55 protein-coding genes and 1 riboswitch are annotated in these 56,695 nt (G+C 30.3%); of the genes, 16 read left to right on the top strand and 39 right to left on the bottom strand.

Annotated elements, in window-relative coordinates:
• Window positions 1-109 precede the first annotated feature (109 nt).
• Complete coding sequence (locus KM800_RS10350) at window positions 110-1,696, top strand: DEAD/DEAH box helicase (RefSeq protein WP_217812998.1); 1,587 nt, start codon at window positions 110-112, stop codon at window positions 1,694-1,696.
• Window positions 1,697-1,765: 69 nt separating this feature from the next.
• Window positions 1,766-2,335 carry a flavin reductase family protein gene (locus KM800_RS10345; protein ID WP_217812997.1) on the top strand — a complete coding sequence of 190 codons (570 nt, stop codon included), beginning with the start codon at window positions 1,766-1,768 and terminating at the stop codon, window positions 2,333-2,335.
• Window positions 2,336-2,357: 22 nt separating this feature from the next.
• On the opposite strand, the gene greA is transcribed toward KM800_RS10345, so the two are convergent.
• Window positions 2,358-2,822 (bottom strand): transcription elongation factor GreA, encoded by a 465-nt coding sequence (gene greA, locus KM800_RS10340; protein ID WP_217812996.1) that lies wholly within the window; start codon window positions 2,820-2,822, stop codon window positions 2,358-2,360.
• 228 nt (window positions 2,823-3,050) lie between these two features.
• Here greA and KM800_RS10335 point away from each other — a divergent pair, with 228 nt between their 5' ends.
• The 5 genes from KM800_RS10335 to KM800_RS10315 all read left to right on the top strand — a co-directional run bounded on the left by KM800_RS10335 (window position 3,051) and on the right by KM800_RS10315 (window position 9,511).
• Window positions 3,051-4,796: a phosphoenolpyruvate carboxykinase gene (locus tag KM800_RS10335; protein ID WP_217812995.1), complete on the top strand. Its 1,746-nt coding sequence runs from the start codon at window positions 3,051-3,053 to the stop codon at window positions 4,794-4,796.
• Window positions 4,797-4,985: 189 nt separating this feature from the next.
• Window positions 4,986-5,834: a YitT family protein gene (locus tag KM800_RS10330; RefSeq protein ID WP_217812994.1), complete on the top strand. Its 849-nt coding sequence runs from the start codon at window positions 4,986-4,988 to the stop codon at window positions 5,832-5,834.
• Window positions 5,835-6,015: 181 nt separating this feature from the next.
• Window positions 6,016-6,660 carry an undecaprenyl diphosphate synthase family protein gene (locus KM800_RS10325; protein WP_217812993.1) on the top strand — a complete coding sequence of 215 codons (645 nt, stop codon included), beginning with the start codon at window positions 6,016-6,018 and terminating at the stop codon, window positions 6,658-6,660.
• Window positions 6,661-6,742: 82 nt separating this feature from the next.
• A riboswitch (cobalamin riboswitch) is annotated at window positions 6,743-6,928 on the top strand.
• Window positions 6,929-6,959: 31 nt separating this feature from the next.
• The gene (gene metE, locus KM800_RS10320) at window positions 6,960-9,290 is read left to right on the top strand and encodes a 5-methyltetrahydropteroyltriglutamate--homocysteine S-methyltransferase (protein WP_217812992.1); all 2,331 of its coding nucleotides are present in this window, start codon (window positions 6,960-6,962) and stop codon (window positions 9,288-9,290) included.
• A 59-nt stretch (window positions 9,291-9,349) separates the two neighbouring features.
• Entirely contained in the window at window positions 9,350-9,511 is a 162-nt protein-coding gene (locus KM800_RS10315) for a CDIF630_02480 family spore surface protein (protein WP_217812991.1), read from the top strand.
• Between the two features lie 59 nt (window positions 9,512-9,570).
• Here KM800_RS10315 and nifJ read toward each other — a convergent pair whose 3' ends face one another.
• On the bottom strand, window positions 9,571-13,137 hold the full coding sequence (gene nifJ, locus KM800_RS10310) for a pyruvate:ferredoxin (flavodoxin) oxidoreductase (protein WP_217812990.1): 3,567 nt from the start codon (window positions 13,135-13,137) through the stop codon (window positions 9,571-9,573).
• Window positions 13,138-13,451: 314 nt separating this feature from the next.
• Here nifJ and KM800_RS10305 point away from each other — a divergent pair, with 314 nt between their 5' ends.
• Window positions 13,452-14,405 carry a cation diffusion facilitator family transporter gene (locus tag KM800_RS10305; RefSeq protein ID WP_217812989.1) on the top strand — a complete coding sequence of 318 codons (954 nt, stop codon included), beginning with the start codon at window positions 13,452-13,454 and terminating at the stop codon, window positions 14,403-14,405.
• A 12-nt stretch (window positions 14,406-14,417) separates the two neighbouring features.
• On the opposite strand, the gene KM800_RS10300 is transcribed toward KM800_RS10305, so the two are convergent.
• From KM800_RS10300 to cobC, 5 genes are all read right to left on the bottom strand, one after another.
• Window positions 14,418-14,621 (bottom strand): DUF1858 domain-containing protein, encoded by a 204-nt coding sequence (locus KM800_RS10300; RefSeq protein ID WP_217812988.1) that lies wholly within the window; start codon window positions 14,619-14,621, stop codon window positions 14,418-14,420.
• A gap of 219 nt (window positions 14,622-14,840) precedes the next feature.
• The gene (locus KM800_RS10295; RefSeq protein WP_217812987.1) at window positions 14,841-15,866 is read right to left on the bottom strand and encodes an FAD:protein FMN transferase; all 1,026 of its coding nucleotides are present in this window, start codon (window positions 15,864-15,866) and stop codon (window positions 14,841-14,843) included.
• 105 nt (window positions 15,867-15,971) lie between these two features.
• A complete protein-coding gene (cobU, locus tag KM800_RS10290; protein WP_217812986.1) occupies window positions 15,972-16,520 on the bottom strand; it encodes a bifunctional adenosylcobinamide kinase/adenosylcobinamide-phosphate guanylyltransferase in 549 nt (182 codons plus the stop codon).
• 15 nt (window positions 16,521-16,535) lie between these two features.
• Window positions 16,536-17,294: an adenosylcobinamide-GDP ribazoletransferase gene (gene cobS / locus KM800_RS10285; RefSeq protein WP_217812985.1), complete on the bottom strand. Its 759-nt coding sequence runs from the start codon at window positions 17,292-17,294 to the stop codon at window positions 16,536-16,538.
• Window positions 17,291-17,911, bottom strand: a complete 621-nt coding sequence (gene cobC / locus KM800_RS10280) for an alpha-ribazole phosphatase (RefSeq protein ID WP_217812984.1) — start codon at window positions 17,909-17,911, stop codon at window positions 17,291-17,293. Before cobC ends, cobS begins: the two co-directional genes overlap by 4 nt.
• A gap of 299 nt (window positions 17,912-18,210) precedes the next feature.
• Between cobC and KM800_RS10275 the strand changes: the two genes are divergently transcribed.
• Window positions 18,211-18,633, top strand: a complete 423-nt coding sequence (locus KM800_RS10275; RefSeq protein WP_217812983.1) for a Fur family transcriptional regulator — start codon at window positions 18,211-18,213, stop codon at window positions 18,631-18,633.
• Window positions 18,634-18,675: 42 nt separating this feature from the next.
• On the opposite strand, the gene KM800_RS10270 is transcribed toward KM800_RS10275, so the two are convergent.
• Window positions 18,676-19,884, bottom strand: a complete 1,209-nt coding sequence (locus tag KM800_RS10270) for an ABC transporter substrate-binding protein (RefSeq protein ID WP_217812982.1) — start codon at window positions 19,882-19,884, stop codon at window positions 18,676-18,678.
• 107 nt (window positions 19,885-19,991) lie between these two features.
• On the opposite strand from KM800_RS10270, the gene KM800_RS10265 reads away from it, so the two are divergent.
• The gene (locus KM800_RS10265; protein WP_217812981.1) at window positions 19,992-20,927 is read left to right on the top strand and encodes a VCBS repeat-containing protein; all 936 of its coding nucleotides are present in this window, start codon (window positions 19,992-19,994) and stop codon (window positions 20,925-20,927) included.
• A gap of 268 nt (window positions 20,928-21,195) precedes the next feature.
• Window positions 21,196-21,582: a hypothetical protein gene (locus tag KM800_RS10260; RefSeq protein ID WP_217812980.1), complete on the top strand. Its 387-nt coding sequence runs from the start codon at window positions 21,196-21,198 to the stop codon at window positions 21,580-21,582.
• A gap of 66 nt (window positions 21,583-21,648) precedes the next feature.
• Here KM800_RS10260 and KM800_RS10255 read toward each other — a convergent pair whose 3' ends face one another.
• The 14 genes from KM800_RS10255 to pyrB all read right to left on the bottom strand — a co-directional run bounded on the left by KM800_RS10255 (window position 21,649) and on the right by pyrB (window position 35,482).
• Window positions 21,649-22,341: a CPBP family intramembrane glutamic endopeptidase gene (locus KM800_RS10255; protein ID WP_217812979.1), complete on the bottom strand. Its 693-nt coding sequence runs from the start codon at window positions 22,339-22,341 to the stop codon at window positions 21,649-21,651.
• Window positions 22,342-22,932: a ribosome biogenesis GTP-binding protein YihA/YsxC gene (gene yihA, locus KM800_RS10250; RefSeq protein ID WP_217812978.1), complete on the bottom strand. Its 591-nt coding sequence runs from the start codon at window positions 22,930-22,932 to the stop codon at window positions 22,342-22,344. It lies immediately after the preceding gene.
• 114 nt (window positions 22,933-23,046) lie between these two features.
• Window positions 23,047-25,368 carry an endopeptidase La gene (gene lon, locus KM800_RS10245; RefSeq protein ID WP_217812977.1) on the bottom strand — a complete coding sequence of 774 codons (2,322 nt, stop codon included), beginning with the start codon at window positions 25,366-25,368 and terminating at the stop codon, window positions 23,047-23,049.
• 157 nt (window positions 25,369-25,525) lie between these two features.
• Window positions 25,526-26,815: an ATP-dependent Clp protease ATP-binding subunit ClpX gene (gene clpX / locus KM800_RS10240; protein WP_217812976.1), complete on the bottom strand. Its 1,290-nt coding sequence runs from the start codon at window positions 26,813-26,815 to the stop codon at window positions 25,526-25,528.
• A 19-nt stretch (window positions 26,816-26,834) separates the two neighbouring features.
• Window positions 26,835-27,419 carry an ATP-dependent Clp endopeptidase proteolytic subunit ClpP gene (gene clpP, locus KM800_RS10235; RefSeq protein WP_017751131.1) on the bottom strand — a complete coding sequence of 195 codons (585 nt, stop codon included), beginning with the start codon at window positions 27,417-27,419 and terminating at the stop codon, window positions 26,835-26,837.
• Between the two features lie 134 nt (window positions 27,420-27,553).
• A complete protein-coding gene (tig, locus tag KM800_RS10230) occupies window positions 27,554-28,846 on the bottom strand; it encodes a trigger factor (protein WP_217812975.1) in 1,293 nt (430 codons plus the stop codon).
• Window positions 28,847-29,044: 198 nt separating this feature from the next.
• Window positions 29,045-29,830 carry a sugar phosphate isomerase/epimerase family protein gene (locus KM800_RS10225; protein WP_217812974.1) on the bottom strand — a complete coding sequence of 262 codons (786 nt, stop codon included), beginning with the start codon at window positions 29,828-29,830 and terminating at the stop codon, window positions 29,045-29,047.
• A gap of 73 nt (window positions 29,831-29,903) precedes the next feature.
• Entirely contained in the window at window positions 29,904-30,692 is a 789-nt protein-coding gene (locus tag KM800_RS10220) for a hypothetical protein (RefSeq protein WP_217812973.1), read from the bottom strand.
• A 226-nt stretch (window positions 30,693-30,918) separates the two neighbouring features.
• Window positions 30,919-31,491 (bottom strand): orotate phosphoribosyltransferase, encoded by a 573-nt coding sequence (gene pyrE, locus KM800_RS10215; protein WP_217812972.1) that lies wholly within the window; start codon window positions 31,489-31,491, stop codon window positions 30,919-30,921.
• Window positions 31,492-31,516: 25 nt separating this feature from the next.
• On the bottom strand, window positions 31,517-32,407 hold the full coding sequence (locus KM800_RS10210) for a dihydroorotate dehydrogenase (protein ID WP_217812971.1): 891 nt from the start codon (window positions 32,405-32,407) through the stop codon (window positions 31,517-31,519).
• 18 nt (window positions 32,408-32,425) lie between these two features.
• Window positions 32,426-33,193, bottom strand: a complete 768-nt coding sequence (locus tag KM800_RS10205) for a dihydroorotate dehydrogenase electron transfer subunit (RefSeq protein ID WP_419195467.1) — start codon at window positions 33,191-33,193, stop codon at window positions 32,426-32,428.
• 29 nt (window positions 33,194-33,222) lie between these two features.
• On the bottom strand, window positions 33,223-34,092 hold the full coding sequence (gene pyrF / locus KM800_RS10200) for an orotidine-5'-phosphate decarboxylase (RefSeq protein ID WP_217812969.1): 870 nt from the start codon (window positions 34,090-34,092) through the stop codon (window positions 33,223-33,225).
• A gap of 14 nt (window positions 34,093-34,106) precedes the next feature.
• On the bottom strand, window positions 34,107-34,544 hold the full coding sequence (locus KM800_RS10195; RefSeq protein ID WP_217812968.1) for an aspartate carbamoyltransferase regulatory subunit: 438 nt from the start codon (window positions 34,542-34,544) through the stop codon (window positions 34,107-34,109).
• A 14-nt stretch (window positions 34,545-34,558) separates the two neighbouring features.
• The gene (gene pyrB, locus KM800_RS10190) at window positions 34,559-35,482 is read right to left on the bottom strand and encodes an aspartate carbamoyltransferase (RefSeq protein WP_017751122.1); all 924 of its coding nucleotides are present in this window, start codon (window positions 35,480-35,482) and stop codon (window positions 34,559-34,561) included.
• 260 nt (window positions 35,483-35,742) lie between these two features.
• Here pyrB and KM800_RS10185 point away from each other — a divergent pair, with 260 nt between their 5' ends.
• The 4 genes from KM800_RS10185 (at window position 35,743) to KM800_RS10170 (ending at window position 38,588) form a co-directional block, all read left to right on the top strand.
• Window positions 35,743-36,390, top strand: coding sequence for a superoxide dismutase (locus KM800_RS10185; protein WP_217812967.1), 648 nt, complete (start codon window positions 35,743-35,745; stop codon window positions 36,388-36,390).
• Window positions 36,391-36,707: 317 nt separating this feature from the next.
• On the top strand, window positions 36,708-37,043 hold the full coding sequence (locus KM800_RS10180; RefSeq protein WP_217812966.1) for a cupin domain-containing protein: 336 nt from the start codon (window positions 36,708-36,710) through the stop codon (window positions 37,041-37,043).
• Between the two features lie 87 nt (window positions 37,044-37,130).
• Complete coding sequence (gene dinB, locus KM800_RS10175) at window positions 37,131-38,345, top strand: DNA polymerase IV (RefSeq protein ID WP_217812965.1); 1,215 nt, start codon at window positions 37,131-37,133, stop codon at window positions 38,343-38,345.
• An 84-nt stretch (window positions 38,346-38,429) separates the two neighbouring features.
• Window positions 38,430-38,588, top strand: coding sequence for a hypothetical protein (locus KM800_RS10170; protein ID WP_217812964.1), 159 nt, complete (start codon window positions 38,430-38,432; stop codon window positions 38,586-38,588).
• 239 nt (window positions 38,589-38,827) lie between these two features.
• Here KM800_RS10170 and KM800_RS10165 read toward each other — a convergent pair whose 3' ends face one another.
• From KM800_RS10165 to KM800_RS10095, 15 genes are all read right to left on the bottom strand, one after another.
• Window positions 38,828-39,001, bottom strand: a complete 174-nt coding sequence (locus tag KM800_RS10165; protein ID WP_217812963.1) for an aspartyl-phosphate phosphatase Spo0E family protein — start codon at window positions 38,999-39,001, stop codon at window positions 38,828-38,830.
• A 136-nt stretch (window positions 39,002-39,137) separates the two neighbouring features.
• On the bottom strand, window positions 39,138-39,587 hold the full coding sequence (locus KM800_RS10160) for a hypothetical protein (RefSeq protein WP_217812962.1): 450 nt from the start codon (window positions 39,585-39,587) through the stop codon (window positions 39,138-39,140).
• A 189-nt stretch (window positions 39,588-39,776) separates the two neighbouring features.
• Window positions 39,777-40,565: a tetratricopeptide repeat protein gene (locus KM800_RS10155; protein WP_217812961.1), complete on the bottom strand. Its 789-nt coding sequence runs from the start codon at window positions 40,563-40,565 to the stop codon at window positions 39,777-39,779.
• Window positions 40,566-40,880: 315 nt separating this feature from the next.
• Window positions 40,881-41,768 carry a DMT family transporter gene (locus tag KM800_RS10150; protein ID WP_217812960.1) on the bottom strand — a complete coding sequence of 296 codons (888 nt, stop codon included), beginning with the start codon at window positions 41,766-41,768 and terminating at the stop codon, window positions 40,881-40,883.
• A 60-nt stretch (window positions 41,769-41,828) separates the two neighbouring features.
• Entirely contained in the window at window positions 41,829-42,908 is a 1,080-nt protein-coding gene (locus KM800_RS10145) for a polyamine ABC transporter substrate-binding protein (RefSeq protein ID WP_217812959.1), read from the bottom strand.
• Window positions 42,909-42,910: 2 nt separating this feature from the next.
• Window positions 42,911-44,551, bottom strand: coding sequence for an amidohydrolase (locus KM800_RS10140; protein ID WP_217812958.1), 1,641 nt, complete (start codon window positions 44,549-44,551; stop codon window positions 42,911-42,913).
• 2 nt (window positions 44,552-44,553) lie between these two features.
• Window positions 44,554-45,366, bottom strand: a complete 813-nt coding sequence (locus KM800_RS10135) for an ABC transporter permease (protein WP_217812957.1) — start codon at window positions 45,364-45,366, stop codon at window positions 44,554-44,556.
• Window positions 45,367-45,377: 11 nt separating this feature from the next.
• Window positions 45,378-46,250, bottom strand: a complete 873-nt coding sequence (locus KM800_RS10130; protein ID WP_017751971.1) for an ABC transporter permease — start codon at window positions 46,248-46,250, stop codon at window positions 45,378-45,380.
• Between the two features lie 14 nt (window positions 46,251-46,264).
• On the bottom strand, window positions 46,265-47,386 hold the full coding sequence (locus KM800_RS10125) for an ABC transporter ATP-binding protein (RefSeq protein ID WP_217812956.1): 1,122 nt from the start codon (window positions 47,384-47,386) through the stop codon (window positions 46,265-46,267).
• Window positions 47,387-47,422: 36 nt separating this feature from the next.
• The gene (locus tag KM800_RS10120) at window positions 47,423-47,764 is read right to left on the bottom strand and encodes a P-II family nitrogen regulator (protein WP_017751969.1); all 342 of its coding nucleotides are present in this window, start codon (window positions 47,762-47,764) and stop codon (window positions 47,423-47,425) included.
• A 91-nt stretch (window positions 47,765-47,855) separates the two neighbouring features.
• Window positions 47,856-48,992, bottom strand: a complete 1,137-nt coding sequence (locus KM800_RS10115) for an NAD(P)/FAD-dependent oxidoreductase (RefSeq protein WP_217812955.1) — start codon at window positions 48,990-48,992, stop codon at window positions 47,856-47,858.
• Complete coding sequence (locus tag KM800_RS10110; RefSeq protein WP_017751967.1) at window positions 48,992-49,318, bottom strand: (2Fe-2S)-binding protein; 327 nt, start codon at window positions 49,316-49,318, stop codon at window positions 48,992-48,994. Before KM800_RS10110 ends, KM800_RS10115 begins: the two co-directional genes overlap by 1 nt.
• 1 nt (window position 49,319) lies before the next feature.
• Window positions 49,320-50,897, bottom strand: coding sequence for an FAD-dependent oxidoreductase (locus KM800_RS10105; protein WP_217812954.1), 1,578 nt, complete (start codon window positions 50,895-50,897; stop codon window positions 49,320-49,322).
• Between the two features lie 5 nt (window positions 50,898-50,902).
• Window positions 50,903-51,229: a (2Fe-2S)-binding protein gene (locus KM800_RS10100; protein ID WP_017751965.1), complete on the bottom strand. Its 327-nt coding sequence runs from the start codon at window positions 51,227-51,229 to the stop codon at window positions 50,903-50,905.
• 26 nt (window positions 51,230-51,255) lie between these two features.
• Window positions 51,256-52,404 (bottom strand): tyramine oxidase subunit B, encoded by a 1,149-nt coding sequence (locus tag KM800_RS10095; RefSeq protein WP_217812953.1) that lies wholly within the window; start codon window positions 52,402-52,404, stop codon window positions 51,256-51,258.
• A gap of 372 nt (window positions 52,405-52,776) precedes the next feature.
• Between KM800_RS10095 and KM800_RS10090 the strand changes: the two genes are divergently transcribed.
• Window positions 52,777-53,628, top strand: a complete 852-nt coding sequence (locus KM800_RS10090; RefSeq protein ID WP_217812952.1) for a MerR family transcriptional regulator — start codon at window positions 52,777-52,779, stop codon at window positions 53,626-53,628.
• A 54-nt stretch (window positions 53,629-53,682) separates the two neighbouring features.
• Here KM800_RS10090 and KM800_RS10085 read toward each other — a convergent pair whose 3' ends face one another.
• Window positions 53,683-54,831, bottom strand: coding sequence for a tyramine oxidase subunit B (locus tag KM800_RS10085; RefSeq protein WP_217812951.1), 1,149 nt, complete (start codon window positions 54,829-54,831; stop codon window positions 53,683-53,685).
• Between the two features lie 22 nt (window positions 54,832-54,853).
• Window positions 54,854-56,020, bottom strand: a complete 1,167-nt coding sequence (locus KM800_RS10080) for an iron-containing alcohol dehydrogenase (protein ID WP_217812950.1) — start codon at window positions 56,018-56,020, stop codon at window positions 54,854-54,856.
• Between the last annotated feature and the right edge of the window lie 675 nt (window positions 56,021-56,695).

Below are 56,695 nucleotides of genomic sequence, written 5' to 3'. Positions count from 1 at the left end.
ATTTTTTATATTACGAATTGAAGAAAATATGAATTAAGATTTGATAATATTACAATACTATGTTATGATAAGATTTGTTTTGTAATATAAAAAAGAAAGAGGAGTTTTAATGAGTAATATGAATTTCAACAATTTAAGTTTGGATCCTAAAATACTTCAGGCAATAGATGCTTTAGGATTTGAAGAGCCTTCTCAAATTCAGGCGGAATCCATTCCTGTAATATTGGAAGGACACGATGTAATAGGTCAGGCACAAACAGGTACTGGAAAGACTCTGGCATTTGGTGCTCCGATGCTAAGTAAAATAGATCATAATAGCAACCATATATCTACGCTTATACTCACACCTACAAGAGAACTTGCAATTCAAGTAAATGATGAATTAAGTAAACTAGTTAAATTCAGTAAAATACGTCTTATGCCAATATATGGCGGTCAACCTATTGATAGACAAATAAGATCCTTAAAAAAAGGAATAGATGTAGTAGTTGGTACTCCTGGCAGAATAATAGACCACATACGAAGACACACAATAGATTTGAGTAAAATACAATTTTTAATAATGGATGAAGCTGACGAAATGTTGGATATGGGGTTCATAGATGATATAGAAAGTATAATAAAAAATACCAATTCTGACAGACAAACCTTGTTATTTTCCGCAACTATGCCAAATCAAATAAAAAAATTAGCATCCAAGTATATGAGTAAAGATACTAAATATATTAGAATAGAAAAAAGTACACTAACTGTTGAAAAAATAAAACAATATTATTATGAGATTAAACATAAAGACAGATTTGAATCTCTGTGCAGGATACTGGATGTAGATGAACCTTCCAGTGCTATAATATTCTGCAAGACAAAAAGAGGTGTTGATGAACTTGTAGAATCCATGCAGGCAAGAGGCTATAATGTAGAAGGTATGCATGGTGATATGAATCAGAATCAAAGAATGAACACTCTTAGAAAATTCAAAGATGGAAGTTTAGAGTTTTTAATTGCAACGGATGTAGCTGCAAGAGGTATAGATGTAGAAAATGTATCCCACGTTATAAACTATGACCTGCCTCAAGATACAGAATATTATGTACACAGAATAGGAAGAACTGGAAGAGCTAATAAGGAAGGTATTGCCTATTCCCTTGTAACTCCAAGAGAATATATACTTTTAAAACAAATAGAAAAATATACAAAGAGCAAAATAAAAAGAAAAGAAGTACCTACAGTTGATGACATATTTGAAGCTAAATATAAACATATTGCAGAAAAAATAAAGACTACATTAAGTGAAAACAATTTTAAAAACTTTATTCCTATAGCAACTGAATTAGATGAAGAATATAATCTAGTTGATGTAGCAGCTGCACTTATGAAAATGGTTTTCGACAACGAAATAAGTTTTGACTATAAAGAAAACTCTATAAATAAAAATATAGATGAAGAAATACGATTGTTTTTGTCCATAGGAAGAATGGATAATATAACTCCAAGAAAGCTAATTAAATTTATAACTGAAACATCATCAGTTGAAGCGCATGAAATTGGTGATATAGATATATTAAACAAATTTACATTCATAAACGCATCCGAAAGTATTGGTTCAGTTATATTAAAAAAGACCAACGGTAAAAAATTCCAGGGAAGAAGAGTTTCTGTGGAAGTCGCAAAGAGCAAGAACTCTAAAAACAGATAATTATTCAATACCCACAAATGTATTTTGTGGGCTTATTATTATAAAAATTTAAAAATGGATGGTGAATTGATGAATAAAATTGCTTTTAAAGGAAGCTGCATGCTAAATCCTGTTCCTGCGGTGCTTGTAACTTCAAGGAATAAGTCTGGAAAGATAAATGTGTTTACTGCTGCTTGGGTTGGAACTGTGTGTACAAAGCCTCCTATGATTTCAATATCCATAAGGCCGGAAAGACTTTCATATGAATATATAAAAGAGACTAAAGAATTTTCAGTAAATCTTCCTAGTTCGTCAATGACACGGGTATTAGATTTTTGTGGAGTTAAATCTGGAAGGAATACAGATAAAATAAAGGCTTGTAAATTCAATTTAAAAGATAGTACGAAAATCAATGTACCTTATATTGAAAACTGTCCTGTAAATTTAGAATGCAAAGTAAAGAACATAATTCCTCTAGGTAGTCACCACCTTTTTTTATCTGATATATTATCAGTTAATGTAGATGAAAATATCATATCAAAAAGCGGCAAAATACATCTAGAAAAAGCTAATCTTGTCTGCTATTCTCATGGAGAATATTTTAAAATTTCTTCAAAACCAAGTGGTAAATTTGGCTACTCTGTAAAAAGGAAGAAATAAAATTATTGTAGAATAAGTTATTCTACAATAATTTTTCTACTTTAACATCATAATTTCCATCTGGAGAATCAACTGTAGCCTTTTGACCTACCTTCAGTTTAAATAAAGCCTTACCTAAAGGAGAGTCTATGCTTATGTTCATATTTTTAACATCACCCTCTACAGAACTTACCAAAGTAACTTCTTCTGTATCATCTATGTCATAAAATCTTACTACTGCAGTCTTATTGACATCAAATACATCTGCATCATCAGAACTTTTTATTATAATAGCACTTTTAAGTTGTTCCTCAAGTTCTTGTATTCTCGTTTCAGTCATAGATTGGTCATCTTTTGCAGCACTATAATCTGCATTTTCACTCAAATCACCCTGCGCACGCGCAGACTTAAGAGCAGCCTTAATTTCAACTCTTTTAACTGTTTTTAAATATTCAAGTTCATCTTCTAATTTTTTCTTACCTGATTCTGTTAATGTTAAATTCTGCATAAAACCACCTACTATTCTAAATTTATAATATATTACTCTTAAAAATATGTATACAAGTTTTCTTACTATACCATTATAATATTACCAATAAGATAATACAAGGAATTTACTTGTGTGTTTAAATTATGACAATACACTACTTTGTTATAATTTAAATTATTGTAAATTTATCCATTATGATATAATCATGTTAATGACAGCAATTATTTTAACCTTGGGGGTATTAATATGAGAAAAGAATTTTATCTTAAAAATGGGAAAATAATGATAAATTTCACTGAGAAATACTGTGACACATCAGAAAAATTATTGGAAAGTTCAGCATTTAAAACTCTTTTAGCAAAATATTTAGAAAAATCACAGAGAAAGAACACTTCTATCTATAAATATATTAAACATGAAACTAATATTACTGAAATAGATCAACTTACTTATAGCATAGCAAACTTATTTAAATTGCTAATGGTATTCAAGGCAGAAGATATTAAAAAAATAGATATAAATCTTAAATCTATTTTTGACAGCAAAGACAAACTTATATTATTTGTAGAAGACTTATATAGATTTTGGAGAAAAATTGAAAGATATACAATTATACATGACAATAAACCAGGTGAAGGATTTCAGGATGCAAGTTTTATAGATTCAAACATTGCATTTTCTCAATTAATATTGGATACTTATAGAAAAATCGAGGAAAATATTATATCACACAAGCCTCAAATATATAGACAACTTCCTGCTGGTGGAAATGCAGGTCTAATATTAAACGATTTACCACATTCATATTCAGAAGACTATAAATGTCTTCAAAACATTCCTTTTATTAAATCAATTATGTTGGATCCTCCATTTATAACTTATCCTAAAATGAATACCCGAACAGGTATGTTTACAGAATGCTTTGAAAATCCCTTGAAACAATGCACTATAAAATATGACCACTGGTTTTGTTATCCTGCCAAAGTCGGAGACCTACTAGCCTATATATATTTTCATAGGGATTTTATGGCTCATGGCATAACTCTTTGCAATCTGTTTGAAATAGCAAAAGAAAGTGAATATGCAAATAAAAAACCGGATATAGTCTATGTATTTGGAGCAAGAGATTCTTCAAAACAAATGAGAACGATTTTTTACGATGATAAGAAAAATAATATAATGCTTGGATATATAAATTACAATGAGTCCATAGATTATTTTGGTTATATGAAGAAAATGACTCTTACACTTCACAATCTTATAATGATAAAAAGAGAATATCTTCCTATTCATGGAGCCATGGTCAATATAGTCACAAAAGACAATAAAACTGCAAATATAATTATAATGGGTGATAGTGGTGCCGGTAAGTCTGAAACTCTGGAAGCATTCAGACAACTTGGGGATGAATATATAAGTGACATGAAAATAATATTCGATGATATGGGAACTGTCAGACTTGATGAAAAAGGCTGCATATCAGCTTATGGTACTGAAATAGGTGCCTTTGTAAGATTAGATGATCTAGACAGTGGATACGCTTTTAAAGAAATAGACAGAAGTATTTTCATGAATCCAGATAAAATAAATGCACGATTAGTTATTCCTGTATCTAGCTATACTGAAATAACTACCGGATATCCTGTTAATTTATTTTTATATGCCAATAATTATGAAGATAAGGGCTCTGAACTAGAATTTTTTAATAATTGTGATACTGCTATAAAAGTATTTAAAGATGGTGCCCGAATGGCCAAAGGAACTACATCAGAAAAAGGCCTTGTTAAAACCTATTTTGCAAATCCTTTTGGTCCTGCTCAAAAATCTGAAGATACAGGCAAACTATTAAATATATATTTCAATCGGTTTTTTAAGTCTGGTGTAAAAGTAGGACAACTTAGAACTCGCCTTGGTATATCTGGCAAAGAAAAAACAGGTCCTAAAAAAGCTGCTTTAGTACTTCTGGAAGAAATAAAGCATTTACAAAATTGACCAAATTGATATATTGACATAATATAATTACAAACTATATAATATTTTTGTAACAATAAAAAGAAATTCATACAATGTTTAATTTGTATGTAATTTGAGCATATATAAATCTGAGAAGGATTTTACTTAGGTTTTTATGTGCTCTTTTTAGCTGTGTATAAAAAATTATTGAGATAGGAGGAATTATCTGTGACTAAAAATTTAAAAGATATATTCATGCTGCTTTTCGCTTGTCTTCTAGTTGCTTTTGGAACTTATTTTTTTCTGGCACCCAGTCATATAGCTGCAGGTGGAATTAGTGGTGCAGGTATAATTGTTAATATTATTTTTCCAAATATACCTATAGGACTGTTTATGATTTGTGTAGAAATACTTTTATTTATAATAGGTTTTATAATAATAGGACCTATGTTCGGTGGTAAAACAATATTTTGCAGCTTTTCTATATCACTGATGATATTATTGATGGAAAAGATATATCCCATAGTTAAACCTTTTAGTTCGGATACTTTAATGCAACTTATATTCGGAGTATTAATATGCGGTGCAGGTATGGGAATAGTCTTTAATAAAAATGCATCTACAGGTGGAACTGATATAATAGCTAAAATAATTAATAAATATACAAAAATAAGCATAGGCAAATGTATATTGATGCCTGATATTGTCGTAGCTATTGCCGCTTCTGCCGTGCTTGGAATAGACAAAGGTATGTACGCAATGCTTGGAATACTGTTAAATGCAACAATTATAGATAGAGTAATTATAAATTTAAATACTTACAAGCAAGTAGCTATAATAAGCTCAAATGGCAAAAAGATAAAAGATTATATAGTCGACGTACTAGATCGAAGTGCAACAATATACTATGCAAAAGGTGCTTATAATAATAACAATAATGAAGTTATAACAACTATACTGGATAGAAAACAATTTCTCAAGCTTAAAGAATATATAGTAAAAATAGATGCTAAGGCATTTATCACTGTAAATGAGGTAAATGAAGTACTTGGAGAAGGTTTTTCAAGTATAATATAAGCACATTGCCAAATATGGACTTTCGATATTATCTGAAGGTTCATATTTATTTAATTAGTCGTTTATTATATAATAGTATATTAAGTACATTTTACATACATATCCCAATATCAATATATTAGAATAGTAATTTAATTTTAGGATATAATTAAAATTATCATAATATAAAGGGGGAAAATTTATGAGAATTCCAAAGCACATAGGTATAATTCCAGATGGAAATAGACGATGGGCATCAAAAAACAAAATGAGTAAAGAGAAGGGTTATGGGGCAGGTTTAAAACCAGGCATAGAATTATTCAGACTATGTAAAAAACTAGGTGTTAATGAATTAACATATTATGGTTTTACAGTAGATAACACAAAAAGGCCTAAAATACAGACCAAAGCTTTTACTGAAGCTTGTATTAACGCAGTAGACATATTGTCAAAAGAGAATGCATCTCTTCTGGTAGTTGGTAATTCAGATTCTCCAATGTTTCCGAAAATACTTCTTCCATATACTGAAAGGAAAGATATTGGAAAAGGTGGAATTAAAATAAATTTTCTTGTAAATTATGGATGGGATTGGGATTTAAATAATTTAAGCAATTCACATTCCACAAATAGAAATTCAATCATATCAAGTTTGAACTCTCATGATATAAGTAGAATGGATCTAATAATACGTTGGGGTGGCAGAACAAGATTAAGTGGATTTCTTCCAGTACAATCAGTGTATTCCGACTTTTATGTAGTAGATGATTACTGGCCGGATTTCAGGGAGCAGCATCTTTTAGATGCATTAAAATGGTATGACAATCAAGATGTAACACTAGGAGGCTGAATCTTATTTAGCCGAACATAAACTTCTTTATAAGTGCATATTTATGTGCTATAATTTAGTTTAGCAATTCATAATTAAAAAAGAATTCTTTAACATATAAGGTGCTTTTACTCATTTGTAAAAGATAATAGGGAATCAAGTTATAATCTTGAGCAGCACCCACTACTGTAATTTGGACGAAAGTTTCTAAACCACTGTTTATATACGGGAAGGGAAACAATTAGGATGAAGATAAGCCAGGAGACCTGCCTTTTATGTAAAACTGAATCTTTGGGATTGAAGATAAGGAGGAAAATTATATGAACAAATCAACTATCGTAGGTTACCCTAGAATAGGTGCTAATCGAGAACTAAAATTTGCAGTAGAATCGTATTTTAATGGAAATATAGATTCAAATGAACTATTTTCCACAGGAAAGAAATTGAGGGAGGAATATTGGTCCAAACAAAAAGAAAGTGGATTGGATATTATACCGTCAAATGACTTTTCATACTACGACAATATGTTGGATATGGCATTTCTATTAAACATTATACCACAAAAATACAAAGATCTCGGTCTTTCACCATTGGATACATATTTTGCAATGGCTAGAGGTTATCAAAATAACTCCAAAGATATAAAAGCCTTGCCGATGAAAAAATGGTTTAACACAAACTACCATTATATCGTACCTGAAATAGATGAAGATACCAGCTTTTCAATTAATGATACTAAACCTTTTGATCTATATAGAGAATCAAAAGAATTTAATATGGAAACCAAGCCGGTAATAATAGGTATTTTCACTTTTCTCAAGCTCTCAAATTTAAAAGGTAATACTAAATTTGAACACTGTTTGAATAAACTTGCAAATGTATACATAGATATACTAGACAAGTTCCAACAAGAAGGCATTAAATCTCTGCAGATTGATGAACCAATTCTAGTAACAGATTTAACTGAATATGAAATAGAACTATTTAAAAATGTGTATGATAAAATCTTAAATAAAAAATATAATTTTAAAACATTGCTCCAAACATATTTTGGAGATATAAGAGATATATACGAAAATTTACAAGACCTAAAATTTGATGAAATAGGATTGGATTTTGTAGAAGGTAAAGAAAATATAACGCTTCTACAAAAATATGGATTTCCCGACAACAAGATATTAATAGCTGGAATAGTCAATGGAAAAAACATATGGAGAAACGACTACAAACACAGCATTGAACTAATAAATAATATTGGTAAATATATTGATACAAATAAAATTTATATAAGTACTTCATGTTCTCTTCTGCATGTACCTTATACTGTAAAACCTGAAGGTCATATTGATGACAAAAATATAGGAAAAGTAGATAATCTTATAAATATGTCAGAATACATAGAGAGCTTGTCTTTTGCGGAAGAAAAATTAAGTGAACTTTCAGAAATAAAAGAACTGCTGGAATTCAAAAATTATGAAAAACAAATCAAATATATAAAAAATCAGAATATACTAAAAAGGAAAAGAGAAAATCCACTATGCTATAATAAAGAAATTAGAACAAATATAAATAATTTAAAACCAGAAGATTTTACAAGAAACGACTCTTTAGAATATAGAAAAAAAGTTCAAAATAATATTTTCAAACTACCTTTATTACCTACAACTACCATAGGATCTTTTCCACAAACTCATGAGATTAAAAAACTTAGAAAAGATTTAAGAGAGAATACTATTACGAAGGAAAAATATAAAAATCAAATAAGAGAAAAAATTAAAGAAGTACTTAAGTTTCAAGAGGATATTGGTTTAGATGTATTAGTACACGGAGAATATGAACGTGCTGACATGGTTGAATACTTTGGAAGATTGTTAGATGGTTTTCTGTTTACCAAAAATGGCTGGGTTCAATCTTATGGAACAAGAGCAGTAAAACCACCGATAATATATGGAGATGTAAAGCGTACTGCTCCTATGACATTAGATTGGATTAAATTTGCTCAAGATCAAACTGACAAACCTGTAAAAGGTATGTTAACAGGGCCAATTACAATTTTAAACTGGTCATTTCCAAGAGAAGATCTTGACTTAGAACAAATAGCCTATCAAATAGGTTTGGCAATTGGAGAAGAAGTTTTGGATTTAGAATCTGAAGGAATAAAAATAATACAAATTGATGAAGCTGCTTTAAGAGAAAAACTTCCTCTTAGAACTAAAGATTGGCATAAAAAATATTTAGATTGGGCAATACCTGCTTTTCGTTTAACCAACTCAAAAGTTAAGAGCGAAACTCAAATTCATACCCATATGTGCTATAGTGAATTTTCAAGTATAGTACAAGAAATTAAAGATATGGATGCAGATGTATATTCAATAGAAGCTGCACGTTCAGACTTTTCAATACTTGACTTTTTAAAAAATAATAATTTTAAATCCCAAATAGGACCTGGAATATACGATATTCATTCTCCAAGAATTCCATCCATTGAGGAACTCGAAAAATCAATAAAAATTATGCTGGATAAAATTGATTGTGACAAGCTTTGGATAAATCCTGATTGTGGATTAAAAACAAGAGGTATTGATGAAGCTAAAAAAAGTTTAATAAATATGGTATTGGCGGCAAAAAATATCAGAAAAAAACTTAATTAAATTTTTCCACTTATATATTAAGGGTATTTTGAAAATAATATTTATAGAGGTGATTATAAATGTTAGACAACAAAAAATCTCAGAAAAAAATACCTATTGAAAATCACGAAACAGCTGCCTGGGCAAATATAAAGAAAACAAAGCCTGTATCAAATGTACCTGTTGGAGACATAGTAGATGTAGATAATGCCAAAAACTGGGTAGAAGAAAATCAAAAATAAATTTTATTAATAAAACAAACCTTGTGTCCAATACAGACACAAGGTTTGTTTTTATATTTCTACTGTTTTTTCTTATTTTCATAATTTATTTCTGATAATCTCTTATATATAGTATATCTATCTTTTGCATTCTCTTCTGATGTCTTATATAATTGCTCGGCTTTCTGAGGAAATATCTTTTTAAGAGATGAAAATCTTATTTCACCATCTATATGTTCTCTAAATGAAGTCTTGGGCTCTTTTGAATCCAGCAAGAATGGATTTTTACCTTCAAGTTTTAATACAGGATTAAATCTATATAATTGCCAATATCCAGAATCTACAGCTTTCTTCTCCTGTGCTATACTAGTTCCCATTCCAGTTTTTATACCATGATTTATACATGGAGCATATGCTATTATAAGAGATGGTCCTCTATAGTTTTCAGCTTCCACTATAGCCTTCAATGCATGATTCATGTTGGATCCAAGAGCTATCTGTGCCACATATACATAGCCATAGCTCATAGCCATTAGTCCTAAATCTTTTTTCTTTACTTGTTTTCCAAGTGCAGCGAATTTTGCTACTGCTCCCGTTTGTGTGGATTTAGAAGACTGTCCTCCAGTATTTGAATATACTTCAGTATCCATTACAAACAAATTCACATCCTCACCTGAAGCAAGTACGTGGTCTACTCCTCCAAATCCAATATCATAAGCCCATCCATCTCCACCTAGTATCCACTGAGACTTCTTAACTAGAAAATCTTTCTTGGCTATTATCTCTTTTAATATGCTGTCAGTTTCATAATCATTTGACTGCATAATTGAATCTACAACTTTTTTTGATGCTACTTTAGAAAGACTTCCATCATCCATAGTATTTATCCATTCATTAAAGGATTTTATTATATCATTTTCTTCACTTTTTTCTCTGGAATTTTCAATATAATGCAGCATGAGTTTTCTTATTCCATCTCTCATGTACTTTACTGCCAGATACATTCCATAACCATATTCTGCATTATCCTCAAATAGTGAATTTCCCCATGAAGGCCCTTTTCCTTCGCAATTTTTTGTATATGCTATAGAAGGCGCACTGGCAGCCCATATTGATGAGCATCCAGTTGCATTGGCTATCATCATTCTTTCGCCAAACAATTGAGTTAGAAGCCTTATATAAGGAGTTTCACCGCATCCAGGGCAAGCGCCATTGAATTCAAGCAGCGGAGTTATAAATTGACTTCCCTTTAATGTATTTCTATTGATTAAGTCTTCTTTTCTAGATAAACTTATGGCATAATTCCAATTTTCACATTCAGCATCTACTTGTTCTTCCCATGGTTTCATAATAAGAGCCTTGCCTGGAGCAGGACATATATCTGCACAATTTCCACAGCCCGTGCAATCCATAGGACTTATCTGAATTTTAAAATTCAAATTTTCAAGTCCTTTTCCCAGTGCCTTTTTGCTCTTGAAACTTTCTGTTGAGTTGTTTATCTCATCTTCATTTAGAAGAAATGACCTTATAGTTGCATGAGGACATACATATGAGCACTGATTACACTGTATGCATTTATCAATCTGCCATTCTGGTACCATTACAGCTATTCCTCTTTTTTCATATGCTGAAGTTCCTACAGGATAAGTACCATCTTCCATATTTAAAAATGCACTTACAGGAAGATTATCCCCTTCGTTTTTCTCCATTGGTCTCTGAATATTTTTAACAAAATCGGGTTCCTCTATATTATCATTGTATTTCTGTGATTTTTGTTCTGCATTTTTCCATGAATCAGGTATATCTACCTTTTTGACCAACTCTATACCTTTATCTACAGCCTGCCTGTTCATTTCAACAATCTTTTCACCTTTTCTTCCATATGTCTTCTCTATAGAATCTTTCAAATATCTCACAGCATCATCTATAGGTATTACCTTGGCCAGTTTAAAGAATGCAGACTGCATTACCATATTGATCCTTCCACCTAGACCTATATCCCTGGCAATTTTCACCCCGTCTAGTATGTAAAAATTCACATTGTTTTCTGCCATATATCTCTTCATTTCTGCAGGCAATTTATCATTAAGTTCATCTTCACTCCAATGGCAATTCAATAGAAATGTTCCACCTTTTTTAAGTCCTTTTAAAATATCATAATTATATATAAAAGATCTATTATGACAAGCTATATAATCTGCACTATTTACTAGATAAGGTGATTTAATAGGCTTCTTTCCAAATCTCAGATGAGATACTGTAGTTCCTCCTGATTTTTTACTATCATAAGAAAAATACGCTTGTGCATATAAATCAGTATTATCTCCAATTATCTTTACTGCAGATTTATTTGCTCCTACAGTTCCATCTGAACCAAGTCCCCAAAATTTACAACTTATAGTTCCTGAAGGGGTAGTTTCTATTTCTTCGCCTTGTTTAAGTGACATATGTGTTACATCATCTTCTATACCTATAGTAAAATACTTTTTTGGATTATTGCATTTCATGTTTTCAAATACTGACAATATATGTGAAGGTGTAGTATCTTTTGAGCCTAAACCATACCTTCCAGCAAATATTTCAGGTCTTTTATCTGATTCATAAAATATTTTACATACATCCAGATAAAGAGGTTCGCCAACGGAGCCTGGTTCTTTAGTTCTATCCAAAACTGATATCTTATTTACTGTGTCAGGCATGACATTGAAGAAATATCTTTCTGAAAATGGCCTGTAAAGATGTACTTTTATAGTTCCTACTTTTTCACCTTTATCCATAAGATAGTCTACAGTTTCATCTATTGTGTCACAGATAGAACCCATTGCAACTATGATGTTTTCCGCATCTTTGCATCCATAATATTCAAAAGGTTTGTAGTCTTTCCCTGTTATATTGTTTATTTCATTCATATATTGATCTACTATATCCGGAACCTTGTCGTAAAATTTATTGGATACTTCTCTTCCCTGAAAATATATGTCAGGGTTTTGAGCAGTTCCCTTGACAGTTGGATGTTCGGGATTTAGTGCTCTACTTCTGAATTCATTTATTGCATCATAATCTACAAGTTTTTTAACTTCATTGTAGTCAATTACATTTATTTTCTGGTATTCATGAGAAGTTCTAAATCCATCAAAAAAATGAAGAAAAGGTACTCTTGACTTAATAGCACTTAAATGTGATACAAATCCTAAATCCATTGCTTCTTGAACATTGGATGATGCCAACAGTGCAAAACCTGTCTGTCTGCATGCCATAACATCCTGATGATCTCCAAATATGGAAAGTGCGTGAGTGGCAAGTGCACGTGCACTTACATGAAATACTGTTGGAAGATGCTCTCCTGCTATCTTATACATATTGGGGATCATCAAAAGAAGCCCTTGAGAAGCTGTATATGTTGTTGTTAATGCACCTGCTGACAATGAACCATGTACAGCACCTGCAGCACCTGCCTCCGACTGCATTTCACTAATTTTAACAGTATCACCAAATATATTTTTCTTTCCCTGGGATGACCATTCATCTACTGCTTCTGCCATAGGTGTAGATGGCGTAATAGGATATATTGCAGCTACTTCAGTAAATGCATAAGAGGCATAAGCAGCCGCCTGATTTCCATCCATGGTTTTCATCTTTTTTTCCATTTTAACTTCACTCCCTCAATCAAATTTAAAAATATATGTCTTTGTTTATTATTTGAAATATATAGATTCTCATACACTATAGTTGAAAATAAATTTTTAATAAGCATAAATGTGTCACAAAATTTTGATCAAGACTCTATTATAATCATGTAAAATAAATTTAATTTGCAATTGATTTTTATACTAATTTTCTTTATCAGTTGATAATACATATCATATCTGATTTCTATTGACTTATATGGATTATTAGACTATTATAATAGTTGTTATACTTTATCAAATGATAAAGTTTGAATTTTATGGGAGATGTTATTATGAATCAAAAAATAAAAACTGCTAGTCTTTCTATTCTTTCCAACAGCAGTCTGATAATAATGAAATTAATAGTAGGTATATCAACAGGTTCTGTAAGTATTATTTCTGAAGCTATTCACTCAACTATAGATCTAATTGCTTCTTTAATATCATTTGTTTCTGTTAAGATATCCTCAAAACCTGCAGATACAGAGCATCCCTATGGACATGGTAAATTTGAAGATGTATCTGGAGTAATTGAAGCGTTGCTAATTTTTGCTGCTTCCATATGGATAATTATAGCAGCTTTAGATAAACTTATTTTTCCAAAGCAGATTCACTCATCCAGTATTGGATTTTTAGTCATGTTTATATCATCAGCTATAAATTTCTTCGTATCTATGAAATTATCTAAGGTAGCAAAAAAAGAAGATTCAATGGCTCTCGAAGCAGATGCTATTCATTTAAAAACTGACGTATATACTTCCTTAGGTGTAGGTATTGGACTTTTCTTAATCTGGATTACTAAATTAGAAGCATTAGATCCAGTAATAGCTATAGTAGTCTCCATATTTATTTTAAAAGAAGCATTTAATTTATTGAAAAAAGCATTTGAACCTTTAGTAGATGTAAAATTGTCAGATACAGAAATTCAAACTATAAAAAATATAATATCAAGATATAATTCTGTGTTTTGTGGATTTCATAAACTTAGAACAAGAAAATCAGGTAACAAAAGATATACAGATCTGCATCTTGTATTTCCCGGAGATACCCATGTAAAAGATGCACATCATATATGTGATGAAATAGAAGATGAAATATCCCAAAAACTGAAGAGTACAGAAACAATGATTCATATAGAATCTTGTGATAATAATTGTAAGAATTGTAATCTGAGTCATAATATACAACATACGGATGAAAAAGATTGTGTGGATATGATAAAAAAAATTGATGGACTACTACAGTAGTCCATCAATTTTTTATTTTTCAACAGCTTCTGAATTCAATGTTTCCATTAGTGCATTAACATCTATACCATGTACCATAGCAGCTTCTTCTACAGTTTCCGCTAAAGATGCTGGGCATCCAATGCATCCCATTCCAAAACTCATCAATGTCTCTCCATATGCAGGATTAATTTTAAGAACTTCTCCAATAGTCATATCCTTAGTGACTTTAGTCATAATATACAACCTCATTTCTATTTAATATTATATTCTAAATTATGAGATTTAGCTAATATAAATATAACTACTAAATCACATTTATAGATATATAGTATATGATAATACTAAAATTATTACATATCAAGTGGCAACTACCTAGTTTTTTACTGTTATAAATGGATTATTATTGAATACCTCTAAACTATACTATATTACTACATTATATAATAATTTATATCAATTCATTAATTTGTAATTAGAGTCTATTATATTAAAATTATTCTTCAATCCCTTAGTTATATATACTTTCTTATCCTTAGTTATAAATATTCCCTGTAATCCACATATACTATCTATATAATCCAGTCCCTTGTTAATTCCTAGATAAAATGCATTTTTAGTCATAGCATCCGCATTTATAGAAGTATTTGTAATTAAAGTTACACTGGCCAAATTGTTGTCCATGGGATATCCTGTAAATGGATTTAATATATGATGATATATCTTACCATCTTTTTTAAAATATCTCTCATATATTCCTGAAGTAACTACAGTTTTGTTGGTTACCTCAAGTGAAGCTACTACATTTCCTCTACTTTGGAAAGGATCTTGTACACCTATTTTCCATGGTTTACCTTGAGGATTACTGTTTAAAGCCAATACATTTCCTCCCAAGTTTATAATAGCATGCTTGACTCCATTTTCCTTAAGTACCCTTGCAGCTTCGTCTGCAGCATATCCTTTAGCTATTCCTCCTAAATCAAGAGACATACCTGTTCTGGCAAGCATAACCTTTTTATTTTTTTTATCCAGTAATAGGTCCTTATAATTTACAAGAGTTTTTTTATCTTGAATTTCCTTTTGTGATGGCAACCTTGCATGATCTGTTCCAATTCCCCAGAGCTTTACAAGAGGTCCAACTGTTATATCAAAACTTCCTCCTGATTGTTGAGAATAATATTTTCCCTTTTCAAGCACATAAAAAGTATCATCTGATACTTTAACATACTTTTTCCCTGAACCTTCTGCTATTGCATCCAATTCAGTACCAGACTTGTTTACACTCATCTTGTCTTCAATTTGTTTAACTCTATTAAAAGCTTTATCGATAACAGATTCAGGTTTATCATCATATAGAGTTATAGTACATATAGTTCCAAGCATATACTCTGTTTTTGAAATTGGTTCTGTATCCTTTTCATATGAACATCCATATAAAGGAATCATACTAAAAATCAAAATACCAATAATAAATTTTTTCATTATTTTAATCCTCTTATAATCTTATAATTTAATAGTCGGTTAACACCTCTCTTAATATAATACTACACTAGAACAATATTGAAAACTATATCATATTTAAATATACTACTTTAATTTTAATGGAATTCCACAAAATGATATATATACTTCATCACTATTTTCTGCTATAATTTGATTTACTCTTCCAAGTATATCAGAAAATATTCTACCTAATCTATATCCAGGTACTAAACTCAATCCAACCTCATTTGTAATAATTATTATATCAGCAGTATTTTTCTTGGACTCTGAAATTATATTATTTATTTCATTCAATATATCATCTTCCAGCTCATTTATTTCACTAGAATTCAATTTGTCGAAGTCACTAAAATTTTCAAACATTATATTAGTAACAAGGGTTCCAATACACTCCAAAAAAATGTATTTAAAACTGCTCTTTTTTATTATATTGCCAATATTTCTATATCCCTCATAAGTATTCCATCTATGGTTTCTACGTTCCCTATGTATTCTTATTCTTTCATCCATATCTTTATCTGTAGCTATAGATGTGGCTATATAGAGAACCTCATCTTCATTTGAAAGCATATCTTCGGCAAAACTGCTCTTGCCACTTCTGCTTCCCCCCGTTACCAAAATTATTTTTCCCATACATTTTCACCTCTATTATAAATTAACTATTGCAGCCATAATTATAAGCATAAATATCTCCATAATCTCATTATTGGCTCCAAGCAAATCTCCAGTCAACCCATTAATTTTTTTATTACAGTATAAATTAAAAATATATGACGTAATAATAACTAACAAAGTCAATACACCTGAATATAAAGGATTCATCTTAAGTACAAATAATAATATTACTGCAGTAATTATTATACTTATTAAAAATTGAGGTACTTTTACCCTGCCTATAAAAAGATTTCCTGTTCCTGTATCCTTAGCCGTTTTACCAATAGTAACAATAAATACAGTAGATACTCTAGACAATACAGGTGCTGATATTATGGCCATGGAAAATCTAGGCACTATAAAACATAGAAGGCTGTATTTAAAAATCATATCTAGAACAACAGCTAGGCAAGAATATGTGCCTACCCTACTGTCCTTCATGATTTCTATTATTTTGTCTTTTCCTTTAAATGCAAAAAATCCATCACACATGTCTCCAAGTCCATCTATATGCATGGCTCCAGTCAACATTATGCCAATCAATAAAACTATTACTACACATACATTGACAGGCAGTACATTTATTAAAATTTTATAGGCAATCCACTGTATTCCACCTATTAAAAGACCTATAACGGGCATAAATACAGCGCCCCACTTAAAATTTTCTTCCCTACAATCAAGATTTTTATTAATATTAATTCTAGTCAAAAATTGTATCATCAACAAAAAATTATTTGCTATGTTTTTCACTTTTCTAACCTCTTCCACTTATCCATTGAATCCATACATACAATATTATCAATATATAGATTATTATATTCATATTTTATAAGGGATACTTCCCCATTATGAGAAGAAAATTTCCAGAAAAAGTCCATATTTCCACCGAGCACATAACAATAAATGGATCTTATAACTCCAGAATGCGTTACTATCAATACATTTTCACGATTTAATGTTTTTAAATAATCCATAAAGCTTTTGACTCTTAAATAAAACTGAGTATAACTTTCGCCTCCAGGTAGTATAACATTTTTCCAGTCACTGCACCACATCTTCCATTCTCTTGGATAACATTTTTCTATATCCTGATAACTCTTTCCTTCAAAATCACCCATATCCATTTCATTAATTCTTTTGTCAACTATTATTTTTTTTTCAACATTTTTTACAATTATTCTAGCAGTTTTCAAAGCTCTTTTTTTTTGACTTGCATATATACTATCAAAATCTATATTTCCAAGCAAACCTGATAATCTTTCTGCTTGACATATACCTTTTGGTGTTAAATTTATATCCATTCTTCCATAATATAATTTTTTTGAATTTGCTTTAGTTTCTCCATGTCTTACAAAATATAAGTTCATTAATATCCTCCATAAGTTTGTTAATTTGCTTTTAACGTCCACATTAATTATAATATTTTTATTGAAAAAAAACTATAAAAATAAGAGCAGTTGTTCTGCTCTTAAAATGAATGAGAAACGAATATATTGTTAATTTATTAACATATTAATTTTATCACAATATACATATAAATCAAGTAGTTTATTAAAAAAACTAAAAAATAGTATCTTTTAAAGTAACTACTATAAAATTACTTTTGACAGTTAATAATATTTATTATATAGTTATAATTGAACAATAAATATTAAGGATGGTGTATATGGATAACTTAACAGGTATATTTAAAGATAAGAAACTGAAGTTAACCCCTCAGCGTATTGCCGTATACAAATATCTAAAATCTACTAATGAGCATCCTTCTGCGGAAACAATATACAAGTCTCTTCTATCTGACTATCCCACAATGAGCTTAGCTACTGTTTATAAAGCACTCAAAACTTTAGTGGAAGTTGACCTTATACAAGAGATAAATGTAGGTGAAGGTAATTTTAGATACGATGGTAATACTGCAGTTCATTCACACATTCAATGTTTGGAATGTGGTCGGGTAGATGATGTAACTGGAATTTGCTTTTCTGATTTAAATGACAAAATTAAAGATAAAGTCAATTATAAAGTTATGAGTAATCAAGTATATTTCTATGGAATATGCTATGACTGTCAGAATAAACTAAATAAGTAGCAATCTAGAGCAGTAATTACTGCTCTAGATTATTATATAGATTTAATAATCATTATCTATTACATCTTTCCATTCGTCTCCTGTATACTTTCCTGATAGTATATCATCTATTTTGGATGATATACCGCTTACCATTTTGGGGGGAATATTATATACAATAGGTATATTGTCAGCACTACTATTTTTTATATGAGACGACACAATTTGTTTTATACCTGTATTCTTGCTATTTATTTTTTTGTTTCCAGTAACATATCCCATTTTTAAAAGTTTATTCTGCATAGTATCCCCAAAAACAAATTTTATGAAATCACTTATTGATTCTACATTGGATGCATTACTTGGGATACTTATCAAAGTATTAGATGTTACTGGGACCTTAATATTTTTCATGTTTTCATATATAGAGGATATATCCTGGGATTTTATATCTTTAATATAATAAGAAGATAGTAAAATTATAGGTATCTCCCCTCTATTAAATTTTTCCAATGTACTTTCATTCCCTATTTCAAATGTATTTTTATTTATAACTTTATTTCTAACTAGATTATTTATATCACTAAATATTTCTTGCATATATTTTAATTTTTCATATTTCTCCTTATTGCTGCCATATATATTCTCCAAATTTATCATAGAAATAGACTTTTTATTACCAATCAAAGAAAATATAGCACTATTTATATCCATATCTTCATTTAATAATACTGGTATTTTTTTAGAACTACTATTAAATGTTTTTAAGATATCGTCAAATTGTTCCATAGTCTTTGGTGTCTTTATATTTGACTCAGTAAAGTACTTTTTATTATATAAAAATTCTAAACTATATGGAATTATAGGTATTCCATAATACCTATCGTTAAATCTTCCATAAGCCTTTACTACTGAATAATATCTATTTGTAATATTATCTTCTTTATAATAATTTTTCATATCTGAGATAAGGCCTTTTGGTGCTAGATTAAGTAAATCCGATCTATTTATAAAAACTATATCAGTTTCATTAACAATATTGTCATCTACTTTATCTCCTATAATATTATTTATATTGATCTTTACATCAGGGTTGTTTTTTCTATATTCATCTGTTAATACTTTTATTGTATTTAAAGATTCCTTGTCCTTTACACCTATATACATATTAAGCTGTTTATCATTTGACTTTTGAGTATTAAAAGAACATGCAACAAAATTTAATGGAAGAATTAGTATTAAAAAAAATGCTGCTATCTTCTTGCAGTTCATATTACTAACCTCCTTGTACAAGACTAAAATTTATTTCATATAAATTTATTTTGTGCATATTAATTAAATATATAATTGTTTTATATAATTTATTGGAGGTGAAATTTATGAAATTAAGAGTAATATTTCTAAAAAAGAAATATTTGTTTTTTTTGATGCCGTTAATTTTGTTCTTGATAATTTTGATGCTCATAATATACAGGAATTATACGACTTCATCAACTTTCACTACTATATCAAAGGACGCAATTTTAAGATCAGATTTAAATGGAGATGGAATAAAAGATTCTCTGTATGTAAAACAATCCAATAATAAATACTTAATAAAGGTCAAAGTAAAGGATAAGATATTTGATATAAATACAGATGATAAGAGCTCCATTTTAAGTAACTACTATACATACTGGCCTCTTAGAGTTACTTTAATGGATATATCCAGAGACAGAATCCCTGAAATATTTCTTCAGGGATCTCTTGGCAAAAATTCGGTTCAAAGAATTTTTGTTTTTGATGGAAATAATTTCAAAAATATAATTTCAAATTCAAATAATATATTGGGTTTTATAGATTGTACAAATAACAGGACTCCTAAAGTTATAACAGGTAGATTTCAAGGAGATATTATGCTTCTCACAAATTACATATTCTCAAATTCTAAATTTAAAAACTATAATTTAGAAGATAATCCTGCTTTTCTTGGAAAAGACACTGTCTGTTCATTTATAAATTTTATCCAATCACTGCCATCTAGCAGACCATATGCACCTAACAATATATTTTCTTCCAATATATCCAACGATGATATGTATGTATTGGATAAGTTAGCCAAGAGTAATACTTCGTATACATTTCAAGATGCTATATTCAAAGAAAAAAAGTCTGATAAAAACGGAAACAGTGCAGAACTGCAATGGATATTAAATTTCAAAGGAGTTTCAAACTCCGACACTTCAATAATAAAAAATTATTCTATTAATATAATTCTCGATGCTGATAAAAACAGCAACTCATCTAATTATTTCAAAATAGTATCTATATATTAATATAATATAAAAGGGACCGCTTATACGGTCCCAAGGGGGATGGGGGGTTATTGTATCAAATAAATAATTATTTGATACTAGGAGAATGTATCTCCGGTTACAATTATTATGCTCTCCAATTTTAAATAATTTATACATAATCCTTAAAATATTTTTCTTTTGTGTCAAATAATATGATATTGAATAATATATAGTATATATGTTTATTATCGAATAGAAAATTATACACATAAAGATGAGAAAATAAAAATCTTAAGGAGGTTTTTAAATGTCCAAACATCATCGTAAATATGAAAATAACGGTTTTAATTTAGGGGATCTGTTGAAAAATATAGATATATCACAACTTATGTCCATCTTATCATCAATGGGTGGAATGGGTGGACTAGGTGGCGGGTCAAAGAATGATATTGGTTCAGTTTTAAACAACTTAAATCTTGGAGATTTAGGCAATGGTGGAAATAGTGAGGATGGTAACTTTAATGATTCCAATATAAAATCTAAACTTTCTTCTTTAGAAAAAAGGCTTTCAAGTTTAGAAAACAGAAATCAGATGCAAAATGATCTACTGGAAAAAGTTAGAGAATTACAAAAATCACCTGATGCTGCCAAATATTTAAATAATTTTATCTCAAACAATAAGAGACATAAATAATCTAATAATTCTCAAAAGGCACTGTCTCAATATTCTCAGTGCCTTTATTTTATTATAAATTGAATATTATATTTTGGAATAAATAAGAGAAATCATAGTCACAGAATTAAATACTGCATGATTGAGCACAGCATACCAATACCCTTTCTTATGAATCAGATAACAATTATATATCCCTATCCAAAGTATTATAAAAAATACATTTATGTTAAAATGAACTAATGAAAACATCAAACTGCTTAAGAGTGCTGCTCCCAATATTCCCAACCTGCTCTTAAATATTTTTTCAAAAAATATCCATCTGAATACGAATTCTTCAAGCACCGGTGCAAATATTACAACTACAGGAACCATGAAAACAAGTTTATTTAATGACATATTTGTCATATTAGTTACAATCTCCTGTTGATCCAATTTTATCTTTAAACTATTTTCTATTGCATTCTGCAATAAAAGTATTATTATAACAACTAAATATGATATTGCAGCCAATCTCAGTGCATCAAGAAGATTAAATTTTTTAATATTGAATTTGTAAAAATCATCTGTAAATCTAATCCATACTATATTTATTATTACAAATATAAACGGAACTATATTTTGGGTATACATGGAAATCCCTATAAATATAATATTTATAATAAAAAGAACTACTTTGTTTTTCTTGATTTGAATCCAATGTTTATCAAATACTATAATTGGCGGAATATATGCTATCAAAAATACTATTATATTTTTAATTAAATTAAGATTAATCAATTAATCACCTTCTACTACATGCTCAATTTTATTTAAGAGCTCCTCTTTTCCCTGTTTTTTCAAAGAAGAAAATGTTAAAATTTTATAATCAGGCTTTAATCCAAATGAATTTCTTATAATATCCAAATTTTTATTTAACTGACTTTTAGATATTTTATCCACTTTTGTAGCTACAATTAAAATTTTATATTTATAATACTCTATCCATTTATACATAATAATATCGTCATTAGTTGGTTTATGTCTCGAATCTACAAGTAACACTATAGCTTTTAGTTGATGTCTGCCAACAAGATACGTTTCTATTATCTTGCTCCATTTATCCTTTTCCGATTTTGAAACCTTGGCATATCCATAGCCTGGTAAATCCACAAAATAGAATTCATTATTTATCATGAAAAAATTTACAAGTCTCGTCTTGCCTGGACTAGAACTGACTTTAACAAGCTTTCTTCTGTTTACAATAGTATTTATAAGTGATGATTTTCCAACATTGGATCGACCTACAAATGCTATTTCTTTAAAATTATCATTGGGATACTGATTTTTTTTGACAGCTGATATTATAAATTCAGCCTGTTTTATTTCCACAATCAATCACCTCTTCTTTAAATAATACGTACTATATATATTATGTTATAAATTTACATTATAATATTAAAATAAATATTTTCCTAACTTCCATTAGAAAAATATTTATTTTAATCAATCAACTAAAGCATTTTCTAATACTGTATCTATATTATCTGCTAGTATATAATGCATTTTATTTTTAATACTTCTAGGTATTTTCATTATATCTTTTTCATTATCTTTAGGAATTATAACTGTATCTATTCCAGCTCTATATGCAGCCAAACTTTTTTCTTTAAGTCCTCCAATTGGCAGAACTCTTCCTGTTAAGGTTATTTCACCAGTCATAGCTACATTGTGCTTTACTTTTTTATTGCTAAGTGCTGAAACTATAGCTGTAATCATAGTAACCCCTGCTGATGGTCCATCTTTTGGAATAGCTCCTTCAGGTACATGTATGTGTAAATCACAATTTTTATAGAAATCCTCTTTTATATTGCTATATTTTTTATAATTTGCTCTTACATAACTATATCCTGCCTTGGCAGACTCCTGCATTACATCTCCAAGTTGTCCCGTAAGTTCAAGTCTTCCTTTTCCCTGCATAATTACTGCCTCAATAGGAAGGGTATCTCCTCCATAAGCTGTCCATGCCATTCCCATTACTACTCCTACCTTATCTTCTTTGTCGGCTTTATCATAAACAAAAATATCAGATCCTAAATAAGATTTAACTTTGGTAGTATTTATAAATATATTTTTTTTATTTTTTTCTATAATTTCTGTAATTGATTTTCTTATTATAGATGATACTTTTCTCTCTAAACTTCTAACACCTGATTCTCTAGTATAATTGTCTATTATAGTATATATGGATGAATCAGAAAATTTAATTTTATCATCTTTTATTCCATTTTCTATTAATTGTCTAGGTATTATGTACTTTTTGCATATATTAAATTTTTCTTCACTAGTATAACCAGATACTTGTATTATTTCCATTCTGTCCATAAGCGGTCTTGGTATATTTTCAAGACTATTAGCCGTAGTTATAAATAATACTTTTGATAAATCAAAATCCAGTTCCATGTAATGATCTCTAAACGTATTATTCTGTTCACTATCCAATACTTCCAAAAGTGCATCTGCAGGATTTCCTCTAAAATCTACACCCATTTTATCAATTTCATCTAATAAAAATAATGGATTAATAGATTTAGCCTGTTTTATGCTATATATTATCCTTCCTGGAATAGCACCTACATAAGTTCTCCTGTGTCCTCTAATATCAGCTTCGTCTCTTATTCCACCTAATGACATTCTCACAAAATTTCGATTTAATGCCTTGGCTATTGACTTTGCTATTGAGGTTTTACCTACACCAGGAGGACCTACAAGACACAAGATTGGTCCCTTTAAGGATTTATTTGTACTTTTAACTGCAAGATATTCAATTATTCTATCTTTAACATCTTTTAATCCATAGTGATTTTCATCCAATACTTCTCTAGCCTTTTTTATATCCAAATTATCTTTAGTTTTAATATTCCACGGTATATCCAGTATCCAATCAAGATATGTCTTTATTATTCCATTTTCTGTTGAATAACTTCCTAAACTCTTTAATTTGTCCAATTCATAAAGGACTTTATCTTTTACGTATTTTGGCAATTTCTTTTTTGCCATTTTATTTTTATATTTTTTTATTTCTTCGCTGTTTTCACCATCTTCTCCTAGCTGTTCCTGTATAATTTTAAGCTGTTCTTTTAAATAATACTCCTTTTGGGATTTGTCTATATCTTTCTTTATTTCAGATTCTATTTTCTTTTCTACTTTTAAAATTTCCAGTTCGTTCATAAGTATAGACAATAGCTTATTTAATCTGTCCTCAACTTTATAACAATCTAGTAGTTCCTGTTTTTTATCTTGTTCTATAAATATATATGAACTTATGGTATCAGCTAATCTTCCTGGATTTTTGGTATCATTTTCACTTACTATAGATTCTTTGGTTGATTCTCCTGATAATTTTAAATATTCCTCAAAATTTTTCATCACTGATTTTACGAGAGCATTGCAAGTAATATCTTTACAAATTTCCTTATTGTTATCAACTAACTCTATATTCACTTTAAAGAAAGGTTCTTCCTGAATATATTCTTTTAATATACCTCTAGTTTCCCCTTCTACAAGTACTCTTACTGTATCACCAGGTAATTTTAATATTTGTTTTATGTTACAAACTGTACCTATAGTATGTATATCTTCTTTATTAGGTTCCTCAACCATATACTCTATCTGGGATGATAAAAATATCTTTTGTCCATTAAGCATTGCATCTTCCAATGCAGTCTTTGATTTTTCTCTACCTACATCAAAGTGTAAAACCATATATGGAAATATAGTGATACCTCTTAATGGAATTAGAGGAATAACCCTTAAATTTTTATCCATATTTCTCTCCTTACTTAAAAAGTTTAAATTCTACAAAAATTATCTATAATATAATCAGACTAGTATATTATAACTATAAAACATGCTTTTTTCAATTATTGAGTTTCTATGTTTCATATATAAAAAGGAGCACTGAAATTCAGTACTCCCCTTACACCTATGCAGTTTCAGGCCCTTTTCTAGTTCTTGGTTTTTTAACTTTTATAGGAGTCCTTTTCCCATTTTCAACAGTTATAAGTTCCGGCTTTTTATCTGCTATGGTATTTTTATTTATTATTACTTTTGATATCTCTTCTTTTGAAGGTATGTCAAACATTATATCCTTCATAGTTTCTTCTATAATGGCTCTAAGTCCTCTTGCTCCAGTATTTCTCTTTAAAGCTTCATCTGCAATTGATTCTAAGGCTTCATCTTTAAATTCCAATTCTACATTATCAAGTTCAAAGAGCTTTTTGTATTGCTTAACAAGTGCATTTTTAGGTTTTTCAAGTATACTAATAAGCGCCTTTTTATCCAATGCATCTAACGTAACAACAATAGGAATTCTTCCTGTAAATTCTGGTATAAGTCCAAATTTCATAAGATCTCCAGGCATTATATTTTTAAGAAGCTTTCCAATGTCCTTATCCTTTTTGGATTGTATTTGTGCTCCAAATCCTAAAGTACTTATTCTTGTTCTTCTTTCTATTATATTATCTATTCCATCAAAAGCTCCTCCACAGATAAATAATATATTTGTAGTATTTATCTGAATAAATTCTTGATGAGGATGTTTTCTACCACCCTGTGGTGGAACTGAAGCAACTGTTCCCTCCAATATCTTTAAGAGTGCCTGCTGTACTCCCTCGCCAGAAACATCTCTGGTAATAGATGGATTTTCAGATTTTCTTGCTATCTTATCTATCTCATCTATATAGACTATTCCATGTTCAGCCTTTTCTATATCATAGTCAGCATTCTGTATAAGCTTTAAAAGTATATTTTCAACATCTTCTCCTACATATCCCGCTTCTGTCAATGTAGTTGCATCTGCAATAGCAAATGGTACATTAAGGAATTTAGCAAGAGTCTGTGCTAAAAGAGTTTTACCTGAACCTGTAGGTCCAAGTAAAAGTATATTACTTTTCTGTAATTCTACATCATCATTTTTACTGTTTGAATTTATTCTCTTATAGTGATTATAAACTGCTACTGATAATGATTTTTTAGCATCATCCTGACCAATTACATATTGATCAAGATAGTTTTTAATTTCCAATGGTTTTGGAAGAGACGTTAAATCTGTCTGAACATCATCTTCAAATTCATCACTTATTATTTCGGAACAAAGTTCTATACATTCATCACAAATATATACTCCAGGTCCTGCTATTAGTCTTTTAACCTGGTCTTGTGTTTTACCACAAAATGAACACTTGAGTTGTTTTCTATCATCATTTTTGGCCATATCTACACCTCACCTAAGGTTATTGTTTCTTTTCAATAACCCCATCTATTAATCCATAATTTTTAGCTTCCTCTGCTGACATAAAGTTATCTCTTTCTGTATCTTTTTCAATTACTTCCAAAGGTTGACCTGATCTATCACTAATTATCTTATTCAATTTTTTCTTTATGTTAAGTATCCTATTTGCATGAATTCCAATATCAGTTGCCTGACCTTGAAAACCGCCTAAAGGTTGGTGTATCATTATTTCAGCATTTGGCAGTGCGAATCTTTTTCCCTTTGCACCTGCTGTAAGTAAAAATGCTCCCATGGAAGCAGCCATACCTATACATATAGTAGATACATCTGATTTTATATATTGCATTGTATCATAAATTGCCATACCGGAGGTTATTGATCCTCCTGGGCTATTTATGTATAAATGTATATCCTTGTCAGGATCTTCTGCTTCTAGGAACAATAATTGAGCTACTATAAGGCTTGCTGAAACATCATTAACTTCTTCACTCAACATTATTACTCTATCTTTTAGAAGCCTTGAATAAATATCGTAGGATCTTTCCCCTCTATTAGTCTGTTCAACAACTACTGGTACTAAGCTCATAAACTATCTCCTCCTTTTTATAACCATTTTAAATGATTATTATACATAAAATTTAGTTTCTACAAGACATAAAAATATTATTATTTAAAATTAATTGCCAGAAAAATTCCAGCAATTAATTCTTACACATCATATTATGCTACTGATTTACTATTGTCAACTAACATTTTAACAACTTTTTCATTTATTACATCACTTTCAAGATAGCTTTTTTGACTATCAAGAATTAATTTAGCTGTCTTTTCTGGCTCATTATTTCCATATTGCTTAGCCATTTCAGTAGCTCTATTCAATAATTCCTCATCTTCTGCCTTTATGTTCTCTACTTCGCCAATTTTAGAAATTACCAAATCTGTTTTAACTTTCTTTTGTGCAGTTTCTCTCATATATTCTCTAACTTTTTCTTCTGTATTATTTGTGTATTTATAATATGACTTAAGATCTAGTCCCTGATATTTCAATCTCATTTCCAAATCTTTAAGCATAGCATCAATTTCCTTATCTACCATTACGTCTGGAATATCAATTTTAGCATTTGAACTAACTGCATCTATAACTGCATCTTCATATTCTCTCTTAGCTCTTAATTCATTTTCTTCCTGTTTCTTTTTCTTTATATCTGCTTTTACTTCATCTAATGTATCAAATTCAGAAATTTCTTTAGCAAATTCATCGTCTAATTCTGGAAGTTCCTTTATCTTTATTGCCTTAATTGCAACTTTGAATAATGCCTTTTTACCATTTAATTCTTCACTACCATATTCTTCTGGAAATGTAACTTCTACATCCCTTTCATCTCCAACTTTTAATCCTATAAGTTGATCTTCAAAATTATCTATAAATGTTCCAGCTCCTATTTCAAGCTCATAGTCTTTTCCTTCTCCGCCTTGAAATGCCTTGTCATCTACATATCCTTTAAAATCTATTACTGCTATATTTCCCTTTTCAACAGTTCCATCCTCTTTTGTCTCTATTCTAGCATTCTTTTCCTGTCTTGATTTTAATTCCTGTTCTACTTCTTCATCTGTTACTTCATATGTATTTTTCTTAACTTCTACTCCCTTGTATTCACCAAGTTCAACTTCAGGTACTACTGTAACATCAGCTGAATATATAAGATCCTTGTTTTCACCAATTTGTACTATATCGATTTTAGGATAATCAACTGGTTTAATATCATTTTCCTTTAAAGCTATTGGATATGTGTCATCGCAGCAAAAGTTTATAGCATCTTCATAAAATACTCCTTCACCATAATATTTCTTTATTATGTTCATAGGAGCCTTTCCTTTTCTAAATCCAGGTATATTAAACTTTTTAGCATTTTTAGCAAATGCCTTTTTAACTGCTTCATTAAATTTTTCCGATTCTACTGTTATTTCCATTTTTACTACATTGTTTTCTACTTTTTCCACTTTAACGTTCATTATTCATTTCCTCCTAAATTACACTATACACTTATATTAACATTAACCATGATATTATATCATATATCATTATACATTCATACAAATTAACCATCAGTAATTTTTTAAATTACACCATATATTATAATTGTATCGTCTAAAAACTATATTATAATTATATACCAAAAATCACAAATTTTATAGCAGATTTTTAGTTTTTCAATATTTTTGCTTATCAAGATATTTTTTAGCCTTTATAAGTTCAGTGTATTCATTATAATTTTCTTTATATACTTCAATTATGCCTATTCCATTATACCCTATTTCCTTTAATTTACAAAATATTTTTTTATAATTTACATCACCCTGACCAGGGAGCAGACATATACTATTTTTACTTCTATCATTTATATGAAAATTAGCTAATTGATCTTTCATTACTTCTATATAATCATCTGGTAATTTTCCAGCTTTATATGCTTGTTTTATGTCTAAAGTAAAATATAGAGGTTCTTTACACTTTTCCTTAATTTTATATAAGAATTCAATACTATTTGACATACACCAAAATACGTTTTCCTGACATAGTTTTATTCCATACTCTGCAGCAGTATATGTAAGTTTATCATATACATCAATGATCATATTCATATTAATAGAATCCATATTGTGATAACGCATTCCATGGAAAGTATAGCAATTTGCTCCTATTGTCATTGCTACTTTACATACCTTTTTAAACAATGTAAAACAATCATCTCTTCTTCTTTTGTAGCTGTCAAATAAATATGGTTCAAAAGAAGCTGAAAATGCATGTATAGAATTCACTTTAAAATCATTTATCAATTCTTGTTCTAAAATTAATTTTCCAAAATCTTCTTCATACTCACTAATACTATTTAAGAACAATTCTCCTGTATTAAATCCAATGGTTTTCATCAATTCTATACTGTTTTCTGTATTTACATCAGGATAAAAGCAAGCTGATGACATACCTATTATCATAAGAACCTCCTATAAATTACTATTTTTGCTCTTTGTAATTTTTTGCATTGAAAAAGCCAATAAACCTTAAGTTTTATTGGCTAACTTCACCTGCTGCTGTTAGATACACAGTTGTTCCATCTGAAATAACTGTAAGTCCTTTATCTGTAACATCTCCAAACTTTATGCTTTCTCCTTCTATGGATTGGACCATAACATTGCTCTTGTTCTGCAAATTCTGAATCCACACATATTTAGAAGTCTTGCCAATCCATGGAAGCTGACTTATATATGCAATATTATCGTTATCTATAAATTTTGGAGAACTGCACCATATATAACTTGGATTTGATGATAGCTGAGATTCCTTTGTTACAACTGTACCATTAGTAGATACATATTGAGAATTAGTTATGTCCTGCTTATTTCCATTAATATCAAACAACAGTATACTCTGCGATTTATCATCAAATAAAGCTATATTCTTTTTTGAAGGACTTATGCTATAGGCTACATTAGCATCTTTAGGGGTAACATCTTTAAAAGTCTTGTTATTATTGTCGTTTTCATATGTTAAATTTACACTTTTTCCACTACTTAATTTAACTTCATATTTCAAGTTATTACTTTTATTTTCAGCTTTAGACTCTGTACTCTTAGCTTGCTGTTTTTTAGATATATCTTTTGTATTATTATTTTGTATAGATGCACTTTGTTTTTCATTTTTTACATCTTTTAAAGCAGTTTTAAAAGCACCTGTTAAATAAATGCAGAGCAGTGCTATAACAACTATACAAATAACAGTTATGGCAAAAATTCGTATTTTTCTCTGCTTCATTTTCTTTTCATATTCCTTACTAAAAATACTTGGCTTTTTTCTCACTATATTTCCGCTGTTTCAGTTTAACAGCAGTGCCTCCCTTCTTTTCACTTTATTAATATAATTCATAATGATTAGCATTACTATCACAAAACTCAGTTTTTATTATAACTCAAATACTAATGAAATAATACTAACTTTTTATGAATTTATAGAAGTCAATAAAAAAATAATTCCAGGCGTTCTATTAATTGTCTGGAATTATTTTTTAAATATAGAATTAATATAATTACTTGAATACTCTGCTTCCAGGTTTTTCATAGGCTAAACCTTTTTTACAAAGTGGACAATTGTCTGGGTCATATGTATTTATATTCAATTTTACAGCACTATAAACCGGATATGGAATTTCTACACCTTCTGCTCTCCTGTCTACTATACAACAAAATGCTACTACTTTTCCTCCAAGTGACTCTATAACTTTGGCAACTTCAAGAGATGATTTTCCTGTAGTAATAACGTCTTCTGATATTATGACTTTTTCACCTTTTTTTATTTCAAAACCTCTTCTTACAGTCATATCTCCATTTTGTCTTTCTGCAAATATTCCAGGCTTTTTAAGTTGTCTTGCCAATTCATATGATACTACTACTCCACCCATTGCTGGTCCAACTATCTTATCAAAATCAACTTCTTTTAATTTATCCGCTACTATACTCAATACTTCACTAGCCTTATCTGGATACTGAAGTAGTTTGGCACACTGACAGTATCTATCACTATGTTTGCCTGAAGATAGTAAAAAATGTCCTTCCAACAATGCTCCAACCTGTTTTAATTTATCTACAACTATATTATCCATATTTTCCTCCTAATATTCATATAATTTATATTATACCTGTTATTTCTTTCAAACTGTTTATATTTTGATTTCTCATGTAATTTTCCAATCCATCTATTATATCCAAACATATTGTAGGATTGATAAAATTTGCAGTTCCAACCTGTATAAGACTTGCCCCTGCCATTATAAATTCTAATGCATCATGCCATGAACATATTCCTCCAAGTCCGATTACAGGCACATCTATAGCTTTTGACACCTCATATACCATTCTAAGTGCTATTGGCTTTATAGCCGGTCCCGAAAGTCCTGCCGTTATATTTTCGAATATTGGTTTTCTTCTATTTATATCAATAGCCATGGCTTTAAATGTGTTTACAAGTGAAACTGCATCAGCTCCAGCTTCACAGCATTTAACCGCCATATCTACAATATCTTCTGCATTTGGAGACAACTTTACTATCAATGGTTTATTACTGCAATGTTTTTTTACACTATTTACAACCTCATAGGCAGTAGAAGATTTTATTCCAAATGCCATTCCTCCACTTTTAACATTAGGACATGATATATTCAATTCAATCATATCTACACTTGAATCACAAAGCAATTCAACTCCGCCTATATAATCTTCTAAAGTTCCCCCACCTAAATTTGCTATTGATACAGTATTAAATTTTTTCATTTCAGGAAGTTCATACTTTAAAAAGTGTTTTACTCCTGGATTCTGAAGTCCTACACTATTTAACATTCCAGATGCAGTTTCAAAAACCCTTTCCCCGTCATTACCAGCTTTCTCATGTAAAGTCAGTCCCTTTGAGCATATACCTCCAAGTTTTGAAACATCAAAGAATCTATTATATTCCTTTCCAAATCCAAAAGTACCTGAAGCTGCCAATACTGGGTTTTTAAAATGCACTCCACATATATCCATAAATCTCCTCCTTATGCATTAAAGAACTAAATCTTCACCTGAAAATACAGGTCCATCACAACAAGTTCTCTTATTACCATGTTTAGTCTTACAAGTACACACTAAACATGCACCAACCCCACATGCCATGTGATTCTCCATAGAAACATATAAAGGAATTATCTTGTCCCCACACATGTTTACAACCTTTTTCATCATTGGTTCGGGACCACAGCATAATACCATATCATAATTTTCCGGGTGAAAAATATCAGTTATATATCCTATTGTTTCTTTGCCTTTGCCAACTTCTACAGAATAATAGATATTATCTACAAATTGTTCAAATCTATCCAATATATAAGTATCCTTTTTAAATCCTGCATAAAGGTCTATTTGAATATTTCCTTTATTTAAAGTTTCCTTTATATTTTTTACTAGGTATAGCATGGGTGCAATGCCTATTCCCCCTGATACTATGGAAATCTTGCCATTTATTTTATCAATATCAAATCCATTTCCAAGGGGACCTGTTAATTTAACTTCATCACCTTGATTTAATAAAGATAATTTTTTAGTTCCATTTCCAACTACCTGATATAAAAAAGTTATCTTATTTTCATCCAGATAGCATATACTTATAGGTCTTGAGAGAAGTGGATACATGTTCCATGATCTCAACATATAAAATTGTCCGGGCTTTCCATTAAAATTACCTTTAAATTCAATTTCATATATATTATCTTTAATTCTAGTATTTTTATCTACTTTACAGGCAATATACTCTAATTTATCTTCCAAATGCATCTTCTCCATTTCTATAATATAAAAATATATTATAAACTTTTATTTACTTCTTCTAATATACTGTCTCTCATCTTAATTACTTCTAATCTTGCACACTCTGCATAATCTGTGTAATTATCATATTTTTTATATGCCATTAAAATTCCTCGAGAAGAATTTACTACACCACCATTACCGTCTTTCAAATATACGGCAACGTCTTTGGCAGCTCCGCCCTGTGCTCCATATCCCGGTATTAGAAAAAACATACTGTCTAAACTTTTTCTAAGCTCTTTACCTTCTTCAAGATGAGTACATCCCATAACTCCTCCAATGGAACTATATCCACATTGGCCAAGATATTTATCTCCCAATTCTTTAACTTTTTGTCCTAAAACATTATAAACTTTTCCATTTGATTTTGTATCTATGTATTGAATATCTCTTGCTCCATCATTTGATGTTCTTACAAGGACAAATGCTCCTTTGTCTTTCTTTTGTACATATGGCAAATATGGATCTATAGTATCAAGTCCCATATATGGATTCAAAGTTATGAAGTCACTTTCAAAGTCACCTTCAAAATGGGCTTTTGCATACATTTCTGCCGTCTTTTTTATATCTCCTCTTTTAATATCTGCAATAGCTATGGAATTTTTACTCTTAATGTATTTTAGTGTGTTTGAATAAACTTTCAGGCCTTCAATTCCAAGAGCCTCATAATATGCAATTTGTACTTTAAAACAAGCTGCTACATCAAAAGTACTGTCAATTATATTTTTATTGTATTCAAATATAGTATCACAAATATTTTCACTGGACTTTACAATATCATCAGGCATATATTCAACTGCAGTATCCAGACCTACACATACATTTCCTCTACTATTTACACTTTCATATAGTTCATCTATTATCATAAAATACAACCTTTCTAAACAGGAAAATCCGCATCAGTATAAATTTCATCACAATAATTACATCTATATTCTCCTAACTCTTCGTCGGATAAATAAAATTCTTGTTGTAAATTTTTTTCTACTGAACTTATACACCTGGGATTTTTGCATTTAATTACACCTTTTATACTCTTTGGTAATTTTAATTTTACCTTTTTATCTATAACTTCATCTTTTATTATATTTATAGTTATATTTGGATCTATAAATCCCAATATAGTAAAATCAATTTCCAATTTATTTTCTATTTTTATTATATCTTTTTTTCCCAATTTTCCACTTTGAGCATTCATTATAAACGCTACTGAATAATCCACATTATTTAATTTCAAATAATTGAATATCTTCATTCCGTAGCCTGCTTTTATATGATCTATCACAATTCCATTTTTTATACTATTTATTTGAAGCATATTCTAATCCCCTCCTATAATTCCAAGCCTAAAAGTTTCATTATAAGTGCTTCTCTAGCATAAACCCCATATTGGGCCTGTTTAAAATAACATGCTCTTGGATCATCATCTACTTCACATGCAATCTCATTTACTCTTGGAAGTGGATGAAGGACTATCATTCTTTCAGGAGCCTCCTGCATTTTAAGTTTATCCAAGATATAGCTGTCTTTCAACCTAATATACTCTTCTTCATTAAAAAATCTCTCTTTCTGAACTCTTGTCATATAGAGTATATCCAGTTCCCCTATAACCTCTTCTAGCTTTTTAGTTTCCTTATATACTACATTATTTTTATCTAGTTCCCTTTTTATATATTCAGGTACTTTAAGTTCGCGGGGAGATATTAGAGTGAAACTATTATTTTCATACATGGACATAGCTTTTATAAATGAATGTACGGTTCTTCCGAACTTAAGGTCGCCGCAGCAGCCTATTTTTAGATTTGACAATGATCCTTTAATAGATCGAATTGTTAAGAGATCTGTAAGTGTTTGTGTAGGATGCTGATGGCCACCATCCCCTGCATTTATTACAGGTATTTTCGAGTATATAGATGCCACTTTGGGTGCACCTTCTTTAGGATGTCGCATTGCCACTACATCAGCATAACAACCTATTATTCTTATAGTATCAGCTATATTTTCACCTTTGGACACAGAAGTAGAGTTAGGTTCTGAAAACCCTATTACCTTGCCTCCCAATCTAAGCATTGCGGTTTCAAAACTAAGCCTTGTTCTAGTACTTGGTTCATAAAATAATGTGGCTAAAATCTTTCCATCGCAGCAATGTGAAAAATCTTCAGGATTTTTAACTATCTGGTCTGCTAAATCAAAAATCTCGTTTAATTCTTGTTTAGAAAAATCTTTTATATCTATAAGATGCCTTCCATTTAACATTTATAACTCCTCCTTCTTAGCCTCTCAGTGCTAAATTTAAAGGTATAAAAAATGCCCTCATAAAAAGAAGGCATAAATATACTATATAAACTACAAAGTACACCTTCCAAGCCTCTCTGGACTCATTTAAAGGTAATATTTTATTGTATTAAATATAGCATAAGGTACAATTAATGTCAACTAAAAATCTTATAAATAGTTGTACACATTTTAATCATTCTGCATACTATATTAATGTATATTTTATAGAGGTGTTTTCAATGTATAATTTAAAACCTGAAACTTTTGATTTTAGATCCGTAAAAGGTATTTCCCAAAGACAACTTGATGAACATTATAAATTATATAAAGGATATGTAGACAATCTAAATAAAATCTGGAATACGCCGTATATTCCCAATAATTTTAGTGACAGCAATCCAACTTATTCAAAAATGCGAAGCTTGAAACTTGGAGAAACCTATTCACTGGATGGTGTAAAACTCCACGAGCTCTACTTTCAAAATATGACAGGTGGCAGTAAAAATCCTTATGGACCTGTGCTTAATGCTATAATAGATCAATTTTCATCTTATGATAATTTTATATCTTATTTTACAAATGTAGGATTATCCATGAGAGGATGGGCTGTTCTAACTATTGATTCAATTGACAACAAATTCCACATAATAGGAAGTGACCTACATGATAAAGGGGCGATTTGGCTTTCATATCCAATATTAATACTTGATGTATACGAACATGCCTATTTTATGGATTTCGGAACAGATAGGAAAAAATATATTTCTGAATTTATAAAAAACATAAACTGGAATGTGTTGAATTCAAGATTTCAAAAATATGTTTATTTAATGCAATTTAAAAAGGCTAGACAATACGGTCAATATCCCTTTAGATTTTTCTACTAACATTTTAAATATTGCATATAAAAAATGTGCATAATATACATTATATAGTGTAAGTTATGCACATTATCCACAATATGTTGTGGATAACTTTATAATATAAGAAAATAAACATCTGGTATCATCCAAATGCCTACTTCCCCCTCTAAGTCTCAATCTTAGGACAAGTTCTATTATATATGTAATTTATTGTAAAATCAAGCATTAATTTCTATATGACGAATATAATCAAATTTTTTATTAAGCTGGTAACATTAGATACATATTTTTATTATCAAAAAGGATATAATATATTTAGAAAATATATGGAGGTTAAAATTATGAATACTCTAATCAAAAATATAGAATTTTCCAAAGTACTTAATTTAAAAGAACTGGTTTCATATCAAGAAGGTCAAGTTATAAGTAGAACTCTTGCTCAAACACCTAATGCAAATATTACTTTATTTTCTCTTGATAAAAATGAGGGGATAAGTAAACATATAACTGCAGGAGATGCAATGGTACAAATTCTAGATGGTACAGCGGAGATTACAATAGATAATAATACTTTCACTGTTAAAGAAGGAGAATCTATAATAATGCCCTCAAATATTCCACATTCACTTCAAGCTTGTGAAAGATTTAAAATGTTACTCACTGTTATAAAACACTAGTTTATTTAGCTAGTGTTTTATTTTTATGATAAAATAATACATAATATGTGAATAATAATTTATTCAAAATAGGTGGGTGTATTATTTATGAAAAGAGTAATTTTTCTTGTAGACATGGATGCTTTTTTTACAAGTTGTGAGTCAACACGTCATCCCGAAATTTTAAACAATCCTGCTGTAGTAGCTGGTGATCCTAAAAAACGTTCAGGTATTATATTGACTGCAAATTATGAAGCTAGAAAATTTGGTATCAAAACACCCATGCTATTAAACAAAGCCTTAAAACTTTGCCCACACTTAATTATTATTGCCCCGGATCGAAATTTTTACAAACAAAAATCTAAAGAAGTTATTGATATTTTATCATCATACACTCCATTAATTGAACAAAATAGTATTGATGAGGCATGGCTTGATATGACAGGCTGTGAAAAAATATTTGGAAATCCAAAAGAATCGGCAAAACTTATTGGAACACGCATAAAAAATAAATTAGGGCTAAGTTGCTCTATTGGTATATCTGAAAATAAATTTCTTTCAAAAATGGCTTCTGAAATGAAAAAACCTTCTGGAATTACAGAACTTTGGGGAAAAGATATTAAGACCAAACTTTGGCCTCAATCCATTAATTATATGTATGGAGTTGGTAAACACACTGCTGAAAAGCTTAAAAATATAAAGATTGAAAATATTGGTGAATTAGCTCTTTTCAATAAAAATATTCTTATAAAAAAGCTAGGTAAAATGGGTTCTGAACTCTATGCACTTGCCAATGGAATTGACGACTCACCTGTTAGACCCCATTCTCATGATGATATAAAATCCATTGGTAGATCTATTACACTTTCTAACGATATTTTTGATATGGAATATGCAAAAATAGTTTTAATGAAACTTTGTGATGCAGTTGGAATGGCAGCAAGAAAATATAACAAAAATGGTCGTATAGTCCAATTAAGCATAAAATATTACAACTTTCATGCCATTACAAGAAGGGCAACTATACCTGAAACTTGTTTGGTAAAAGATATATACTCAGCCAGCATTAAATTAATTAAAAACAACTGGAGTTCAAATACACCTATTCGCCTTCTTGGAATAAGTCTTAGTGGATTTTCAGAAGAAAATAGTTGTGCTAAACAGATATCTATATTTGAATTACCTAAAATAAAACATGATACAGAAATCCCAAATAAATCTGAAAAAATAGAAGATGTTATTAGCAGCATAAGGAATAAATATGGTTTTTCAATTATAACTAGAGCTGTTCTAATAGATAAAAGTTCAAAAGATAAGTCATAACACATATATTATATAACATTTATTTCCTTGTATTAAAATTGTTCTTTAAAATCACACTAATAAATATAAGGGAGGTTTTAATAGATGAGAAAAAAAGAAAAAACAGCTACAAATAATCAATGGACATCAACACCTGAGAAAACAGCTGAACAATTAGGTGCTGCGCATAGGAAGAAAAAAACAGCTACAGACAATCAATGGACATCAACTCTAAAAAATAATATTGATGAAGATAATAACTAGATATTAAATTATTAAATGAAGAGATATGCATTTGGAGTCAGTAAATACTTATCTCTTCATTTAAACATTTAAAGGAATGTTTGACGCGTAACTATTTATGAAATTAATGATGTTATATTCATTTTAATACTGTTTTATTAAAAAATCAACTATTTTTTTATAATTTTTATTATGTTTTGTTCATTTATATATTTATTTAATTTTTAAATATCAAAGAGGGACGAAATGTCCCTCCCCGTTTACTTACTCATTTTCTTAATTATTACTTTGTGATACCGATTCAAGGCTGAATCGAGCATCTGACTTGCAATAATTATTTCTGGATCAAGCAAATCTTTCTTTTCTGCAATCAAAATGTTTAATTTTATCCTCAAATTTTCTAAATCTGAAGATATTTTCTCAATTTTTGACATCATATTACCTCCCTCCCTAAATAAGTATAAGAAAGAAGTAATATCTTGGAAATAAAAAAATAAGTGCACTGCTTGCCAAAATTCAGGCTTACATTTGCACTTTTATAGTATTAAATACTATATTTAGAATTATATATTACATATTATAAAACTGTTCAATTTTTGTATTTGGAAATATCCATTTTAGCACGTCATATACTTTATATTGAACTTCTGTTTCATCTTCAATGTTCCAATATTGATGACATAATTCTTCAAGTATAATAGTAATTATTTGAGATTCTTCAAACTTTAAATCTCTCCATCGTTTAACTGCATAAACTGCTAGGCAGAATTGATTGCCAATACTATCATCCTCCATCCGCAGTGAAAGACTACCCTCTTCTGTAATAACAGCCGTTATTCTCATAAGCTCTGAATATTTTTTATGCTCAAAATTTAATTGTTTAACAATAGCTTGCAAAGCGATGGAAAAATATTTGGCCTCATTATCATTTAAAGCATATGCAGTAAATATTTCAAATTTGTCTTTTAATTCATCTGGAACTAAAGGGACTTTACTTGGGATTAACTTTTTTAAAATCATTACAACACCTCAATCTTCATAAAATATTATTACACTTTATATTAACATTTTATGGTAGTATATTGAAACACTTTATAGAAATTGACGTTTAAATGGCGAACTATTATGTTACTTTTTTATCTCTTACATATTCTATTGTATATTGCTTTTGTTACGATAATGTGCCCATTTTATTAACTGATTATTTAGTTAATAACTTTGAGCAATATCCGGAGTTTTAAAACTTGAATACAGATGAGATACAACAGAATTGTAGTAGTATTTTTTATCTTTTGGATATTCAATAGTAAAAGTATTTTTAGAACCTTCCCCAACTACTATATCCTTATAGATTATTTTATCTCCATGAACCCATGAAAATACAACTTCATTATCTACTTTCTTTTTATATGATGCATTTGGATGCTCTTTAATCAGATCATTATATATAGACATAGGAGTATCATTTGATACATTATTACTGCCATATACAGTAAATTTTGCACTATTATCAGAATTTTCCAATGAAATACCATCCCCATTTTCCGATGATTCCAATTTTATCTTTAATATATCCGGATATTCTATAGAAAATCCATATCTCTCATTTTTATAAAATATGTATGAAATTTGCTTTTCTGAATTGTTTTCATTGATATTACTTGCGTATTTGCCATCAGACTTATTATTTGTATTTGAATTATCATTTTGCTTATTATTTGAACTATTATTTGAGTTTTTAATTTTATTTTGTTTTAAACTCTTAGCAAAGTTAATACTATCTTTAATATTTGAATCTTGCTTATAATTTAAACACTGTTTATATAGAGCTATAGCTTCATCATATTTACCTGAATCCATGTATTTATTTCCTGCATTTATCAATTCATTATAGGATTGAATTTCATTATATCTATTTATCCCAAAAACTATTGCCATAAGTGCTATAAACAATGATATAATTATAAAAATTTTTTTCTTGAATTTAGCCTTACTCATCTCCATTTTCCACCTTTATTTACATAAATTAAGACTATCCAATTTCGAATAGTCTTTTTTACTATATCATAATATTATAATTAATGGCAATAGTCCAAATGTTGGAATGTAATGAAAATCAAAATAACTTTATTTATACAAAACTGCTATTAAATTCTATCTATATTGTTTTTAAATTTTACTTTTTTCATTTCTTAGTTTTTTGTTTGGTAAGAAAATTATCAACAGTTGTAGATTATACAGATAACAACTTTGTATTTATATAATATTCAAATTTATTAAAATATCAATAAGTTTACATATTACATAATATAGTCATATATTTGGGCTCTTTTTTCCAGTTTGCTTAAAATTAGATTGATCCGGAATTAAAATTGAAATTAAAACCATAATACAACCAATTATCATCGCAAAAGAAACACTTTCCCCTAATATAAAATAAGAAAAAATACATGCTGTTATACTTTCCAAAGACATGATCAAACTTGATATTGCAGGCGAAATAATTTTTTGCCCCTTTAATTGGAATAAAAAACCTATTCCCAATTCAAAAACCCCACAATAAAAAGTTCCAAACATAGCTTTTCCACTTACGCTTTTTGGGAAAGGTTCAAATAAAAAAGCAAAAATAATCGCCAAAATACCGCATGTTAGAATCTGAATCGTATGGATTCCTGCTGATGGTACTTGTTTTGGAATATCATCAATTTTTATAATATAAACTGTATAAATGATTCCACAAATCAAGCACAATATATCACCTGAACTAATACCAATTCCTTTATCCAAAGTAATAAACCCAATACCTGACATGCAGATAACTGCAGCAATTATATCCTTCAAACTTAGTTTTTTGCTTTTCCAAAAGAACTCAGTAAATGGAATCAATATTACATATATATTTGTAATAAATGCACTTTTCCCCGCAGTTGTTCTATTAATCCCTTCACTTTGAAAAAACATTGCACAAAATAGAATACTCCCCAGTATTATTCCATTTTTTATACTTCTCTTTGAAAATCCCTTTAAACCTTTATGATAATATAAAATCATAAAAATTGAAGCAAATATAAATCGTATTGCTAAATTCCAAATTGGAGTCAATGATTTTAGAGAATCTTTTACAACTGCAAAGGAACTTCCCCATATTAAACTGCAAATTAATAAATATTCAATTCCCTTAGCCTTCATATTTTTATCCATAATGTTTCCTTTCTAAAAAATCGGGACTATTACAAATGTAATAGTCCCGATTTTTTAACTTTATCTTGAAGACTTTACCCTTGTCATAACATCTACCATTGCAGATGTTGAATTTGCGTCAAAATCATTAATATAAAACAACTGCTTTTTCATTTTATCCGTTAATACACAAGCTGTATTTTTTGAAAGACTATCAGGTAGATGTGAAACTGCCGCTTTATTCAAGCATACATATTTATATTCCTCCGTAAGTTTTGCTGATACATCCGGTCTTAAACAATAATTAATAAATAATTCTGCTTCCTTTTTATGTTTGCTTCCTTTGAGCAATACAAAATTATCAATGGAAAACGATTTTTTCTCACTATCCATCACAATTTGTAAATCCTTATTCTGTTCCATTGCCTGAAGTGCATCTCCACTATATACATTAGCCACAGAGATTTCACCTCTTGCAAGCATTGTCCTAGCATCACTTACATCTGAAATGGACTTAACATAATTTTTCATATTGTTCCAATAGTTTATTGTTGACTTAATTGTATTTACATCATGAGCTGTTGGATCCTTACCCATGGCAGTTAATGCAATAGATATATCATCCTGTGGATCATCTGTTAAAACAATATTATTCTTCAATACATTATTCTTTAAATCACTCATTTTATTTATAGCTACACCTGATTTATCCAGCATTTTTTTATTTCCAACCCACAAGCTTACAGTTCCCATATATGGTACCGTATATTGATTGTTCTTATCATATTGTAAGTTTTTATAACTTGGATCTATGTTTTTAAGATTTGTGATTGCATTTTTGTCATAAGGCTCAAGAAATCCTTTTTCTTTCATTGATCTGATATAATAATTGGTTGGAACAGCTATATCATATTGTCCTTTTTTCCCTGCAATTAATTTAGCCATCATTTCATCATTTGATTCATATGTGGACTGTACAACTTCAATTCCATATTCCTTTTTAAAACCATCAAGCACATCTTGTGTCATATATTCAGACCAATTATAAAGATAAAGCTTATCTGCATATCCATTTTTCTTTGCTTTAGAATCTTGACATCCTGAAAAAAGTGCTGCCAGAATTATACAGCATATTAGAACAACCAAAGTTTTCTTTTTCACAATTATTCCCCCTTATTGAATACTAATTTTCCATTTATATATGTTTGACATATTTTTGTCTTATAAAGCTCAAAAGCGTCGATAGACAGCACATCTTTATCCAAAACAACAAAATCGGCATCTTTTCCAACTGAAATTGTCCCCTTCCTACTCTCAAGGTTACTTTCATAAGCTCCATTTACTGTAAGCACCATAAGTGCTTCTTCTACAGAAATTCTTTCGTTAGGATTAAGTGCTTCCACTCCTTTCCTGCCAGTTTCAACACGATTTACCATGAGATGAAGACTTGTCATTGTATCTGCAGGAACGGTAACTGGCCAATCACTTGCCTGACTTGTAACAATACCTTTTTTTATGAAAGAAGCTGCCGGATATTCCTTGTCTGCACGTTCTTGTCCAAGAAATGGAACCTCCAGGTTTCTATAATAAATTGGATTTTTAAAATGCCAATATGGATTTATTACTGCTACTATGTGTAACTGTTTCATACGATCTATTTGTTCTTCTTCAACAACTTGCAAATGTGTAACTGCATTTCTCCTATCAAAAATTGCCGTTTTATTTTGTGCATACTCATACGCATTTAAAATACAATCAAGTGCCGCATCTCCTATCGCATGTGTATGGACTACATATCCTTCTTTTATGGCCCTTGTTACCAATTTGTTAAGCTGATCTTGATCAAATAAACTTTCTCCAAAATCTCCTGGTGCATCATTATACTCTTCTCTTAAAAAAGCAGTATGAGCTTCAACTACACCATCTATAAATATTTTCAATGTTGTAAGACGTACTTTGTCATAATTAATTTTATTTTTGAGAATCTTTGCTTTTTTAAATACTTCTTCATAATCATCATTTGGTTCTAATGTATACGCCTCTGTGAAGGTAATTTTTAGTTTTCCTTCCCTGGCAAGTTCTGCATAAGCTTCATATCTCAAATCATAATCTTTTCTCTTGTCAAGCATCGGTTCGAATACATTAGTTACTCCTGTAGAAAGCGCCATACTCTGATATGCCAATATACCTTTTTTGTAATCATCTTTGGTATAAGCCGGCATAATATTTTGTATTAAACTTCCTGCCAGTTCCTTCAGCCATCCCGTAGGTTTTCTGGTACATGGATATCTTACTATTATTCCCCCGTCAATTTCAGGAGTTTTTTCATCTATTCCAGCCATACTCATAGTTTTAGAGTTAATCCAAAAAGTATGCTCGTCTTCACTTACCATTATAATTGGAATTTGATTTGAAACTTTATCCAGCATAGCTGCTGTAGGTCCAATTTCATCAAAAACCCCATTTTGGTATCCCTGACCAAAAATTATATTAATATCATCATTATTTTGATAAAATTGTTTTATTTTTTCCAGGTATTCTTCAGCAGTCTCTACTTCATGAAGATTTACTCCAAGTACAAGATCAGTAGTACTTGTAACATGTGCATGGCCATCAGTCATTCCGGGTATGATAATTCCCTCTTTATTTTCGATAATTTTGGTGTTATTTCCAAAATATTTTGAAATTTCACTTTGCTTTCCAACAAATACTATTTTGCCATTCTTTACTGCAAATGCCTCTGCCAGCGGCAGCAGTTTGTCTGCAGTAAATACTTTTCCTTTCACAATAAGATCTGCTTTCATAGTCAAGCCTCCCTTTTTTTAAGAAATACCTTCTTCACTAAAAAATACATTAAATATGTAAATATAATTACAAACATAATTAGTGAAGATAGTGCATATACATCAGTGGATATTTTTCCTCTTACCATGCCATATACCTTAATTGGGAATGTAATTTGTCCAGCTCCACAAACAAAATAGCTTATAATAACATCATCAACAGATAATGTTATTGACAAAAATGCCCCTGAAATAATACCTGGAACTAGCATTGGAAGTGTAACCCGTTTTAATGTATGCCATTGATTGGCTCCTAAATCCATTGCAGCTTCCTCAATTGACCGGTCAAAATCAGCAATACGAGCCCTCAAAGTAATAATTACAAATGGCACACAAAATGTAACATGTGCAAAAATCAAAGTGGCAAATCCCATGCTAAAGCCCATTAATGTAAATGCTGCCAGAGAGGCTATACCTATTACTAATTCTGGAATTACAATCGGTATATAAAGAAGACTATCAATAAATTTTTTCAACTTAAAATCATATCTGTACATACATACAGTTGCAAGTGTACCTAAAACAACTGAAATGATCGTACTCACAGCTGCCAATTCTATTGTTAAAATCATATAGTCTATCAATTGATCTCCTTGAAATAAATGCTTGTACCATTCCAATGTAAAGCCTTTAAATACAATATTACTGTCATTTGTATTAAATGAATAAATTATTACCATTATAATTGGAAGATACAAAAACAAATACACTAAAAACATAATAGTATAGGAGAAAAATCCTAATTTTTTCTTTTCTTTTCGCTTAATATTCTTCATTATCTTCCCCCTTATGCCAATTCATCCATATTTCCAACTTTAGAATACAATTTTATGATCACCAAAGTAAACACAATTAATAATACGGAAAATGCTGCACCAAAACACCAGTTACGTGCCACCATAAATTGATTTTGAACTAGATTTCCAAGATAAGTTGAATTTCCTCCACCCATGACATCCGATACATAAAATGCTCCCAGGCTTGGAATAAACACTTGAATTGTACCTGCGAAAATACCAGGCAAAGTCAGAGGAAAAATAACTCTGAAAAACGTATGCACTTTTTTTGCCCCCAAATCATTGGCAGCTTCTATTAAAGTAGAATCTATTTTTGAGATAGATGTTTGAAGCGGCAAAATCATAAATGGAAAAAATTCATATATCATACCAAACAATACAGAATTATCTGTATATAGCATTTTAATTGGGGAAGAAATTATGCCAAATTTCATTAATATGTTATTTATTATCCCAGAATCCCTTAATATATTTGCCCAACCATTTAACCTTATTAAACCATTTACCCAAAATGGAAGCATAATAAGCAGAAGCAAAAACGCCCTCTTTTTAGGTTCTACCTTACTTACTAAAAATGCAAAAGGATACGAAATAACAAGACATATCCAGCTGCTATTAAATGCTAAAACTATAGACTTCCATACTACTTTCATATATAGTGGGTTAAATATCTGCTTGTAGCTGTCTAGAGAAAACTTCCATTCTACACCTCCATATTGACTACGTGTTGCAAAACTTATAGCAAGCACATAGATAAGAGGCAGCAGGAGAAATAAAAAAAGCCATATTCCTGTAGGACCTATCATGGATAATATTGTCAATTTATTATTACTTTCCTTATTCTCCTTGTTTTGTAAAACCATATGTCTTCCCCCTTCTACTTAAATACTGCGTCGTTAATTATATTATAAAGTGAGTCATCTTTAGTATGCATTACAACTGCTTTTTCCAAATCCCAATAAACATTTACAAGTGTACCTTTAGAATTAAGCTCCGTATCAGGGTGGTTATTTAATTTTATACACTTTCCACTAGGTAATTGAACTACTGTCTTTATATTGGAGCCTGTGTATATATGTTCCTTAATAACACCATTTAAGCAAAACCCTTCTATTGGTTCTTTTGACAACTTCATATGTTCTAAACGAACCGATATACTGACTATTTCATTCTCATTAAATTCATTTCCAATTGCTGATACAGATCCATCTTCTATAACAAGTTCAAGATTTTTTCCAATTTTCTTTGAAACTGTTGCTTCAAATATATTTGATTCTCCAATAAAGTCTGCTACAAACTTTGTCTTAGGTTGTTCATAAATCTCTTTTGGAGTTCCAATCTGTTCGAGAATACCCTTGTTCATAACTCCAATACGGTCACTCATAGTAAGAGCTTCTTCCTGGTCATGTGTAACATAAACAAAAGTAACTCCTAATTGCTGTTGAAGATGTTTTAACTCCAGCTGCATTTGTTTCCTAAGTTTTAAATCGAGTGCCGCCAATGGCTCATCTAGGAGCAGTACCTTGGGATTATTTATAAGAGCCCTTGCTATGGCAACACGCTGTTTTTGTCCACCAGACATTTCACTTGGCTTCCTTTTTTCAAAATTATTTAATTGTACCAGTTCCAAAATTTCTTCAACTTTTTTCTTAATTTCACTTTTTTTTATCTTTTTTTCTACCAATCCAAATGCTATATTATCAAAAACATTCATATGGGGAAATAGTGCATAACTTTGAAAAACTGTATTTACATCCCTATTATATGGCTGCAAGTTAGTTGCATCTTTATTCGCAATTACAACGCTTCCTTCTGTTGGAATTTCGAAGCCTGCTATAATACGGAGAGTTGTAGTCTTGCCACAACCTGATGATCCAAGCAAGGTTAAAAATTCCCCTTTATAAATATCAAGATTTATCTTTTTCAAAACCTGATTGTCTCCAAAGTATTTGCTCACATTTTTTATTTGTACAATAGGAACAGCATTTTCATAATCCACATAAACCACTCCTTATATTATTAGACTAACACCAATTTATAAAATGTCTCTGCCTCGTTCACCTGTACGAATTCTCATTACATCTTCTATATCTGATACAAATACTTTTCCATCTCCAACACTACCTGTTGACAATTTTTCTACCATTTGAGACAATATGCTCTCCAGATCTTCATCCCAGACAATTGTCATAACATATAACTTTGGAAGCAAATTAATACTTAATCCCAATTTTTCAAACTCCGGGTTTTTAAATCCTTTTTGATGACCACATCCCATAGCAGACATTACTGTAAGACCGCTATATTCATTTTTAGATAAAATTTTTTTTAAATCATCTAATTTTTCCGGTCTAATAATCACTTCAATTTTTTTCATAGCACTACCTCCTTAATAATATCTCTACATTTATTTTTATAATGATGATTATAAACTATTGTATAATACCATGGTCAATACAATATTTTATCTATCGTAAACTTTTAAATCTGTCATATCTTAGTGCTGTAATATCAACTGCTGTCTTTTTACCCTCTACCATTTGTGCAAGCATATATCCAACTGCAGGAGCTGTTCCAAAACCATGTCCTGTAAATGCACATGCCAGTATCAATCCAGGTACTTCATCGATATGACTGATAACCGGTACTCCATCAATGCTTAAGTCTAACCAACCGCCCCAGCTTCTTACAATATTTGCGTCTTTTAAAACAGGAATATATCCCATAACGGCACGGCAACCGGCAGACATAGTAAGAGAAGACGTCCTCAAGTCATCCAATTTCATGTCGTTTGCCTCCTCAAGTCCAGACTCGGAGCCAAATACAAAAGATCCATGCTTACATTGGTGTCCGTAAAAATCTGCATCGGCTGTTCCAAGCATCATATCAAACATTGAAATCTGCATTTCAGTTACAAGTGCCTCTTCAAAATATCTGGTCATTGGTATGTCAATTCCCACTGTTCTTGCTATTTCACGACTTTCATAGCCTGCAGCTAAAATAATATTTTCTCCTTCAAAAATTGTACCGTCTTCCAATATTACCTGACGTGCCTTCCCATGGAATTTTTTAATTGCTGTAACTTTAGCTTCTGTATAAAATTCAACTCCCAATTCAATTGCTCTCTTGTAATATGCCAGAGTTGCCAGCATTGGATTTGCATGGCCGTCTGTAGGACACCAACTTGCTCCAATAATATCATCAGATAAATACGGGCATAATTCTTTTACTTCTTTTCCATCAATCATTCTTACATCAAGTCCCAGTTTTTGTGCCTTATCCACGAGATTTTGCAGTTTTTTCATATGTGATTCTGTCTTGCCAAGCCTTAAATTGCCCGATTGAAAATACTCTACATCCATCCCAAGTTCTTCCGACAAATTAGGCCAGAATTTTTCAACACTGTATATTGCATATGGAAGTTCACGTTCATCTCTGCCTGACTGCCTGACTCCTCCCCCATTTCTGCTTGAACCTCCATGTCCTATACTTTTTGATTCTTCAAGTACAATTACATTTTTAATGCCTCTCTTGGCAACGTAATATGCTGCTGAACTTCCAACAATACCACCGCCAATTATGACAACATCCGCATTTTTCTTCATCACAAATTTCCTCCGTCATTTCCTAATATTTTCATCTCCATCGGCCTCATTGGAGCTCGTGAGACAGCTGGCTCGACTTCAAGTGAAGGCATTTCTAGTTCCTTTGCCATTATAGATTTTACTAATCTCTCACAAGTCTGTCCCTGACATAATCCCATACCTGTTCTTAAATACCGTCTCATCTCTTCAATTGTAAAAATTCCTTGATGAACTGCCTTTCTTATCTCACCTTTTGTCACTTCTTCACACCTGCAAACCACAATATCATCATCTGCATCTGGAACGTAGTCTCCAATTCTCTTCAAGTTTTCACTTATATCAAACATTTTAGGACCTCCCCGTTTTATAAAATCTTGCTTTCATTGCCATATTTTTAGGTACTTTTATTGTAAGAAGATTTGTATGATCAAATAGCATTGCAGTTTTAACTCCAATTACTTCCGCTTCACAAACTACTTTTCCACTTCTATCCATCGCTTTTCCCTTTTCACCTTTTTCAGGCAGTGGTAAAAATTCATATGGAATCATTACACTTGCATATTTCTCTTCAAAATCTTCATCTACTAAAAAAATAGCTTGTCCGGGACACGAGGATACACACATACCACAACCAATGCATATCTTGTCTAAATCAACAATTGGCAAAGACGTTATATTTTCGCCAATTGTTATGCACCCTTTGGGACATGCGTCTTGACATGGATTACACGGAATATTTTGCGTACATTCCATTACAGGATGTATGCCTGATTTTTTAACTATCCCTGGATAACGAAAAATTTCATCATCTGATATGTAACCTCTATGCAAAAGATTCATGGATATATCAATATTCTCATCTGTCTTCTTTAATAATTTTCCGCGATTTTCCGGACCAAACATACCTTTTCTCAAATTTTCCAGGTCGCACTTCAATTTTGTATAATATTTCTCTCTTTTTTTATTACTTAAATAACCTAAAGTATATGCAATATCTATTCCTGAGATTCTCCCTTCAATCATAGCTGAACTGGCTTCTTCAATTGATGAAACATCTCCCGCAGCAAAAATACCGCCAATAGAAGTTTCACCATATTCATTACAAACAGGAATATACCCGCCTTTAGTGCTCTTCATCTGGCATCCAGCTTGTTTTAACAACTGTGACATTGGTGAAAGGCCTACTGCAATACAAATGGTATCAACATCAAAATGTTTTTCTGTTCCAGGTTTGATTTTCCAGTTTTTATCTATTTCGCCAATTACAGCACCTGTCACACACTCTTTGCCTTCCGCCTGTATAATTGTATGAGAGAGATAAAATTGCACTCCACATCTTGCTATCTTTGCAGCATGTACACCATATCCGCTTATTCTAGGCAATACATCTATTAATGCAGTAACTTCACAACCTGCCTGCATCAATTGATAACTTACAACCAAACCCACATTGCCTGTTCCAACCATCAGTACTTTGTTTCCTGGTTTAACATGGTGTAAATTCATCATTGTCTGTGCAGCTCCTGCACCTATTACTCCAGGCAAAGTCCACCCTCTAAAATTTAATGCATTTTCGCTGGCACCTGTTGCAATTAAAATAGCATCACCTTTATAATGAAATACTACATCATCCATTTTGACTGTAATTTCTTTTTCTGGATACAAACCGATTACCACAGCATTTAATTTTACCTCAACTCCATATTCTTCTGCTTTTTTTAATAATTCTTCTCCTATTTTAAATCCTCGAACTTTTGCCCTGTTTTCTTTTGAGCCGAAAAACTTATGTATCTGTTTAAAAAGTTGTCCTCCTGGTTTTGCATTTTCATCAAAAACAATTGTTGTCATACCTGCCTTTGAAGCTTCTATAGCAGCAGACAAACCTGCCGGACCTGCTCCTACAACGATTAAATCATATCTTTGCATATCAATCACTCCTCAAATGAACTTTTTTCTGTTTCCACACCATACTGTGTCTGTACTACCATTCCCTCAACAAGGGGAGTAATGCATGTGCGAACATTAGGTTTTCCATTTACAATCATTACACAATCGGTACACCTGCCAATAGCACAAAAGATTCCTCTTGGCTCATGTCTCTTTTTGGTGTATCTGTGTACCATAACTCCTGCAGCTTTTAATGCAGCTGCAATAGGCTCCCCTTCATATCCTTCCAAACTTTTTTTATCAAAAGTAAATGAAATCTTTTTTTTCTTTGTATTCCCTCCAAAAATCGGATGCTTGTCTATTCTAAACATATAATTATCTCCTTCTTTATAATCATTTAAATTATAGCTGACCTGTCCCAAAGATTAAGTTTTATACCCAGACCCTTCTTCAATGCATTTTGATAACACTCATATCCCCATGCAACATCTTCTATAGGAAGTCCTTCAATTGCCACAAGTATAACTTCATCATCGGATGTTCTGCCGGGAGCTTTTCCAGTAACAATATCACCTAAATTAATAATACTTTTTCTCTCTATCAAACCATCTTTAACCATGTTTACAAAGTCTTCACCCATACATCCAGTTGGCTTTCTATTTAAATTTTTATCGAATACTACAGGATCTTCATTGGAATAATCTTCATACATACTATAATCATCCACTACTTTCTTGATATCCATAATACTTTTATGTTCCATATTAAAAGTGCTGGCTGAAATAATTACAGCTCCCGGCTTGAACCATTCCCTTTCATATTTTGGCCACTGTCCTTCTTTAACAGAGGCAGCTTCACTAACTATATCTGCACCTCTGATTGCTTCTTCCAAAGTACTGCAAATTTTAATGTTTTTTACATTAAAATATCTACTTTCAACAAATTTTTTCATTTTTTTGGCTGTTTTTGATTCAGGTGAACTTCCTTTTATTTTCACAGTCTCAATATTCGGAAAGCATGACATAATCGCCATTGTACATGCCTTATTAATGGCACCAGGCCCAACAATAGATAATACTTTGGAATCTTTTCGAGCAAGAAGCTTGGCAGCAAGTCCCGGCATAGCTCCTGTTCTCATTGCACTCAATAGATTTGCAGACATATATGCTATTGGGACCCCTGTTTCTACATCATTTAAGGAAACCATCAGTATAGATCGCGGCAAACCACGTTGAGCGTTTCTTCCATTAGAGCCATACCACTTCTGCCCTGCTATATGAAATCTTCCTCCCAGATAAGCAGGCATGGCAATAAATCGTCTATCTCTAGAATTATTTAATGGAAAATTCGGAATATAAGACTTCTTAGGGAACTCCAACATAATTCCATGCGCATTATGATTAGGACCCCCCATTATATAATCCCCCTTACTAAGCAATGCCATTGTCTCTCCCATTACCTGTATACACATAGAAGCATCCAATACACCAGCTTTTATCATATCCTGCTCGTTTAGATACAAAAAATCAATTTTAGTACTTTCCATAAATATCTCCTCCGATTTTTATGCACTTCAAATTATTTTTATAATTTTATGTCTTATATGAACACCGCTTTAAGTTGTATTTCCTTATATGCCTACATTATATTGTCTAGTATGATACTAGTGTCAACAACATTAAATGTATTTATATAAACATAATAAATATCATGTTTTAGAATAAAACTTATTGACAAAATAGTATATTATGATATATTATTTATTAAATTATCAATTATATATGCTTTAAAATAATAATTAATCAATTTTTAATTATTATATTTGTAAATTAAAATATATTTGATAATCTATATATTAAAACTATTTTTTAAAATTCATAGTATAATACCATCTTATTGTGAAAGGAACGATTATTTTATGGTCAATGAAAATTGTTATAAAATCGGAGAAATATCCAAGTTGTTCAACATAGGGCTAGATTCCCTGCGTTATTATGAAAAAGTAGGAATCTTATCTCCAAAAAGAGACCCTATAAACAATTACCGTATTTATACTCTTGATGATATTCGTGAAATTGCTATAATTCGTGAACTCATGGAATTACGTTTTCCATCAAAACAAATAAAAGAATTAGGCAAGAACAGAAATTTAAGCACATCCATGGAATTATTAGAACATGAAATAACTGTTGTAAATGAATCCATTGTAAATCTATATCAAATCAAGGAAAGCTTAAATGCCAGGCTGTCTTCAATTAAAACAATTCTTGAGAATTCCATTGAGTTTTACCAAATCAAGATTTTAAGTTTTCCAGAAAGATCCTGTATTATGATTAGTGAAACGAATCTTCCAGATCGCATGGTTACATATGCAGCCACAGAATATATGCACAAAACAAAACAAAAATTTCCTATAATAGGTTCCTGTGATTGTTATACTCTTGATCTAGAAAATAGCAATCCAGATTCGGATTATTATAAAACAGAAAATGTATTTTTCTACTCCGAAAATTCCAATTATGCAGGCAACTATTTTCTTCCTGCTGGGAAATATTTATCTTTACTTTATAGAGGTGACTTGAAACAGACTAGAAAATATATCCCTAAAATGTTTGATTTTGCGAAAGAACATAACCTTGATGTTATTTCACATCCCATTGAAATAGGACATATAGACTGCTATGAAACTTTGGACGAAGAGGAATTTATAACTGAGATACAAATACCTGTAAAGCCTTTAAAAAAGCGTGTAAAATTAAATATAAATTAAAAAATTCAACTGTCTCATATAAAAACAAGAGACAGTTGAATTTTGAATACATATCTAAAATAAATGAGGCTCATTCCATAAATTCAGTTTTGCTCCTTTTCCAAGCAACAATGCTTTTTTATAACATTCGTATCCCCATGCAATATCTAAAATTGGCATACCTCCAGAACTTATTAAAAACATCTCATCTTCAGACATTCTTCCTGGGGTAACACCTCGAATAATATCACCTAATGAGCGAACATCATCCTTGCTTATCTTACCATCTTGTATCATATCAACAAAAAACATTCCCGGTGTACCAGTAGATATCCTTTTACCAGTTTTATTATCATGATGTTCATAAGTAGTAATATAATTTTCATACATATGAATATTATCAACTACTTTAGTCATATTATTACAAATAAACTCTCGATCTATTTCCATTGTTCCAGAAGAAATGAGTATACAGCCTGGTTTTAACCAATTACTGTCAAATACAGGCCATTCACCTTGTTTTGCAGATACAGCTTCACTAATAATATCGGCATTCTCTACTGTTTCCTGTAAAGTACTACAAACTTCTACACTCTTTATCCATGAGTAATTTTTACAAATAAATTCTGATAAATCTTTAGCCGTCTTTGATGTTATAGAACTGCCTTTTATTTTAATCTTCTCAATATCTTTAAAATATGGTAGAATACTTACAATGCAAGCCTTATTTATTGCTCCTGCACCAACTAATGCAATAACCTTTGAATTCTTTTTAGCTAAATGTTTTGCTATAACTCCAGACATGGCACCAGTTCTCATTGCACTTAACAGATTAGCCGACATAATTGCCAATGGTTTACCTGTTTCTACATCATTCAATATCATTAGCAATATAGAACGTGGTAATCCTTTTTCATTATTGCCTCCATTGGAACCGTACCACTTTTCTCCTGTAAGATGAAATCTTCCACCAAGATAAGCTGGCATTGCCATAAAACGTCTATCCCTTGTATCTGCAATTGGGAATTCCTTTATCTTAGATTTTTTAGGAAATATTACTTCAATACCATGTTCATTGTTATCTCTACCTCCCATTAAATAATCACCTTTACTTAATAAGATGTTTACTTCTTCCATAACTTCTACACAACGTTCAGCTTCCAAAACACCAGAATCTATCATATCTTCTTCACTTAAATATAAAAATTCAATCCTTTTTTCCATTGTTTACACCATCCATTCAAAATCAAAAGCATAATTTATAAATTTTTATAATGTCCTTTTTATATAAAGGCACCATACATTCTTCAGTTCCTGATTCGCAAGCCTTTTCAGCCATTATTTCAAATTTATCCCTTGTATTAATGCCTAAATCCCTCAATCTACACTTTAATCCCATGTCTTTAAATAATCTTTTGGTTTTCTCTATAGCTATCTCTGCAATTTGCATATTAGACAGATCTGAATTTATTCCAAATACATTTTTTCCATAATTTAAAAATATTAATGCCGTTTTTTCATTTAAAATGTATTTCATTAAAGCAGGAATAATTACTGCAAGTCCATGTCCATGTGTAACGTCATAATATGCACTTAACTGATGTTCCATGGCATGAGCCGGCCAGGGTCCCATTTTTCCACATGCTATAAATCCATTAATAGCCCAGCTTGCTGTCCACATTAAATTAGCCCTGGCATCATAGTCATCAGGTTTTTTACATGCTATAGGACCATAATGAACACAAGTTTTTAGCATTCCTTCAATTATACGTTCCTGAAAATATGTATCTTTTACACCATTAAAATATACTTCAAATAAATGCGAAATAATATCAACAGTTCCACAAGCGGTCTGATATGCTGATACTGAAAACGTATTTTCCGGATCTAAAATGGAATACTTGGGATATAACAAATAATTTTCAATTTCCATCTTGTCATTAGTTTCCTCATTAGAAATTACAGAAAAACAATCCATTTCAGATCCAGTGGCTGCTAAAGTCAGTATAGTAATAATTGGAAGAGTCTCTTTTACCAAACTATTATCCAGCACCAAATCCCATACCTTTCCATTATAATAGTACCCTGCTGCTATAGCCTTTCCACAATCTATACTGCTTCCACCACCGATAGGTAAAATTACATCAATACTATTTTCTCTACAAATCTTGATTCCCTTTTCTACCATGTTTACACGTGGATTAGGTTCTACACCTGATAAATCATAGTGATTAATACCATTATCATCTAAAAGTTTAATAATACGGTCGTATAATCCTATTCTTTTTATGCTTCCTCCACCATATACCAATAAAACTTTACTGCCAAACTTATTAATAAACTTTGGAAGTTTATTTATCATTCCCTTTCCAAATGCTACTTTCGTTGGAATGGAATATATAAAATTTTGCAAAATATCACCTTCCTAAAAGAAGTAATTTTTTATTATAATAATTACTATATACTTTGGTATAATACCAAGGTCAAGTGGACTTTATAAAATAAATGAGTACAGATTGGATGATAGGCTTCAATAAATAGAACAACTTTTTAAGGAAATGATATAATAGTATAATTATGGAAAAGAAGAAATTAATCATGTCTTAATCAATGGTGAATAGATATATAATGCAGTCTGAAACTATGAAAGTGTCTAAATAAAAGAATGATCAGAGTAGAAAAGAACCAGCAGAAGTCCATATAACTGCTTAAGAAAAATAAACAACTTATTATTGCGAAGAATGATATTTTAAAACAGGCAGCGCTGATTTCTGGAAAAGAGTAGTTGAATAAATCAAAAAATAATTTTGTCCATATATAACCATATAAGAACACAAAAATACAATAATGGACTAACTCACTTTGAGGGAAGGTATGGAAACTAAAAGATTAGGTTGTTATGTTAAAAAATGATTGACCATTACAAGTTTATAATCCCAAATTTCAATTTTATGCACACTGTTGATAACTTCTAAATACTTGGATTTTAAAAAATCTACATTGTCAGTTAAGAGATCAATAAAAAGTGTTTATTCGTTTCAATAATAATAAAAAATACCCTCTTATAGAACAGAACGAAGAAAAACTT

It is taken from the genome of Clostridium tyrobutyricum, from assembly GCF_019144085.1.
In the GTDB taxonomy this organism is placed as follows: Bacteria; Bacillota; Clostridia; order Clostridiales; family Clostridiaceae; genus Clostridium_B; species Clostridium_B tyrobutyricum_A.
This window is presented reverse-complemented; position numbering and strand designations above follow the sequence as displayed.

Coding starts and splice junctions, on each gene's coding strand:
- KM800_RS10350 (WP_217812998.1), top strand. CDS start 110: ATGAGTAATATGAATTTCAACAATTTAAGTTTGGATCCTAAAATACTT.
- KM800_RS10345 (WP_217812997.1), top strand. CDS start 1,766: ATGAATAAAATTGCTTTTAAAGGAAGCTGCATGCTAAATCCTGTTCCT.
- greA (WP_217812996.1), bottom strand. CDS start 2,822: ATGCAGAATTTAACATTAACAGAATCAGGTAAGAAAAAATTAGAAGAT.
- KM800_RS10335 (WP_217812995.1), top strand. CDS start 3,051: ATGAGAAAAGAATTTTATCTTAAAAATGGGAAAATAATGATAAATTTC.
- KM800_RS10325 (WP_217812993.1), top strand. CDS start 6,016: ATGAGAATTCCAAAGCACATAGGTATAATTCCAGATGGAAATAGACGA.
- metE (WP_217812992.1), top strand. CDS start 6,960: ATGAACAAATCAACTATCGTAGGTTACCCTAGAATAGGTGCTAATCGA.
- KM800_RS10315 (WP_217812991.1), top strand. CDS start 9,350: ATGTTAGACAACAAAAAATCTCAGAAAAAAATACCTATTGAAAATCAC.
- nifJ (WP_217812990.1), bottom strand. CDS start 13,137: ATGGAAAAAAAGATGAAAACCATGGATGGAAATCAGGCGGCTGCTTAT.
- KM800_RS10305 (WP_217812989.1), top strand. CDS start 13,452: ATGAATCAAAAAATAAAAACTGCTAGTCTTTCTATTCTTTCCAACAGC.
- KM800_RS10300 (WP_217812988.1), bottom strand. CDS start 14,621: ATGACTAAAGTCACTAAGGATATGACTATTGGAGAAGTTCTTAAAATT.
- KM800_RS10295 (WP_217812987.1), bottom strand. CDS start 15,866: ATGAAAAAATTTATTATTGGTATTTTGATTTTTAGTATGATTCCTTTA.
- cobU (WP_217812986.1), bottom strand. CDS start 16,520: ATGGGAAAAATAATTTTGGTAACGGGGGGAAGCAGAAGTGGCAAGAGC.
- cobC (WP_217812984.1), bottom strand. CDS start 17,911: ATGAACTTATATTTTGTAAGACATGGAGAAACTAAAGCAAATTCAAAA.
- KM800_RS10275 (WP_217812983.1), top strand. CDS start 18,211: ATGGATAACTTAACAGGTATATTTAAAGATAAGAAACTGAAGTTAACC.
- KM800_RS10270 (WP_217812982.1), bottom strand. CDS start 19,884: ATGAACTGCAAGAAGATAGCAGCATTTTTTTTAATACTAATTCTTCCA.
- KM800_RS10265 (WP_217812981.1), top strand. CDS start 19,992: ATGAAATTAAGAGTAATATTTCTAAAAAAGAAATATTTGTTTTTTTTG.
- KM800_RS10260 (WP_217812980.1), top strand. CDS start 21,196: ATGTCCAAACATCATCGTAAATATGAAAATAACGGTTTTAATTTAGGG.
- lon (WP_217812977.1), bottom strand. CDS start 25,368: ATGGATAAAAATTTAAGGGTTATTCCTCTAATTCCATTAAGAGGTATC.
- clpX (WP_217812976.1), bottom strand. CDS start 26,815: ATGGCCAAAAATGATGATAGAAAACAACTCAAGTGTTCATTTTGTGGT.
- clpP (WP_017751131.1), bottom strand. CDS start 27,419: ATGAGCTTAGTACCAGTAGTTGTTGAACAGACTAATAGAGGGGAAAGA.
- tig (WP_217812975.1), bottom strand. CDS start 28,846: ATGAACGTTAAAGTGGAAAAAGTAGAAAACAATGTAGTAAAAATGGAA.
- KM800_RS10225 (WP_217812974.1), bottom strand. CDS start 29,830: ATGATAATAGGTATGTCATCAGCTTGCTTTTATCCTGATGTAAATACA.
- pyrE (WP_217812972.1), bottom strand. CDS start 31,491: ATGGATAATATAGTTGTAGATAAATTAAAACAGGTTGGAGCATTGTTG.
- KM800_RS10210 (WP_217812971.1), bottom strand. CDS start 32,407: ATGGATATATGTGGAGTGCATTTTAAAAACCCAGTATTGGCAGCTTCA.
- KM800_RS10205 (WP_419195467.1), bottom strand. CDS start 33,193: ATGCATTTGGAAGATAAATTAGAGTATATTGCCTGTAAAGTAGATAAA.
- pyrF (WP_217812969.1), bottom strand. CDS start 34,092: ATGATAATAGATGAACTATATGAAAGTGTAAATAGTAGAGGAAATGTA.
- KM800_RS10195 (WP_217812968.1), bottom strand. CDS start 34,544: ATGCTTCAAATAAATAGTATAAAAAATGGAATTGTGATAGATCATATA.
- pyrB (WP_017751122.1), bottom strand. CDS start 35,482: ATGTTAAATGGAAGGCATCTTATAGATATAAAAGATTTTTCTAAACAA.
- KM800_RS10185 (WP_217812967.1), top strand. CDS start 35,743: ATGTATAATTTAAAACCTGAAACTTTTGATTTTAGATCCGTAAAAGGT.
- KM800_RS10180 (WP_217812966.1), top strand. CDS start 36,708: ATGAATACTCTAATCAAAAATATAGAATTTTCCAAAGTACTTAATTTA.
- dinB (WP_217812965.1), top strand. CDS start 37,131: ATGAAAAGAGTAATTTTTCTTGTAGACATGGATGCTTTTTTTACAAGT.
- KM800_RS10170 (WP_217812964.1), top strand. CDS start 38,430: ATGAGAAAAAAAGAAAAAACAGCTACAAATAATCAATGGACATCAACA.
- KM800_RS10165 (WP_217812963.1), bottom strand. CDS start 39,001: ATGTCAAAAATTGAGAAAATATCTTCAGATTTAGAAAATTTGAGGATA.
- KM800_RS10160 (WP_217812962.1), bottom strand. CDS start 39,587: ATGATTTTAAAAAAGTTAATCCCAAGTAAAGTCCCTTTAGTTCCAGAT.
- KM800_RS10155 (WP_217812961.1), bottom strand. CDS start 40,565: ATGAGTAAGGCTAAATTCAAGAAAAAAATTTTTATAATTATATCATTG.
- KM800_RS10150 (WP_217812960.1), bottom strand. CDS start 41,768: ATGGATAAAAATATGAAGGCTAAGGGAATTGAATATTTATTAATTTGC.
- KM800_RS10140 (WP_217812958.1), bottom strand. CDS start 44,551: ATGAAAGCAGATCTTATTGTGAAAGGAAAAGTATTTACTGCAGACAAA.
- KM800_RS10135 (WP_217812957.1), bottom strand. CDS start 45,366: ATGAAGAATATTAAGCGAAAAGAAAAGAAAAAATTAGGATTTTTCTCC.
- KM800_RS10130 (WP_017751971.1), bottom strand. CDS start 46,250: ATGGTTTTACAAAACAAGGAGAATAAGGAAAGTAATAATAAATTGACA.
- KM800_RS10120 (WP_017751969.1), bottom strand. CDS start 47,764: ATGAAAAAAATTGAAGTGATTATTAGACCGGAAAAATTAGATGATTTA.
- KM800_RS10115 (WP_217812955.1), bottom strand. CDS start 48,992: ATGAAGAAAAATGCGGATGTTGTCATAATTGGCGGTGGTATTGTTGGA.
- KM800_RS10110 (WP_017751967.1), bottom strand. CDS start 49,318: ATGTTTGATATAAGTGAAAACTTGAAGAGAATTGGAGACTACGTTCCA.
- KM800_RS10105 (WP_217812954.1), bottom strand. CDS start 50,897: ATGCAAAGATATGATTTAATCGTTGTAGGAGCAGGTCCGGCAGGTTTG.
- KM800_RS10100 (WP_017751965.1), bottom strand. CDS start 51,229: ATGTTTAGAATAGACAAGCATCCGATTTTTGGAGGGAATACAAAGAAA.
- KM800_RS10095 (WP_217812953.1), bottom strand. CDS start 52,404: ATGGAAAGTACTAAAATTGATTTTTTGTATCTAAACGAGCAGGATATG.
- KM800_RS10090 (WP_217812952.1), top strand. CDS start 52,777: ATGGTCAATGAAAATTGTTATAAAATCGGAGAAATATCCAAGTTGTTC.
- KM800_RS10085 (WP_217812951.1), bottom strand. CDS start 54,831: ATGGAAAAAAGGATTGAATTTTTATATTTAAGTGAAGAAGATATGATA.